Origin of the sequence: Nonomuraea sp. NPDC050680, from assembly GCF_040654555.1 — a bacterium.
GTDB lineage: Bacteria > Actinomycetota > Actinomycetes > Streptosporangiales > Streptosporangiaceae > Nonomuraea.
On the sequence record NZ_JBFAIF010000021.1, the window covers coordinates 112593 to 161318 of the forward strand.

Below are 48726 nucleotides of genomic sequence, written 5' to 3' on the forward strand. Positions count from 1 at the left end.
GCCATGTCCAGACTCGTGACGAGCTCGCCGACCTCCGGCATGACCGGCTCGACGCCGGCGTCGAGGAGCAGCGGCCGCACGTTGTTCCAGAGTAGGAACAGCTCCTCGTACTTGGTGGCCCCGAGACCGTTGAGGAGCACGGCGGCGCGGCGCGCGCCCTCCGGACGCTCGGCGAGGAGCGGCGCCACCAGCGCGGCGGCGATGTCCGCCGCCGGCATCCAGGCGTCGGACCGGACGCCTGGCTCGCCGTGGATGCCCAGCCCGAAGTCCATCTTCCGCTCGGCCACGGCGAACAGCGGGCTCGGCTGCCCCGGGAAGGTGCAGCCGGCGAAGGCGACGCCGAACGAGAACGTGCGGGCGTTCGCCGCGCGCATGATCCTCTCCACCGTGCCGAGGTCGTCGCCGCGCTCCGCCGCGGCACCCCCGATCTTGTAGACGGTGAACGTGCCGGCGATCCCGCGTCGCTTGTCCGCCTCGGCGGCGGGCGCGGAGGCGATGTCGTCGGTCACGTACACGATGCGGACGTCCACTCCCTCCGCGCGCAGGCGATCCGCCGCGGCGGCGAAGTTCAGCCGGTCACCGGCGTAGTTGCCGAAGGCCAGGACCAGGCCGGCGCCGCCGTGAGCGGCGCGCGCGACCCGATAGACCTGCTCGGTCGAGGGCGAGGTGAAGACGTCGCCGAGTACGGCTCCGTCAGCGAACCCGACACCGGTGACCCCCGAGTAGGACGGGTAGTGACCCGATCCACCGCCGACGACGAGGCTGACCTTGCCCGCGCGCGGACCGGCCGCCCGGATGAAGCCGGAGGCGCCGGGCACCTGGCGCACATAGTCCGGGTAGGCGAGGGCGAAGCCGTTGATGACCTCGTTCTTGAACTCGGCGGGGTCGTTGTAGATCTTGGTCACCGGCGTGCTCCCTCGGCCAGCCGCGCGAGGATGAACTCACGCGCGTCCACGTGGTCGGCGGCCAGGTGGTCCGCCAGTGCCGCCGCCTCCGGTTTCGGGGGGTAGGTGGCGTTCGGAATCCCGACGACGAGCAGGCCGGCGGCGTACGCGGCCCGGATGCCGTTGCTGGAGTCCTCCACCGCCAGGCCGTGGTCCGGGCTGATCCCGAGCAGGGCGACGGCCTCGAGGTAGACGTCAGGGCTCGGCTTGCCGCGAGGCACCTCCTCGCTGGACACGGTCGCGGTGAACAGGCCGGCCAGGTCGTGATGGTCGAGCACCGCGTCGATGGCCTGGCGGGCGGCCGACGACGCCAGCGCGATGGGCACCCGGGCGCTCACGCTGGTGACCAGCTCCCGCGCGCCGGGCAGGAGCTCGGCCTCACCTCGCCGGATGCGGCCGACCAGCCCGGTCACGCAGTAGTCGCGGGCCACCTCGGCGTCACCTGGGGCGCCGACGTGGCCGGCCAGGTAGCCGGCCCACTCGATCGAGCTCATGCCCTGGACGGCCAGGGTGTCGGACAGCTCCCACGGGAGCCCCCGGGACTCGGAGAAGTCGCGCCAGACCTCCTCCCAGAGGTGCTCGCTCTCGATGATCACACCGTCGAGGTCGAAGACGACCCCCTCGATGGTCTGGGCGTTGGTCATGAGGCCACCTCCACGGTCGCTCCGGCCGCCTCCAGGGCGTCGAGCGCCTGCGGGCTCGCCTCGGAGTCAGTGATCACACGGTCGAAAACGGACAGGGGAGCCAGTCCGTGCAGTGCGGTCTTGTCCAGCTTGCTGCTGTCCACCAGCAGGTACCGGGCCGAAGCGGACCCGATCATCGCGCGCTTGAACGCCACGATGCGCTCCTCCTGGTGGTAGGCGTGGCCGGCCGCGACGGCCGAGGTCGACATGAACAGCACGTCGGCGTGGATGGCCTTGATGACCTCGATGGCGTGCATGCCCTGGAAGGAGTCGTGCAGCGGGTCGTAGTCGCCGCCGATCCCGATGACGCGGATGTCCGGCAGGGCGGTCAGATCCCTGAGCGCGGCCATGAAGTTCGTGGCGACGTGCAGCGGCGCGAACTCCGCGAGGCCGGGGACCATGTGCAGGACGGTCGTGGAGTCGTCGAGCATCAGGGACATGCCGGGTTCGACGTGACGCAGCGCGGCCTGGGCGATGCGGCGCTTGTGCTCGATGGCGGTCGCGTGCCGGAAGGCCACGCGGGCCTCGAAGACGCCGCTCGGCAGGGCGGTCGCGACGCCGCGCGCCTTGCGCAGGACGCCCTGCCGCTCGAGCTCGTCGAGGTCGCGGTGGATCGTCATGACGCTGACGCCGAACATCTCGGCGAGGTCCTGCGCGGTCATCGACCCCTCCCCCAGGATGAGGTCGGCGATCTGGTTCTGACGAGCCTTGTTCTTTCGCACGGGGGCTCTTTCGGCGTGGGGGACGAGGGGGACACTTTCAAGATTCGTCATAGTCTCTCGCCGTCCGCCACGCGTAGCCGCGGGTCCCTGACGATCTCCCGGGCCGCCACGGCCGACTCGTCGTCGGGCAGTCTCTGGGAGGCCAGTTCCGCCTCGATCCGGGCGAGGTAGAAGTCGAGCTCACCGCTCACCCGCTCGGCGTCCCATCCGAGCGCCGCGCCAACCACCGGGGCGACCGCGCGCGCGGCGGCGGCACCCCGGTCGCGCGTCTCGATCGAGATGTGGGTACGCCGGGTCAGGACGTCGTCGAGGTGGAGCGCGCCCTCGTGCGTAACGGCGTACACCGCCTCGGCGAGCAGGTAGTCCGGCGCGCCGTCGATGGGCCGTCCGAGTTCCGGCCGTTCGACGATCATGTCGAGCAGGTCCTCGGTGAGCGAGCCGTAGCGGCCGAGGAGGTGATCGATCCTGGCCTCGGTGAGACCGGCGGACGCGGCGAGGCGGGCCCCGCGCGCCCTGGTCTCGGCGTAGCCGACGGCGCCGATCAGCGGGACGCTCCGGGTACGCGACGGAGGCACCTCGCGGCCGAGCCCCTTCACCGCCTCGTCGATCGCGTCCTTGGCCATGACCCGGTAAGTGGTGTACTTGCCGCCCGCGATCGTGGTGAACCCGGGGACGGACGTCTCCACCGCGTGCTCCCGGCTGAGCCCGCTCGTCGTACCGGCCTCGCCGCGGATGAGCGGGCGGAGCCCGGCGAAGACCCCGTCGACGTCGTCGCGGGTCAGCTCGCTCTCCAGCGCGGCGTTCACATTGCGCAGCAGGTAGTCGATGTCCTTCGAGGTCGCCGCCGGATGGTCGAGCCCGGCCGTCCACGGCGTGTCCGTGGTGCCGATCAACCAGTGGCGGCCCCAGCTCCGTACGAACAGGACGCTGTCCTCGGCTCGGACGAAGAGCGAGACGTCGCTGCGGATCCGCTCTCGCGGCACCATGATGTGGACGCCCTTGGACGCCTTCACGCTGAAGCCGGGCCGACCGCCCGCGAGCCTCGTCAGCCCGTCCGTCCAGACGCCGGCGGCGTTGACCACGTGCTTGGCGCGGATGGTGAAGGTCTCCCCGGTCTCCAGATCCTGCGCCTGCGCGCCGCGGACGGCGCCGTCGGACACGCTCAGTCCGACGATCTTGACGGCGGAGGCCACCTCCGCGCCGTGGGCCGCCGCAGTGCGTACGAGTTCCAGGGTGTGGCGTGAGTCGTCGATCTGGGTGTCGTAGAAGGTGATCGCGCCGATCAGCCCGCTCTGCTTGATGCCGGGCGCGAGCCGCCGCACCGCGCGCAGGGACAGGTGCCGGTGGCGGGGAACCGCGCCGGCGCCCCCGATGGTGTCGTAGAGCAGCAGGCCGGCGCCCATGTAGGCGCGTTCCCAGAGCCGCCGGCGGAGCGGGTAGAGGAAGCGGATGGGCTTGACGAGGTGCGGCGCGAGATCCTTCAGGAGCAGCCGGCGCTCGCGCAGCGACTCACGGACGAGGCCGAAGTCGAACCGCTCGAGATAACGCAGGCCCCCGTGAATGAGCTTGCCCGATCGGCTCGACGTGCCGGCCGCGTAGTCGCGCATCTCGACCAGGGCGACGGCCAGCCCGCGAGTGGCCGCGTCCAGGGCGGCCCCGGCTCCGGTGACGCCGCCGCCGATGACGAGGACGTCATACTCCGTGCGCGACAGTCGCACCAACGCTTCCGCGCGCCGCGCCGGGCTGAGCTGGCCGTTCGGCATGCGCTATCAGATCCTTTCTGGCAGATGGTAGGGATGTCGGGTTCCGGCCTCGGCGCCGGAATCCTCACAACCGCGGGGAGTGCGTGCCGGCCGCCGCGAGCGACGGCGGCGCGGCGGGTGGCGCCCCGGGAGGCCGGCCGGTCACTTGTCCATGACGAACGGCGCCTTGTACTTGTCGACGTTGTCCTTGGTGATGAGCACGCAGTCGATGCTCTGCTTCTCGTCGGCGACACCGGTCTTGCCGCTCTTGAGGTACTCGACGGCCTGGGCGACGGCGTTCGTCGTGCCCTCGACGATGGGCTGGAGCACCGTGGCCACCATGGTCCCGGCGCGCACCGCCGCCACCGCGTCGGCGTTCCCGTCGAAGCCGAGCACCTTGACCTTGTCGATCTTCTTGGCGTCGGTGAGGGCCTCGATCGCGCCGAGGGCCATCTCGTCGTTGCCGGCGATGACGCCGGTGATGTCCGGGTGGGCCGCCAGGAGGCCCTCCATCTTGTCCTTGCCCTGGGCACGGTCCCAGTTCGCCGTCTCCTGGCCGACCTTCTTGAGGTCGGGGTAGGCAGAGATGACGGAGGCGTACCCGTCGGAGCGCACCTTGGCGTTGTTGTCGGTCGGGTTGCCGAACAGTTCGACGTACTTGCCCTTGCCGTCCATCGCCTTCGCCCAGGCCTCGGCGCCGATCGTGGCGCCCTGGGCGTTGTTGGAGATGATCTGCGACTTGGCGATCTTCTGCTGGGAGATCTCGGCGTTCACGAGGAGCACCGGGATGCCGGCGTCGGTCGCCTTCTGGACGGCGGCCACGGACTCGTCGGCACCGGCCGGGTCGAGGATGATGGCCTTGACCTTGTTGCTGATGGCGGTGTCGATCAACTGGTTCTGCTTGTCGGGATCGGACCCGTGGGCGTTGACCGTGGCCTTGTAGCCGGCCTTCTCGATCTCGGTCTTGGCGGTGTTCGCCTCCGCCTGCCAGTAGGAGTTGGCGAGGTCCACCGTGATGACGGCGATGGTGCCGCCCTGGGAGCCGCCGGCCGAGGCGGGAGCGGTGCTGGAGGCGGCGCCCGAGGCGGTGCCGGAGCCTGAGGAGCCGCAGGCGGCGAGGCCGAGTGCCATCACACCCGTCGCTGCGATGGCGGCGATCTTTCGGAACATGTGGAGCCTTTCGCGAACACTGGTAGTGCAGACGGCGCACGGCGCCGCCCGAGGTACGTCGGGTCACACCTGGGCGGCCACGTGCTCCGACGGCTTGGGGGGTGACAGCGCGGCCTTCGCGGACCGGCGCTTCTGGAGGGTCTGCTGGAGCTGGTCCAGGGCGACCGCGATGATGATCACGGCGCCCTTGATGATCTGCTGCCAGAACTGGGAGACGCCGACGAGGACGAGGCCGTCCACGAGGAAGCCGATGACGAAGGCGCCGATGAGGGTGCCGCGGATCGTGCCGCGGCCGCCCGAGAGCGCGGCACCGCCGATCACCACGGCGGCGATGGCGTTGAGCTCGAAGAACTCGCCGGCCGCCGGGGTGGCCGAGGACAGATCCGCGGTCAGGAGCAGGCCGACGGCCGCCGCGCACAGCCCGGACAGGACGTAGATGCGGGTCTTGACCTTCTTGACCGGGACCCCGGACAACTCGGCCGCGCGCTCGTTCCCGCCGGTGGCGTAGAGCCATCGGCCGAACGGGCTCTTGCTGAGCACCACCGCGAACACCGCGGCGAACAGGATCATCGCCCAGACCGGCATGGGCAACCCGAGGGGCGCGCTCTTGAGGAAGGTGAGGAAGCCGGTGTTGCCCAGCCCCTCCTGCCCGCCGAGCTTGGAGAAGGGGGTGCCGTTCGTGATCAGCAGTGCTATGCCGCGGGCGACGTACAGCATGCCGAGCGTGGCGATGAACGGCGCGACCTTGAGTCTGGTCACCACCACCCCGTTCACCCATCCGGCGAGGGTGCCGACGCCGAGCGAGACGACGATCACGACCCAGACGGCGGGGTAGACGAAGAGGTCAAGGCTTTTGAGCTCGAGCCCTTCGATCAGCATGCCGGCGATGACGCCGGACAGGCCGACGATCGAGCCGACCGACAGGTCGATGCCACCGTTGAGGATCACCAGGAGCATCCCGATCGCCAGGATCGCGTTCATCGCGACGTGGCGGGTCATGATGATGAGGTTGTCGGCGCTGAGGAAGTTGGGCGACAGCAGCGAGAAGACGACCACGATGAGGAGCAGCGCGAGCAGCGCGCGCCCCTCGATCATCAGAGCCCTGGTGTTGATCTTGCGGAGGGCGCGTGGCGCCGCCGTGTTCACGGCGGTCTGGCTCAACTCACTCACTGGCGGTTCCCATCGGCTGGATGCCGACCTCGGATTCTCCGGAGGCGGCCATGATCTCTTCACGTGAGGCCCTGCGCGGGTCGAACTCCCGGACGACGCGGCCCTTGGACATCACGACGATGCGATGCGAGGCGGTGATCGCCTCACCGATCTCACTGGTCACGTACAGGACCGCGAGGCCCTTGCGTGCCTCGCGGAAGAGCAGCGAGAAGATCTCGCCCTTGGCGCCGACGTCGATGCCGCGGGTCGGCTCGTCGAGCAGCAGCACCTTCGGGTCCGTGAGCAGCATCTTGCCGATCACCACTTTCTGCTGGTTCCCGCCGCTCAGCGAGGTGATCGCCGCGCCGGGACCGGCGGTCTTCACCCGGACCTCGGAGATCCCGTCCCGGATCCGGCCGCTCTCGCGTCCGCGAGAGATGAAGCGGGAGAGCACGAAGGACCGCGTCATCTCCAGCAGGCTCGACAGGGACAGGTTCTGGCCGACGGACATCGACTGGACCAGCCCGTCACGCTGCCGGTCCTCGGGGACCAGGCCGATGCCGAGCTCGATCCGCTCCTGGATCGAGGTGCCGGACAGGTCCCTGCCGCCGAGCTCCACCCGGCCGGAGGCGATCCCCCCACGGCCGGCCAGCGCCTCGACCAGCTCGGTCCGGCCGGCGCCCATGAGCCCGTACAGGCAGACGATCTCGCCGTGCCTGACCTCCAGCGAGACGTCGTTGACGGCGAGGCGGCCCTCCCCGGAGGCGTCGACGACTTTGAGGTTCCTGATGCTCAGCGCGACGTCACCGGTGTCCCGTTCGGCGTCGCGGAAGTCGTACTCGGCGGCCCGGCCGACCATCTTGGCGACGACCCAGGGCAGGTCGATGTCGGCCGCGTTCGCGGTGGCGACCAACTCGCCGTCGCGGAACACGACCGCCCGGTCGGAGATCTCGATCGCCTCCTCCAGGTGGTGGGAGATGTAGACGATCGCCACGCCGTTGCCGGTGAGGTCCTTGATGACCTTGAACAGGACCTCGGCCTCCGGTGCGCTGAGCGCCGAGGTGGGCTCGTCCATGATCAGAATGCGGGCGTCCAGCGCGAGGGCGCGGGCGATCTCGACGATCTGCTGCTGCCCGATGCGGAGGTCGGCGACGAGGGTGTTGGGGTCGATGTCCTCCTCGAGCCGCTCCATGAGCCGCTGCACGACCTTGCGCTCGCCGCGGTAGTCCACCGTGCCGAACATGCTCGTGCGCTCGCGGCCGATGAAGATGTTGTCGCGTACGCTCATGTTCGGGCAGAGGTTGAGCTCCTGGTGGATGATCGAGATGCCCTGCTCGACCGCCTGGTTGGGCGAGCGCAGCTCGATCCGCTGCCCGTCGAGTTCGAGGTGTCCGGAGGTCGGCGATTCGACGCCGGCGATGATCTTCATGAGCGTCGACTTGCCGGCCCCGTTCTCGCCGAACAGGACGGTGACCTTGCCCCGGTGGACCTCGAAGTTGACCCCCTTGAGGGCCTGCGTCGCACCGTAGCGCTTGGTGATGTCGACCGCCCGCAGGACGACGTCGGACGCGCCTTCCTGGAACATCAGCCCGCCACCTCGACCTTGACCGGTGTGACGAGGAAGCTGCCCTCCGGGCCGGTGTTGGTGACATAGACGGCGACCACCGACGCGTTCTTGCCGCGCACCGCGGAGGCGTCGACCTTGCCGGCGACCTCCGCGAGCATCTTGGCCTTCAGCTCGTTGGCCACCTGCTGGTAGTCGGTCTGGTTCTGGAAGTCCTTGAACTTGAGGGTGCCGGGGACATCGCGCAGGGCGGTGCCGTTGGCGGCCTGGCCCACCGCGACGCGGACCACGCTGCCCTTGGGCAGTCCCGCCACATCGACGGTGAGGAGACCCGCGTCGGTCTCGGTGACCTTGCCGGTGAAGCGCACCGGGATCGCGTACTTGTCGGTGCCCGCGACGTTGCCGTATTTCTTGCCGGCGGCCGCGGGGTCGGCGGCGACCGCGGTGGCCACCTCCTTGAGATCCACGGCCTTCGCCTCGACGGCGCTCACGATCTTGGGGTACTGGGCGGCGGCGAAGTCCTTGGCGTTGAACGCCGCGGGGTTGATCGCGCTGACCTCTTTACCGGACAGGAACCTGGTGTCCATGCCCATGGCGACCAGGAGGGCCGCCAGCACGACGGGCCAGACGAGGCGCGCGAGCATGCGGGGCGGGCGGGCGGCGGCGACGGTGCTCATCGGACTCGGGGGCTCCTTCCAGGAACGCGCAGGTAACAGGCGATCCGGGGGGTTGATGCGCGGAGTGCTTGTCACGCGTTCATGGGAACGTAACAGAACAAATTGAGATCTATCAAGGATTTTCTGTTATGTGCTCAAGTAGATCTCTGCAGGCTGTGACACAGATCACACATGTCTGGCTTTATCACGCAGGCAGCGATAGTGTCCTCGCAATTCCATGTTAGAAATAACGCAGTCGATCTCATTAGTAGATGAGAAGATCACCCAGGAATGTGATGAGCCGCTCCCGATACCGCTTCCTCCAGCGCCTTCAGCACGATTTCGACCTGCTCGTCATCGGAGGTGGCGTGAACGGACTGGGCATCGCCTGGGACGCCGCCGACCGAGGCCTGTCGGTGCTGGTGATCGACAAGGGAGACTGGGGCAGCGGCACGTCGTCGTGGTCGTCTCGCATGATCCACGGCGGGCTCAAATATCTGGACAAACTCGAGGTGGGACTCGTTCGCGAGTCGCTGCGGGACCGCGAATGGCTGCTGCGCCACGCGCCGCACCTCGTCGCGCCACTCCGGTTCGCGCTCCCCTTCTACCGGAACAACGCCCACCACCGCTTCGCGTTGCGCGCGGGAATGGTGCTGTACGACGTCCTGTCCTTCGACAAGTCGCTGCCGACCCACCGGACCTACGGGCGGCGGAAGACCGCGGCCCTGCTGCCCGGCCTCTCGCTGGACGGACTCCAGGGCTCGGCGTTCTACTACGACGCGCAGGTGGAGTACGCCGAGCGGCTCTCCGTCGAGATCATGCTCGCCGCGCGCGCGGCCGGGGCCACCACCCTCAACTACGCCGAGTCCACCGGGCTGCGTGTCGAGCACGGCCGCGTGGTCGGCGCCCGCGTTCGCGACGTGCTCACCGGCACGGTCCACGAGGTCTCGGCGCGTTTCACCGTCAACGTGGCGGGGCCGTGGGCCGACTCCGTGCTCTCCGGCTCGCTGTTCACGCCCGACCCATCCACACCCGAGCTGTCGACGCCTGAGCTGTCCACGCCAAAGCTGTCCACGCCAAAGCTGTCCACGCCAAAGCTACCCGCGCCCGAGCGGCTGATCGGCGGCACCAAGGGCACGCATCTCGTCGTGGACCCGTTTCCCGGTTCGCCCGATTGCGCGATGTACTACGAGGCGCTCAGCGACGGCCGTCCCCTCATGGTGATCCCCTGGCTCGGCAGGTACCTCATCGGCAGCACGGACGAGCGGTTCGAGGGCGACCCCGGCACGGCCGGAGCCGACCAGGGGGAGATCGACTACATCCTCGCCGAGACCAACCGCCTCTTCCCCGCCGCGAACCTGAGCGAGGACAGCATCCTGTACACCTACACAGGTGTCCGGCCCCTGCCGTTCGCGCCGAGCGGCGATCCCAGAGACATCACGCGCAAGCACATCCTGCACGACCACCGCCCGGAGCTCGACGGGCTGATCTCGGTCGTCGGCGGCAAGCTGACCACCTTCCGTACACTCGCCGAGCATGTCGTCGACGCGGTGAGCACACGCCTGAACAGGAAGATGGCATCGCGGACCCGCGGGCTCAACCTGCCCGGCAGGCCGCCCGGGGGGCCCGAGGAGTTCGGGCGCGCGTTCGAGCGGGAGAGTGAGCTTCCGGCCGCCGAGGCGCGCCGGCTGGCGCGCCTCTACGGCGCCCGTGCCCCCCGGGTCGCCGCCCTGATCACCTCCCGCGAGACCCTCTCCCAGACTGTCGCCCCCTCGATCGGCCTGCGGGCCGGCGAGGTCGTCTTCACGATCAGGGAAGAGGAGGCCGTCAGCCTCGCCGACGTGCTCGCCCGCCGTACCATGATCGGTCTGGAGCCCGATCTCGGGCTGGGAGCCGTGGACGCGGTCGCCGCCGTCTGCGCCATCGAGCTCGACTGGGACGAGGCGGAGACCGCCCGGCAGAAGGCCGCCTACCTGGCCTACCTCCGGCGCTTCCGCGAGCTCGAACCGAGGTCCGCGGTCTAGATGGGACGCTGCCTCCTCGGGATCGACGCCGGATCCACCGTCACCAAGGCCGTGCTCTTCGACGAGCGCGGCCGTGAGATCGGCCAGGCCGCACAGCGGGTGCCGCACAGCTACCCCCTCCCCCACCACGTCGAGCGCGACCAGGACGAGCTGTGGGAGGTGACCTGCTCGGTCATCCGGGAGGTCGTCGCCACGGCCGGCGTCCCAGCCGCGGAGGTCGCCGGCGTCGCGGTCACCTCCCACGGGGACGGGATCTACCTGGTCGACGAGCGGGGCAGGCCGACCCGGCCGGGCATCCTCTCCCTCGACACCCGCGCGGCCGGGCTGGTCGCGGGCTGGGAGCGCAGCGGTCACAGCGACGCGGTCCTCCCGCTCAGCGGGCAGAAGCCCTGGCCGGGCTCACCGGTCTCGGTGCTCTCCTGGCTGCTGCGCCACGAACCGGACGTCCTGGCCCGGACGGCCTACGCGCTGCCGGGCAAGGACGTCATCAAACACCGGCTCACCGGCGTCTTCTCCACCGACCCGACGGAGTCGAGCCTGTCGTTCACCAACGTGTACTCCCAGGAGTACGACCGCGAGACACTGCGCGTCTTCGGCGTCGAGGAGCTGTTCCGCCTGCTGCCGGAGGTGATCCGGTCCCATGAGGTCGCGGGTGAGGTCACCGGCGCGGCGGCGGAGCGCTGCGGTCTCGTCCCGGGCACCCCGGTCGCGTCGGGCGCGCATGACGTCGACTGCGGAGCCATCGGCATGGGTACGGTGCTCCCCGGCCAGCTCGCGATGATCGCCGGAACCTTCAGCATCAACGAGGTCATCTCCGACGCGGCGCAGGTGGACGAGCGGTGGAACGCCCGCTCCTTCGTGGTGCCCGGCCAGTGGATGAACATGTCGCTCTCCCCGTCGAGCGCGGCCAACCTCGAGTGGTTCGCCACCCGGCTCGCCGCCGGCGACCTGCGGGCGGGGCGTGCCGCCGGCCGGCCGTTCGGCTTCGTGGAGGAGGATCTCCGCTCGGTCGAGTCGAGCCCCAGCGACCTGGTTTACCTGCCCTTCCTCTATGGCTCCCCCTACCCGGTGGACGCGAGCGCGGCCTTCGTCGGGCTGCGCGGGTGGCACGAGCGCGGCCACCTGCTCCGCGCGGTGATGGAAGGGGTGGTCTTCAACCACCGCCACCACGTCGACGCGCTGCGGGAGGGGTTCGACGTCACCGACATCCGGCTCACCGGCGGAGCCGCCAACAGCGCGCGGTGGGTGCGGATGTTCGCCGACACCCTGGCCGCGCCGGTGGGCGTGAGCACCGTACGGGAGGCGGGCGCGCTCGGGTCGGCCATGCTCGCCGGCATCGCGGCGGGCGTCTACGCCGACCTGCCGGAGGCCGCCGCGGCGGTCGGCACGGAGCCCGTGATCGTCGAGCCCGAGCCTGGCGGCGTGGCGCGGCAGGAGGCGAACTACCGGCGCCACCAGCGCGTGGTGGAGAAGATGACGGCCGTCTGGGCCGAGCTCGAGGAGAACCGATGACGCGGAACGGCACCGGTCAGCAGCCGGACAAGACCTGGCTCGGCACCGGTGGGCAGCCGGACGATCGACAGCCGGGCAGGACGTGGATCGGCACCAGCTGGAAGATGAACAAGACGCTGGCCGAGGCACGCGCGTTCGTCGACGGGCTCGTCGCCGCCCGGAGCGCGCTCGACGGCGTCCGGGCCTTCGTCATCCCGGCGCATACCGCGCTCGCCGCCGTACGCGAGCGCCTGCCCGCCGACGTCCCCGTCCTCATCGGGGCCCAGAACGCGCACTGGGAGCCCGCCGGGGCCTACACCGGTGAGGTGTCGATGGGGATGGTCGCCGACGCGGGCGCGACGCTCGTCGAGATCGGTCACTCCGAACGCAGGGAGTACTTCGGCGAGACCGACGACACCGTCGCGCTCAAGGTCGAGGCCGCCATCGCGGCGGGTCTCACCCCGCTGCTGTGCGTCGGCGAACCGGCCGAGGTGCGCGCCGCAGGAGGAGAGATCGACTGGGTCGCCGGGCAGGTGGGCCGCGCGTTGTCCAGGCTCGCCGCGCACGACCTGCACCGGGTCGTCATCGCCTATGAACCCGTCTGGGCGATCGGCGACCTCGGCCGCGAGGCACTGCCGTACGAGATCGCCCCCGTCATGGGGATGCTGGCCGCCCGTTTCGGCCCGGATGGGGAGTCGCCTGGCAGGGTCGCGGCCGTGCTCTATGGGGGAAGCGTCAACCGGCTCAACGCGGCGGCGTTGCTCGGCGTACCCGGAACCGACGGCCTGTTCATCGGCCGGGCCGCGTGGGACGTCGCGGAATTCCTCGAGTTGGCGCGCATCGGCGCCCGGGCCGGTCACGCGGGAGGGCCGGATGCGAGATAGTCGGAGGCGGCACATCAGGATCCGGCTGGAGGCGTGATGAAGGAGCCGCCCACGGAGGGCCGCCTGGATCGGCAGCGCGCGCGTCAGCGCGCCATCGCCGCCGACGTGATGGCGGATGGCTCGGTCCGCATCGAGGCGCTCGTGGAGAAGCACGGGATCAGCCTGATGACCGCCCACCGCGACCTCGACGCGCTCGTCGCCCGGGGGATCGTCCGCAAGACCCGGGGCGTGGTCACCGCTCTGCCATCCAGCCTCGTCGAGGCCAGCGACCTGTTCCGCCGCGGTCGGCAGCAGGCCGAGAAGGCGGCGCTCGCCCGAGCCGCCTGCGCGTGGATCGAGCCGGGCCACGCCGTCATCCTCGACGACTCCACCACGACCCTCAACCTCGTTCCGTTGCTCACCGACAAAGCCCCCCTGACGGTGATCACGAACTTCCTGCCCATCATCGAGGACCTTTCCGGCGAACCTGACCTCACCCTCATCGCGCTCGGCGGCCGGTTCCACCCCTGGGCCAATTCGTTCATGGGGCACATGACCGTCGCGGCGATCCGCGAGGTGCGCGCCGACATCGTCATCATGTCCACCTCGGCCATCACCGACGACATCTGCTTCCATCAGACCGAGGAGACGGTTCACACCAAACGCGCCATGTTCGAGTCGGCGGCCACCCGCCTGCTGATCGTCGACCACACGAAGTTCGACCGCCGGGCCCTGCACGCCCTCGCTCCGCTGACCGACTTCGACCAGGTCATCGTGGACTGGCGGACGCCGGCGGAGCACGTGGAGCGACTGCGGAACAAGGGCATAGGCGTCACCGTGGCGCCCGCGGTGCGGGGGCGCTGACAGAGCGGGGGCCACGAGGACAGGGCGATGGGGGCTTCAGCCGAAATCGCGGCGGCGGAGGGCGAGTAGGCCGCCACCGAGCAGCAGCGCCGACAGCGCGACCATGGTGAGGGCGGGTGCCGGGTCGAAGGGGGCACCGGCGACGGTGTTGGGGATGTAGTGGAAGGGCTCGAAGGGAGTTCCGCCCCAGAGTCCGTACAGGGGGCCGGCCGCCCGTCCCAGCACCGCCACCGCGACCCAGGTGATCCAGCCGATCGCTACAGAGGCCCTCGGGACCACGCCGTAGGCGAGCATGCAGACCGCCCCGACCAGCCAGGCGGCGGGGATGGTGCCCAGGGTGCCGGCGAGGATGCGGACGATGTCCGATGCGGGATCGCCGACGAGGAACGCGTAGAACGTGCCGAAGACGGCTCCGGCGACGGCGAGCAGGGCCGCCGTACCAAGGCCGGTCACCACCAGTTGCCCGGCGGCCCAGCGCAGCCGGGTCATCGGGGTGGCCTGTACGACCTCCGCGCGCCCGGCGCTCTCGTCGGCGCGCAACCGATGGACCATGAGGACCGGGTAGAGCGCGATGACGTGGGCGAAGATCAGGATGATGGCCCACAGCGCGAAGTCGACCGCCCCGCCTCCCGTACTGCCGCCGAAAGCCTTCAGCAGGTTGTCGACCGTGACGCCGGGTGCCTCGGTGAACTGGTACGCCAGGGTGCTGACGCCGCCGGCCGCCGCCGCGAAGCAGGCGATTCCGGCGGCCCAGGTGATCAGCAGGCCGCGGTGGAGCCGCCACGACAGGCTGATCGGGCCGCGCAGGCCGGGGGCGGTCACGGGCCCGCGACGCTCATGGATCAGCCCGGCGCCCAGGTCGCGGCGGCCGGCCAGGTGGTAGGCGATGGCCGTCAGCGCCGCGGTCACCGCTGCCGGAATCGCCAGCAGCCACCAACGATCACTCCAGTACGGCTCCACCAGATGGCTCCAGCCGATCGGGGAGATGTACTTCATCCAGTACTGTCCGGAGGCGTCGCCGGCGTAGCGCAGGATGTAGGCGAGGCCGAGCACGGACAGGCCGATGACTCTGGCCGTACGGGCGCTCTGCGCGAGCTGGGCGGCCACGGCGGCGATGGCGCCGAACACCCACCCGGCCATGGTGATGGCCGCGCCGTAGTCGATCGACCCGGCCGGATCGAGTCCGATCCCGATCAGCGCGATCGTGGTCGCCGCGCCACCGGCGAAGCTGACCCCGCCCGCCACCAGCAGGGCCGCGGTCAGGGGAGCCTGGCGGCCGAGCACACCCGCGCGCAGCAGCTCCATCCGGCCGGACTCCTCGTCGGCGCGGGTGTACCGGACGACGGCCATCAGGGCGGCCATCCCGTTCAGCACGTAGAGGAACCCGCCGCTGCGCCAGGCCTGCATATAGCCCAGGTCAGGCACGACGAAGCCGCCGCCGAGCGCTCGGAAGAAGCTGTTGCGGTTGATCATCGTGGTGTAGGTCGCCATCACCTCGGGGGTGGGCATGTTCCGGTTGATGTAGGAGACCAGCGCCAGGGCCAAGGCGACGAGCAGGATGATCCACCACGGCGCGATGCTCCGTTCGCGGCGCAGCGCCAGCCGTGCCGACCGAGCCGTCCCGGTGAGCGCGTTCATCGGCTCGCCTCCGCGCGCGTCGCGCCGGCCCTGTCGTAGTACTGCAGGAACACCTGCTCGAGCGTGGGCGGTTGGCTGAGGAGGCTATGGACGCCGAGCGAGGCGAGGCACCGCAGCGCCGGGGCGAGCGCGTCGGCCTCGACGTCGAAGCGCACCAGCCCGTTCTCCATCCGCACGTCGTGCACTCCCGGCAGCTCGCCGAGCCCGCCGAGCCGGTCGGGAGAGGCGGAGAGCTCGGCCTGGACGGAGGTGCGGGTCAGGTGGCGCAGGTCGGGCAGAGTGCCGGTGTCGATCGTCCGGCCGTCGCGGATGATGGTGACCCGGTCACACAGCTCCTCGACCTCGGTGAGGATGTGGCTGGACAGCAGCACGGTACGGTCGCCGCGCTGCCGCGTCTCGCGAACGACGTCGCGGAAGACCGCCTCCATCAACGGGTCCAGGCCCGCGGTGGGCTCATCGAGGATGAGCAGCTCGGCGTCGGAGGCGAGGGCGGCGATCAGCGCCACCTTCTGCCGGTTGCCCTTGGAGTAGGCGCGGGCCTTGACCCCGGGATCCAGGTCGAAGCGTTCGATCAGCTCCTGACGTCGGGCACGGTCGGCGCCGCCACGCGACTGCAGGAGAAGGTCGATGACCTCCCCGCCGGACAGGCCAGGCCAGAGCGTGACGTCTCCCGGCACGTAGGCCAGCCGGGAATGCAGTCTGGTCGCGTCGTCCCACGGGTCGCCGCCGAACAACCGGGCGGTGCCCGCGTCGGCGCGCAGTAAGCCCAGCAGGATCCGGATCGTGGTGCTCTTCCCGGCACCGTTCGGTCCGAGGAAACCGTGCACCTCGCCGGTGTTCACGGTCAGGTCGAGCCCGTCCAGCGCCCTGGTGCGGCCGAACGTCTTGACCAGACCGCTCACTGAGATGGGAGCCGTCATCATGAGCCTTTCTCGTGGGCGCCGACCCTTTGTTCGCGGCGCCGTGCACCGGATCCGAGCGTCAGCGGCCCGATCAGGCCTGTTTCCGACGCCTATCCGTACGTATATCTGGCTACGCAATGAGAAAGCGTACTACACGCACGTGTAGTCGCCCACAGAGCCTCCTGTCAGGCTCGGTAACAAATGCCGATCACCGGCCACTACCTGGTGATATCTCCTCAATGATCGGAGAACTGGGTGCGGAGAACGACAAGGTGGGCCGACATCGCCGTACTCGCCGCGGCCATGATCGTCCAGCCACAGGCGGACGCGGAGGCCGGCGACCGGGCGGTGACCGGCAGCCAGGTGGCGACCGGCGACCGGGTGGCGACCGGCGTGCGGACGGTCACGCTGGTCACCGGCGACAAGGTGACGGTGACCAGCCCGACGAGCGCGATCGTCGAGCCGGGCGCGGGCAGGGAGAAGGCCACCTTCCTCACCGACGAAGCGCGGGGGCGGCTTCGCGTCTTACCCGTCGACGCCGCGCCGCTGGTCCGCGCCGGACGGCTGGACCCCCGGCTGTTCGACGTGACCGGGCTGCTGGAGCAAGGTGGCGGTCCTCGACACCGGGATCGACGCGACCCATCCCGACCTCGCCGGACGAGTCGCGGCGCGGGCCGACTTCACCGATGACCCGGACGAACGCGACGTGATCGGGCACGGCACCCACGTGGCCTCCACCATCGCGGGCAGCGGCGCCGCCTCGGGCGGCAGGTACCGTGGCGTCGCGCCCGATGTGACGCTGCTGGACGGCAAGGTGTGCGAGTCGCAGTGGTGCACGGACTCCGCCATCCTGGCGGGCATGCAGTGGGTGGCCGAGCAGGGCGCGAGAGTCGTCAACATGAGCCTCGGGCACCCGGACACCCCTGGAACCGACCCGATGGAGGAGGCCGTTCAGACGCTCAGCGAGCGCTACGGCGTCCTGTTCGTCGTGGCGGCCGGCAACTACGGGGCCGATCGCACACTCACCTCACCCGCCACCGCCGACGCCGCGCTCGCGGTCGGGGCCGTCAGCAAGTCCGGCGAGCAGGCCGATTTCGCCAGCCGCGGGCCGGTGATGACGGCCTCAAGCCGGACATCACCGCCCCCGGCGTGGACATCACCGCGGCCCGCGGCAAGGACAGCCCCGGCGACGGTTCCTACATGGCCATGTCCGGCACCTCCATGGCCGCCCCGCACGTCACAGGTGTCGCGGCGCTGCTGGCCGGGGCGCATCCCGGCTGGAAGGGCGACACGCTCAAGGTGGCCCTCATGGGCACCGCCCGGCCGCTGCCGGGGATCGGGGTCTTCGCGCAGGGCGCCGGGCTCGTCGACGCCGCCCGCGGCACGAGCCAGGCCGTCACCGCCGAACCGCCCGGTCTCGGCTTCGGACGGCAGGCGTGGCCGCACGACGACGACCAGCCGGTCAGCAAGAAGGTCGTCTACCGCAACCACCGGCAGCAGCCGGTGACCCTGCGCCTGGAGGTGCGCGGCGACAAGTCCTTCAGCGTCACGCCCACCGCGCTGACCGTCCCCGCGGACGGCCAGGCCGAGGCCACCGTCACCTCCGACACCCGCGCCGGCGGGCCCGACGGCTTCCTCGGCGGGCACGTCGTCGCCACCGGCGCCGGCGACCTGACCCTCAGCACGCCGGTCGGGGTCGACAAGGAGATCGAGAGCTACGACCTCACCATCAGGCACACCGACAGGAACGGCCGGCCGGCCACCCAGAGCTACACGACGCTGTACCGGCTGGACGCCCACCAGACGCCGATCGACCTGGAGGAGCCCGAGGGGCCGGCCACTCTGCGGCTGCCCAAAGGCAGATGGCAGATCAGGACCACGATCCTTAGGTCGAGTACGTCAACACCGACGACGGCATCCGCTGGCAGCGCTACCTGTTCGAGTACGCCCCCGACGGCCGGGTCAACCGCTTCGAGTCGCCCCTCGCCGTCTACCGGTCCGGGCGGACGTACGCGGAGGACTGGAACCGCGGCGTCTTCGCGCCCGCCCTGCCCTGGGCCGGCGCGCAGGGATCGGAGGGCGTCAGCCGCACCGGCGACGCCATCTCGACCGACCTGCTCATGTACGGCGATGCCAGGGGGTCGCTCGGCTACTCCTCCCGGGCGACGCAGCGCACGGCCCTCTACCGTGGCGGCGCCCTCGTGGGCGAGCGGCCGGAGATCGAGACGAGCTTCACCGTGCCCGCACGGGAGGCCGCCTACCGCCTCGTCGCCGAGAGCGAGCGCGGTGCGCCCGCGACGCTGTCCACGCGCGTGTCCGGTGTGGACGTTCCGGTCCGGCCACGTCACGGGCGACACGCCCGCGCGGCTGCCCGTCTCGGTCGTGCGCTTCAGTCCCGCCCTCGACGCCGAGAACTCCGCCCCGTCCGGGCGGCGCTTCACCGTGCCGGTGACCGTTCAGCCGCTGGCGGGCAGCACCGCCCGCCCCGTCAAGAAGCTGTCGGTGGAGGTCTCCTACGACGACGGCGCCACCTGGGCCAGGGCCGAGATCCACGGTTCGGCGGCCGCCCCGCGGGACCCGGCCGGCATCAACGGGCCGGCGATCGTCCTGCGGCACCCGGCTGGAGACGGTTTCGTGTCCCTGCGCGCCCGAGCGGTGGACAAAGCGGGCAACACGGTGGAGCAGACGGTCATCCGGGCCTACCGAATCCGGCCGTCATAACCCAGCAGCCCTACCGCACACCCGTTGGAGCGGCCGACCGGGCCTGCCGAGGCCGCTCCAGCGGGGAGAGCGGGCCTGCCGAGGCCACTCCAGTGGGTCGACCGGGGCACGTCAGCCGAACTTGGTCTTCGGTCGCTCCTGGAGCTCGCCGTCGAGGTAGATGTCGAGCTTCTCGTTGTAGAACGCGATCAGCCCCGCGACCCGCTGGCTCTCCGGCAGCGGCGTCCGGTACGACCAGGCGAGGTCCTTGCCGCCGTTGACCGTCCAGTACTCCGCCGTCCCCTTGTACGGGCAGTTGGTGGCGGTGTCGGTGTGTTCGAGCAGGTCGAGCCGTACATCCGTCTTGGGCAGGTAGTAACGGGCCGGCAGGCCCGTCTCGAACAGGATGCGGGGGCTGTGCGAGTCGGCCACCGTGACGCCGTCGACCTCGACGCGTACGTGCCGCGAACTCGGCAGGATGTCGACCCTGGTGTAGGGGTCGCGCGGGTGGAAGAAGACCTCCTCGTCCTCCTCGAACCAGGCTTCCATGGCGTCCCACTCGAAGCGGATGTGCCCGCAAATGTCCGCCAGCGGCGACTCCGGGTAGGCCAGCCCCGCCTCCGGGGCCTGCGCGCCTCCCGAGGTGACGGTGTAGACGACGCCGTCTCCCCTGCTGGGCGAGTGTTTCGTGGTGCCCGTCGGCTTGAGCGCCGACTCCTCGACGTCCGAGAGCGGGAAGTAGTACGTCGGGTAGTAGGGCACCTCCCACACCAGGAGGGCCTGGGTGGTGTCGGCCACCGCCCGGCCGCCGAGGTAGGTCCTGACACGCTTGGCGGAGCGCTCGACACGCACCCGGCCGCGGTTCGTGGCTTCCATGCACGCGGCAACCCCTATGAAGCCACCACTATTCCCCCGTGTCAGATGCCGAACTGTCAGATGCCGAACGCCGCCAGAGTCGCCCACGTCGACGCCACGCCCACCAGTGCCCCGGCCGCCACCTGCGCCCACGTGTGGTGCGTCAGCCGTACCCGGGCCCAGCACACCAGCGCCACCACGGCCGCCCCGGCCAGCCCGGTCGGCACGGCGGGCAGGACATGGGCGAGCACCACCACGGTGCCCGCGCAGACGGCGGCGTGGAAGGAGATCTTCCAGCGCATCGTGACCGGCACGGTGACGGCCAGGGCGACGAGCATCGCGGTCACCGTGGCGACCAGCAGCGTCGGCGCGCCCAGCGCCACGAGCAGCACCAGGGCGACCAGTACGGCGGCGACGGCGGCCAGCAGTGGTCCGGTGCGGCGGGTCCGGTCGACGATGTGGTGGGAGTCCAGCCGCCCCGAGCGGACCCCCAGCGCGATCACCGCGGCGGGCACGCCGCCGCACAGCGCCGAGGCCGCCAGGCCCCACGCGGCGCCGCTCCAGCCGTGCGCGATCAGCCCCACGGCCGGGGGCATGGTGATCACCAGCACTTGCGGGGCCAGCAGGTCCGTCACCCGCTTCGCTACCAGATCGACCGTCATGCCAGCAAAGACTACGCGATCTTGAAAGGGCCGGCCTTCAAAGAGGGGTCAGCCCTTGCCCGCCGCGTTGACGATCCTGGTGGTCGAGCGATTGGGGATGGCCTCCAGCTCCCAGCATTCGGCGCCCAGCAGCGCGGCCGCGGCGCATCGGCCGCCCGCGTGCGGGTCGCCCGCGGTGTGCGCCAGCGCGCCGGGTTGCATGGGGGCGAGCAGGTCGATGTAGTCCTCCGGGCCGTGTGCCGCCGAGGGCCCGGTCACGATGAACACCCCGCTCACGAAGCGGAGCGCGGCCAGCACCTCGGCGCGCTCGGCGGCCGGGTTGAACGGGCGCGTCGGCCCCTTCCACGCGCGCACGCGCGGGTCGTCCTCCACGCCGACGACCAGCGGCAGCCCGCGCTCGGCGACGGCACCCAGATAACGCACGTGCCCGACGTGCAGGATGTCGAAGACTCCGGTCACGAACGCCGCCCCCGGGTGAGCGTACGGCTGCACCCAGACGGCCTCCAGGCTGCTCACGCAGGCACCCCTCCTAGTCGACTCGTCGATCGCAGCGTACTCGGTCCGCCCGCACGGTCGCGCAGGCGACCATGGGAAAGGGCATTCCTACCTTTTCGCGATAATCTCCCGCACCCCTCTGGCGCGTCTCATGACGTCGCCGTAATCGGGGAGGTCGCCGTGGCACTGCCGGACTTTCACCAAGTGGAAGAAGAGGGCGAGGAGCCGCTCGTCGTACGGTTCCCGGGAATTCCGTCCCAGGTGGCGCGGGCCAGGGGGCTGGTGACGGCGGCGCTCGGGCGCGATCACCCGCTGTACGACGACTGCGTGCTGCTCACCAGCGAGCTGGCCACGAACGCGATCCTGCACTCCCGCTCGGGCGACGGCGGCTCGTTCACCGTGTCGGTGCGCGCCGCGGAGTCTCTGGTGCGGGTGCTCGTGAAGGACGGGGGTTCGAGCGGGCCCCCGTGCGCGTGCCGTACCGGAACGCAGGCGACGAGCGGGCGCGGCCTGCCGCTGATCGAGACGCTCAGCCACCGATGGGGGTTCGTCCGCGAGAACGGCGCGACGTCCGTGTGGTTCGAGTTGCGGCTGGTGATGATCCCCGCGCAGCGGTCGGCGGAGGCCGTCTGACCTGTGATCATGCGTCTACCGATATAGATCCCTTCTCCATATCGATATTGGACATCGCCCGACTCGATCTGCTGTGCTCCTCTCCTCTGACGGACGAGAGCAAGGACATGGCATGCGACACCCCCGCCGCCTCACGGCCGCACTGCAAGCGACCGCGCTGACGGTCTCCCTCCTGGCGGGCGGCGCCTACGGAGCAGGCACCGCCTCGGCCGCGACCGCGCCGTCGCAGGAGGTGAGCGACGGCCAGGCCGCCGCCCGGAAGGAGTTGCGCGCGCTGGAGGTGTCCTTCAAGGGCCGCATCGGCGCGTACGCCCTGGACACGGCCACGGGGAAGACGATCGTCTACCGGTCGGGCGAGCGTTTCCCGCTGCTGTCCACCTTCAAGGCGATGGTCTCCGCCGCCGCGCTGCACAAGGCCCGCACCTCTGACCCAGGGCTGATGGAGCGCGTCGTCCACTGGACGGCCGACGACCTGAAGCCGAATTCGCCGGTCACCGAGAAGCACGTGAAGGACGGGCTGACCGTCGCCGAGCTGTGCAAGGCGGCGATCACCTACAGCGACAACACCGCCGGCAACATGGTGCTGAAGCAGATCGGCGGACCGGCGGGCCTGACCCGTTACTTCCGTACGCTGAAGGACCCGATCTCCCGCCTGGACCGCTGGGAGACCGAGCTCAACGACTGGACCCCCAAGGACAGGCGCGACACCACCACGCCCGCCTCCGTGGCCCGCGACCTCGGGAAGGTCACGACCGGCGACGCGCTCACCGCCAAGGACCGGGAGACGCTGAACGGCTGGCTGATCGCGAACACGACCGGCGGCGCCCGCATCCGCGCCGGCCTGCCCAAGACCTGGACGATCGGCGACAAGACCGGCACCGGCCCGACGTACGGGACGGCCAACGACATCGCCATCGCCTGGCCCAAGAAGGGTGCCGCCCCCATCATCCTGGCGATCTACACCAACCGCCCGGCCGCCGACGCCGCCAACGACGAGAAGGTCATCGCCGACACCGCCACCATCCTCGCCCGCGGTCTGGGCAAGATCTCCTAGCCGGCTAGACGTCGAGGCGGCACAACCCCTCGGCGAGGGCCTTGGTGGTGAGGCGGGTGCGGCTGTCGCAACCCAGCTTGGCGAAGATGTGCTCCAGATGGGTCGTCACGGTGCGGACGCTGAGCACCAGGGCGGCGGCGATCTGCGGGTTGGAGTCGCCGGCGGCCACCCGCGTGAGCACGTCCACCTCCCTGCCGGTCAGCTCGTACGGCAGGGAGCACGGGCGTTCGGCCACCACCGCGCCCTGGAGCGAGCCCTGGAACCCGACGCCGGCCCGCAGCACCCGCACCTCGTGCCAGCGGCCGTCGCGGTCGAGCCAGAGACCTCGGCGGCTCAGCTCGCGTGAGTCGATGAAGGCGCGGGCGAGCCCCGCGATGGCCGGTTCGTCCCACAAAGCCGCCGATCTGTCGACGCCGGGGACCTCGCGGCGGACGCCCAGCCGGTCGAAGGCGGCCGCGAGGAACCCGGCCGGTAAGCCCACCGGGTCGATCACACACCGGGTCAGGTCCGTGACATGCGCCAGCATGGGCGCCACGGCCGCGACCAGCGAGCCGGTGAGCTCGGGAAAGGCCTCTCTGGCCGCCAGGTGCAGCAGGCCCGTGTAGCGGCCCTCGGCCAGGAACAGCGGCGTGGTCAGACCGGCGCGCCACCCGTAAGGGGCGAGATGGCGGCGGAAATAGCGCTCGGTGCCGGGCTCTGGCATCGGCACCGGCGCCCGCGTGGCCATCGCCGTGCGGTAGACCTCCAGCCCGGTGTATTCCTCGGCGGCGTCGCCGTCGATGCGCCGGTGGCCGTCGGAGACGACGCTGTGGTGCCGCCCGCTGGCCGGGTCGAACGCGACGAACTCGTAGGCGTCGACCGGGACCACCCGGCGCAGCGCGGCCATCGCACCGCACGCGCCACCACCGCCGCCGCCCGCCGCCTGGTAGCCGATTTCGGCGAACGCCTGCAGCTGGCGGACGTTCAGGGTGATCTCGGCCACGGTTCTTTATATCAGTGCGTACACGTACACACCGAGGTATCCGACTGCCAGCCGCGCCCCCGCGCCTACAGCCAGTCCTTCTTCTTGAAGATCGCGTACAGCGCCACCGAGGCCACGGCCACCATCGCCGACGCCACCCAGACGCCCCAAGGGTGACCCGCGCCCGGATAGGGCACGTTCATGCCGTAAAAGCCGGTGATCGCGGTCGGCACCGCGATGATCGCAGCCCAGCTGGTGACCCGCTTCATGATCTCGTTCAGCCGGAAACCCTGCTGGGCCAGGCGCGTCTCACGCATGTTGGCCAGCAGATCGCGCAGCGACTCGGTCCACTCCGTCACACGCACCACGTGGTCGTAGACGTCCTCGTAGTAGGGGATCATGACCGGGTCGGCGACCAGCTCCTGGTCGCGGCGGAGCAGGGTGCCGACGACCTCGCGCATCGGCATGGTGATCTTGCGGAAGGCGGCCATGTTCTTCCGCAGGTCGTACATGGTCCGCTGCAACTGCCTGCCGTCGATCGGCGCCTCCTCGAACAGCAGGTCCTCCAGGTTCTCCACCCTGGTGTCGAACTCCTGGACGAGGTCGAACTGCCCGTCGACCACGTAGTCGAGCAGGCCGTGCAGCAGGAACGCCACCCCGTGGTCGGCCAGCCGCTTGGCCGCGTCCCACCGCTTGACCACCTCGCCGATGTCGAAGTGGTCGCTCTCACGGACGGTGACCAGCGCGTTCTTGGTCACGAAGGCGTTGACCTCGACCGGATCGAGACTCCCATCGTCGAAGTGCACCCCGTAGACGGTGATGAACAGGTGATTCTGGTAGATGTCCACCTTCGGGCGTTGGTGGTCGGACAGCACATCCTCGACGGCGAGCTCGTGCAGGCCGAGCTCCTCGCCGACCACGGCGAGGTCCTCCGGCGTCGGCGAGCACAGGTCGAACCAGACCGTATTGGCCCCGTCCTCCAAGTAGTCGGAGACCTCCTCGACCGGGAAGCCCTCCTTCTCCAGGACACCGTTTCGATAAAGGCGGGTATGCACTAGACGAGTTTGGCAAAGCGGATCGCGTTCCGCACGGCCGCTCCCCCTGGATCGTTGTTGAAGTAGACGTAGGCGTCACCCCAACCGGCCTCCTTGACCCGCCCGGCCCAGGTCTTCAGCGCCGTGTCCCCGTACGACGGCCAGGGGGTGGCCCGCCCTTCGTGCAGCCGCACGTATCCCCAGCCGGCGGTGCGCCACAACGGGCTCACCGGCCTGCCGAGCCGGTCGGCCCAGCACAGGGCGGCGTCGCGGGCCGCCAGGATCTCGCGGACCTCGTCCGTCCACCACGACGGGTGCCTGGGCTCGACCGCGACGCGCACGTGCTTCGGGAAGCAGTCAAGGCAGCGGGCCAGCCGGGCCGGATCGGCCTTCAGGGTCGGCGGCAACTGCAGGAGGATCGGGCCGAGCTTGTCCTTGAGCGCCGAGGCGGCGTTCATCAGCCGCTCCACCGGCTCCTCCGGATCGGCCAGCCGCTTGATGTGGGTGAGGAACCGACTGGCCTTGACGGCCATCACGAACCCGTCGGGCGTGCGGTCCCGCCAGCCGGCGAAGGACTCGGGTGAGGGCAGGCGGTAGAAGGCGTTGTTGCTCTCGACGGTGGGAAACGCCTCGGCGTACGTCTCCAGCCAGAGGCGCTGCGGGACCCCCTGCGGATAGAGGATGCCCCGCCAGTCTTTGTACTGCCACCCGGACGTGCCCACCAGCCTCGCCATACCTCGGCGCCTACCCGGCGGAGGGCACCGTACCCATTCATGCTCAGTCGACCTCGGCGCTGCCGTCCACCCGCAGCTTGCGCCGGGCCCGCTCGTAGAACGTCGTCCCCATCCGCACCACGTGGGCCGCGTCCGGCAGGGCGGCCACCGTGACACGGTCACCGGGACACAGATGCCCCAGCACCGCCCCGTCCACCTCCACCGCCAGCCGCCCGCTCGTGGGCAGCAGCTCCAGCGTCACCTCCTCGTCGGCGGGCAGGACCAGCGCCCGGTTGAACGAGGAGTGGGCGGCGGCGGGCACGACCAGCAGCGCCTCCACCCGCGGCGACACGATCGGCCCGCCCGCGGCGAAGCTGTAGGCGGTGGACCCGGTGGTCGTGGCCACGATCACCGCGTCGGCCGCGTAGCGAACGAACGGATCGTCACCCGGCATGACGGAGACGGCGGCCATGCCGTCGCCCGGGATGCGCACCAGGGCGATGTCGTTGAACGCGATCAGCTCCTCGGCCCCGTCGAGCTTGGTCCGCACGGCCATGCGCGGCTCGATCGTGTAGCGGTGCCCGTCGATGGCGGACAGCGTGGCGGGCAACTCCGCGATGTCGATCTCGGCCAGGAACCCCAGCCGCCCCAGGTTCACCCCCAGCACCGGCGTCTTTCGCCCGGCGATGAGCCGCATGGTGCGCAGCATCGTCCCGTCACCGCCGAGGCTCACCAGCAGGTCGGCCCGCTCGGTCAGCGTGTCGACGTCGACCGCCACGGCGCTGCAGTCGATCCGGCCGACCTCCTCCGGGAGCCCCATGACGGTGACGCCCCGGCCGGCGGCCCAGCGCAGAATGGTGTCGATCGCCTCTTTGGAGTCGCGCCGTGGATGCAACACCAGCCCGACCGTCCCGACCATACCCATGTGGCCAGCTTAGGGGCCCGGTCACCCGGCCTGACGTCCGCCGCCCGCCCGTACGGTGTGCCGCCGTTCAGACGATGTTGAGCTCCGGCCTGGCCCCGGCCAGGGCGAAGCGGCCGGCGTCGAAGCCGGTGACATCGACGAACGGCGTCCGGTCGAGGTAGAGGTCGCGGACCACCTCGCCGACGGCCGGGCTCATCAGGAAGCCGTGGCCGGAGAAACCGGTGGCGTAGATGAACCGGTCGACGTCCGGGGCGGTCCCGATGAGCGCGTTGTGGTCCGGCGTCACCTCGTACAGGCCGGCCCATCCGGTGGCGATGCCGGTCTCCAGCAGGGCCGGGGCGCGGCGGGCCATGGCCTCGCCCAGCCTCGGCAGCCAGGCGTCGGACCGGTCGAACTTGAAGCCCGGTGTCTCGTCCGGATCGGACATGCCCAGCAGCAGGCCGGGACCTTCGCGGTGGAAGTAGAACGTGGTGCCGAAGTCGATGGTGAACGTCGTGGGCGGCAGGTCAGAGATCGGCTCGGTGATCAGGATCTGCCTGCGCAGCGGGCTCACCGGCAGATCGACGCCCACCCAGTCGCCTACGGGACGTGACCAGGCGCCGGCCGCGCAGATCACGGTGTCGGTCTCGATGCGGCCGCCCTCGGTCTGGACGGCGACGATGCGGCCGTCCAGCGTCTCGATGCCGGTCGCGGCGCAGTTCGGCAGCAGCCGCGCGCCGAGCCGGCGGGCCGCGCCCGCGTAGCCGAGCACCACGGACTCGGGCGTGCAGTGGCCGTCGGTGGGCGAGTAGGCGGCGGCGAGCAGGCCGTCGGTGTCGATCAGCGGCGACAGCTCCGCGGCCTCGCGCACCGAGATCATCCTGCTGGGCACGCCGAGGTCGTTCTGGATCGCGACGTTCTTCTCGAACTCCGCCACGGCCTCGGGCGAGTCGAGCAGGAACAGGTAGCCCACCTTGTGCAGGTCGATCTCCTGCCCGAACCGGGCGGCGAAGGTGTCGAACGTCTCCAGGCTGCGTACGGCGAGCTGGACGTTGACCCGGTCGGAGAACTGCGCCCGCACTCCCCCGGCGGCCTTGGAGGTCGAGCCGGAACCCAGCGGCCCCTTGTCGACCAGGACCACGTCGGTGACTCCGGCCGCGGCCAGCGCGTAGGCCGAGCTGACGCCCATGGCGCCACCCCCGATGACGACCGCTGAGGCCCGCGCGGGCAGCCGGCGTCCGGTCTCGCTCACGGCCACCTCCTTCCCTGCTCGCTTCCCGCACTCGCTCATGTACGCACTCGCTCATGTATGCGCAGCAGACATCATCGCCCACGCCTCTCGGCGACCGCTGTCCACGGGTCCAGGATCGCCGAACGCCCGGATCCGGGGGAAGCGGTCGAGCACGGTCATCTGTGGGCGTAGCCGAAGAGGTTCTTACTCTTCCACCTACAGCCTTCAGGCCAGAAATATACGACCGACAGACGTTATCCGTACCCGAGCGCGGGCATTCGGGGGCCATGCCCGAGCAACCAGACAGTACGCCACCTGCCCAGAACCAGCCCTATCCCGGACATACCGGGGAGATGGCCCCCGAGCCGCGTGATGAGATGCGCGACTACACCGGCAGCGACCTGCTGAAGGGCAAACGCGCGCTGATCACCGGTGGCGACTCGGGCATCGGCCGCGCGGTGGCCATCGCCTTCGCCAAGGAGGGGGCCGACGTCGCCATCGCCTACCTGAGTGAGCACGAGGACGCCGCCCACACCAGGAAACTGGTGGAGGAGACGGGACAGCGCTGCGTGCTGCTCCCCGGCAACCTGGCCGAGCGCGAACACTGCGCGTCCATCGTCGCGCAGACGGTGGCCGAGCTGGGCGGGCTGGACATCGTGGTCAACAACGTGGCCTACCAGGCGCCGGTCGACTCGCTGGAGGAGCTGACCGAGGAGCAGTGGGAGCACACCTTCGCGGTCAACATCCACAGCTACTACCACGTCACCAAGGCGGCTCTGCCCCACCTCGGCAGAGGGTCCGCGATCATCAACACCTCGTCGATCAACGGTCTGCGCGGCAACAAGTCGCTCATCGACTACGCCACGACCAAGGGCGCGATCAACGCCTTCACCTACTCGATGGCGCAGAATCTCGTCGATCGGGGCATCCGGATCAATGCCGTCGCACCGGGCCCCGTCTGGACCCCGCTGATCCCCGCGACGATGCCGAAGGAGAAGGTCGAGCAGTTCGGCAAGCAGGTACCGATGAAACGGGCCGCCGATCCGGACGAGATCGCGCCCTCGTACGTCTTCTTCGCGGCCGAACGGCTGTCGTCCTACTACACCGGCGAGATCCTGGCCCCGATCGGCGGCGAGACACTACCCGGTTGAGACGGCCGGCGCCGGTGACCCTTCAGCGGCCGATTCCATCAGGCGCAGGTCCGCTTCCAGTCCGGGGGTGACCGGTCTGCGGCAACGCAGGACCCACGGCACCCCGCGTACGGCATCCAGAAAGCCGGCCCGAACCGCCGCATCGTGCCGGACGTCGCGGCCGAGCCGGACCGTGCGGCGCACCGCCCCCGGCAGCCGGCGCCGTAGCCACGCCGTCCACAGGGCATTGCGCGCCTGTATCCGACGGCGGGCCGCCAGCTGCGAGTCCAGCCTGGGCAGCGGGTGATGGTGGGCGACCACGTCGTCCACGTATGCCAGACCCCACCCCGCGCTCACCAGGTCGATCGCGAGCAGCTCCTCTTCCCCGCCGATCATCAGTCGCGCGTCGAAGCCGCCGACGGCCAGGAACGCCGCACGGCGCACCACCACCCCGCAGGCCAGGAAGCCCAGCACGGGCGGACCGGGCAGATCGGCCCGCGCGGGCAGTGGACCGGCCGCCATCTCCGAGGAGACCAGGTCCAGGCTCTCTTGCGGGCCGACCAGCATGCGCGCCGCCACCACCGCCAACCGGGGATGCTCATCCAGCAGCCGGGCGGCGCGCGCCAGGCTTCCGGGCGCCCACCAGGAGTCGTCGTCCGCGAAAGCCACGTAGCCGGTGTCCGCGCGGGCCACGCCCACGTTACGTGCGCCGCAGCCGATGTTCTCCGGCAGGGAGATGACCCGCACCCCGGGATGTTCGCGGGCGACCGCGGCGACGGTGCCATCGGTGGACCCGTTGTCCACCACCAGCACCGGCGGCCGCTCGGGCAGCCGCTCGAGGACGGAGAGGGTTCTCAGCAGCCGGCCGGCCCGATTCATGGTGGCGATCACCACCGAGACCCTGGACGCACCGGACCCGGCGGACGCATGCGGCACGGCGGACTCGTGCGGCACGGCGGACGCATGCGGCACGGCGGACTCGTGCGGCACGGCGGACGCATGCGGCACGGCGGACTCGTGCGGCCGGGCGGTTCGGTGTGCGGAGCGTTGTCGGGAAGTCACGGTCATGGTCCCCTTGCAGCCAGGCGGTTGCTCCGGCGACAACCGTCACGTCGAGCACGTCGCAGCGAGAAGGGGCTGACCATTGGATTCCCTCCTTCATCCCCACATACGCCATTTAGCCGGATAAGGGCTGCTATAAGGGCGGTCAGGCGACGACCGGCGCGTCACGCGGCGCGCCCCGGTCAGGCCCGGTCGAGCCGCTGGAACAGGCCGTACACGAAACGGGCCCGATAGTCCGTGCCCTCGTGGGCGAAGTCGACCACCCAATGCTGCGGCGCCGAGCCCTCACCCTGAGCGGCCCCCGGGAAACTCGTCACGACGTCGCCGACGACGCACCCCCACGGAACCAGGTCCACGAAGGCCAGCGCCTTGTCGCCGTGGGGCCGGACGAACCACTGGTTCCATATCGCGCCATCAGGCCCGAGCAGCACCTCGAACTCCAGGTCCGGCCAGGACGGCAGCGCCCACCGAGCCACCCGGCAGGTCAGGCTCCCGACCGGTGTCGTGCCCTCGTACGGCGGCGGGCCGAGCATCGTCCGCAACGCGGCCAGACCCTTCCTGGTACGGACGGAGTGGGCCATCTTCGTCCACTGCGTGTGCGCGGCGCGAAGCTCGGCCCGGGACGCGCCCATGTCCATGAGCGCGTCCTCCACCCTCTCGGCGTTGAGATCACGCATCCGATGCATCAAGGTCAGCTCGAACTGACGAACCCCGAATCCCATGGTCGCCAGCCTGCCAGGCCCGGCGGCCGAGAACGGGGCTCATTTCCCGATGTCCTCATTCCACAGCGCGGGATGGGCGGCGATGAAGGCGGTCATGAGGTCGACGCATTCCTGGGAGTCGAGCACCACCACCTCCACGCCGTGCCGGGCGAGCCATTCGTGCTGGCCCATGAAGGTCCGGCACTCCCCCACGACGAGACGCGGGATGCCGAACTGGCGGATCAGGCCGCTGCAGTACCAGCAGGGCGACAGCGTGGTGACCATGGTCGTGCCCCGGTAGGTGGGCTGCCGCCCGGCGTCGCGGAACGCGGCGGTCTCGCCGTGCACCGACGGGTCGCCGTCCTGGACCCTGCGGTTGCGGCCCCGGCCCAGCAGTGTGCCGTCCGCCCCGAACAGCGCCGCCCCCACGGGTACGCCACCCTCGGCGAATCCCTTCCTTGCCTCTTCGAGCGCAACTTCCAGCATGTTCCGAATATCCCCGCAGACGGCTGACAACCACCGTGAATTCCTGACGCAACTCTGACCCAGACGTCGCCCGGCGCTGCCGAACGCCTTCCTAGGCTGTGGCGCATGCGACTGCCGAGGATGACGATCATGCTGGGAGCGGTCGCCGTCGCCGCCGCTTCCTGCGGTTCGCCCCCCGCTCCCATGGTGGCCGACCACGCCGCCGCGCCACCGCCGAAGCCGCTGCCGCTGAAGCCGCGACCGCACCGGCACGCGCCGGTAGCCGCACACCCGACCGACGTCTACGCCCACGACCGGCCGGGGATGCTGAGCCCGCGGGTCGCGAAGCTGACCCCTCGCGTGTACGTCCCCAACAGCGAGTCGGACACGGTGGACGTCATCGACCCGCGGACCTACCGGGTCGTGCGCCGCTTCCGGGTCGGCGCCCTGCCGCAGCACGTGGTGCCCTCCTGGGACCTGAAGACGCTGTGGATCAACGAGAACCAGGGCAACCAGCTCGTCCCCATCAACCCGGTCACGGGCCGCCCCGGCAAGCCGGTGCCCGTGGACGATCCGTACAACCTGTACTTCACCCCCGACGGCTCGTACGCCCTGGTCATGGCCGAACGCAACAACCGCCTCGACTTCCGCGACCCGCACACGATGCGCCTGATCCGTTCCCTCGACATGCCCTGCAGAGGCATCAACCACGGCGACTTCACCGCCGACGGATCCGTCTTCCTGGCCAGCTGCGAGTTCTCCGGCCAGATCGTGGCCATCGACTGGCAGCGCCACCGCGTGAAGAAGGTGATCGGTGTGGGGTCGGGCAACATGCCGCAGGACGTCAAGCTCTCCTCCGACGGACGGCGCTTCTACGTCGCCGACATGATGGCGGGCGGCGTGTGGATCATCAACGCCACCACGTTCCGGCGGGTGGGCTTCCTGCGCACCGGCGCGGGGGCGCACGGCCTGTACGTCAGCCGGGACTCGCGGCGGCTCTACGTCTCCAACAGGGGCGAGGGGACGGTCTCCGTCGTCTCGTTCGCCACCCGCAAGGTGGTCGAACAGTGGCGGATCCCAGGCGGCGGCTCGCCCGACATGGGCGGGGTGTCGGCGGACGGCAAACAACTCTGGGTCCGGAAGGTACGACGGAGTCGTCTATGTCCTATCCACCATGACCGGAAAACTGCTCCACAAGATCAAGGTCGGCCGGGGGCCGCACGGCCTGTGCATCTACCCCCAGCCCGGACGCCACTCCCTCGGCCACACCGGCGTGTTCCGATGATCGGCCCACCGCAGGGGCCCGCAGGAAGATCTATAGGCGTTGCCGCCCGGCCGCACAGCCGACCGCGCGATGATGCCGCATGACGAACACCCAGGTCAGAACCCCTTTTCTGCGCGAAGTGGGACGCAACGGGCGGCTCATCATGGCCGCCCGGGCGCTGCGGACCTTCGGCTACGGATGCACCAGCGTGCTCCTGGCCGAGCTGCTCGCCCAGGACGGCGCCGAACCCTGGCAGACCGGCCTGCTCCTGGCCGTGGCCGCGGCCGGCTCGGTGCTCGCCAGCCTGGTGCTGGGCCTGTTCGCCGACCGCTGGGGACGCCGGCGCACGCTGATCGCCTGCGGCTGCCTGATGGCCGTCGCCGGCCTCGCGTTCGCGGTCAGTGAGTCCTATCCCGTCCTGCTCGCCGCCGCCTTCATCGGCACGATCTCGCCGTCCACCAACGACAACACCCCGTTCTCCGGGGTGGAGCAGTCCATCCTCGCCCAGACCTGCGACCCGGTCCGGCACACGCTCCTCTTCACCTGCTACAACGTCACCGCCATGGCGGCCGGCGCCCTGGGCGGGCTGGCCGCCGCCGCGCTGTCGTTCCAGCCGTGGGTGTCGGCCGCCGACGCCGCCTTCGCGATGTACGCGCTGCTCGCCGCCGGCACTGTACTGCTGTTCTGGTGCCTCTCACCGGAGGCCGAGGCAGCGTCTATGGAGAGGTGCCAGACCGGGCCGCGGGTACGGGTGCCGGGGCCGGTCCGCCGCCTGGCCGCGCTGTTCGCCCTCGACGCCTTCTCCGGCGGGATGGCCGTCCAGGCCGTCCTGGCCTGGTGGTTCGCCCACCGCTACGGGGCCACCACCGCGCAGCTCGGCCTGGTGTTCTTCGCCGCCAACCTGCTTCCGGCCCTCGCCCAGCTCACCGCGCCCCTGCTGGCCGCCCGGCGCGGGCTGCTGGCCGCCATGCTGCTCCCGCACCTGGCCGCCAACCTGCTGCTGGCCGGCATCCCGTTCGCCCCGACCCTGGGCGGCGCGGTCGCGCTGCTGCTGCTCCGCCAGACCGTCTCCAAGATCGACGTACCGGCCCGGCAGGCCTTCACCGCCGCCGTCGTTCCCCCGGCCTACCGGACGACCGCGGCCAGCATGACCAGCCTGGCGCGGAGCATCGCCGTGTCCATCAGCCCGCTCGCCGCCACGACCCTGCTCACGGGCACCCTGGTGACCTTGGGCGCGCCCCTCATCGTCGGCGCCCTCCTGGGCATCGGCTACGACATCACGCTCTGGCGCGCGTACCGGACCGATCCCGCGACCGAGGTCTGAGCGCGGCTGCTCATCCGTCCCCCCTCGGTGTACGGGTGCCGCGCATCCCGGCCATCCCCCGGACGAGGAGCAGGCAGGGCGGTATCACCAGCACCAGCGCCGCCGCGCCCAGGAGAACGGCGTGGTCGCCCATGAGGTTCGTCAGCGGCCCGGTCAGCGCCTGGCCGAAGGGCATGAGGCCGAACGTGCTGAGCCAGGCCAGCGAGGTGATCCGCCCGATCAGATGGTCGGGCACCTCCCGGTACATCGCGACGTCCCAGGTGAGGGCGTACGTCTCGACCCCGAATCCGGCCACGAGATAACAGCAGAAGAGCACCCAGACAGAGGGGGCGAAAAGGAGCGCCAGCGGGACCAGCGCGTACAGGGACATCGACCACATGGCCACGATGCCCGGCCGCCGCGGCTGCCAGGCCATCATCGTGATGCTGCTGATCAGACCGCCGGCGCCGTAGAACGCGAGCGCCGTGCCGTACGCCGCGTACGACCCGAACGTCTCCCGGCTCATCAGCGGCAGGAGCACCTGGCTCGGGGCGATCACGAACATCAGGCTGACCGGGGAGAACAGGAGCAGGGCCGACAACCACGGCCGGCGCCCCGCCTCGGCGAATCCCAGCAGCGCCTCACCCAGCAGCGACCGGCGTCTCACCGGCGTCCACGGTGGTTCCGGCACCCGGCGGAACAGCGCCGCGCCGCCCGCGAAGACGACCCCGGCCAGCACGAACGGGAGAAACTCGCCGCCGCCCGCCAGTTGGGTGCCGACCACGGGCCCGGCGATGACGCCCAGGCGCGTACAGATGTTGATGAGGGCCCGGCCGGACACGCGCTGATCTTCCGTCAGCGTGCACGCCAGCATGGCGTTGAAGGCGGGCCGGATGAACGACTCCGCCGCGCCGACGGCGAAGAGAACGGCTGCCAATAACCAGGCGGAAGGACGCTGCCCGAGGACGAGGACCGGGACGACCGCCGCGACGGCGTCCACGGCGAGCATGATCATCAATATCCGCCGCCGGGGAAGGCGATCGGACCAGACGCCCCCCACCAGGAGCAGGCTCAACGACGCGATGCCCTTGGCGGCGAGCACGGAGCCGACCGCGGACGCGTCACCCCCGGCATTGAGCACCGAGACGGTGACGGCGATCGCGAGAACCTGCTCGCCCAGCACGAAGCCGAGCTGCGCCGAAGCGAGCAGCCGGAAGGCGGGATCGCGAAGGACCGCCAGGTTGATGTTCGGCGACGATAACCGCACGGTGTCATTCCCCGCTTTCCGGATCCGGGCCGCCGCGCACCGCAGACCGTCAGGACGACGGTTCAACGCCTGGCAAGATCACTGTAGTCGCGTAGCGTGATGTTCTCGGCGGCCTTGCGGGCCATGTTGGCGGCCATGTTCTTGCCCGGCAGGTAGGGCATGATCTTGTAGTAGCGGTTGAGGAAGGCGGCCAGGAAGCGGCTTTCCGGCACCATGAGCTTGGCGACGCCGTCGCCCATCTTCTGGCAGCCTCTCGCGTACTCCCGCATCTCCTCCTCGTAGCGGGCGAACGCGACGCGGTGGTCGCCGTGGGCGGCGGCCAGTTCGCCCGCCAGGACGTACGCGCCGACCAGGGCGAGTCCCGAGCCCATGCCCGACAGCGAGGAGGGGCAGTACGCGGCGTCGCCGATCAGGGCGACCCGGCCGCGGCTCCAGCTGTCCATGTGGACCTGGCCGACCGAGTCGAAGTAGAAGTCCGGCGCGTGCCTCATGTCCTTCAGCAGCCGATCGCTCTGCCAGCCGTTGGCGGTGAACTGCTCGGTGAGGACCGCCTGCTGCCGCGCCACGTCGTGGCGGTCGAGGTCCATGGCGGGCGAGCCGAAGTAGAAGACGGCCTTGGCCTCGGCGTTGTGGCGGGCGCTGTACATCGCGACGAGCTTGCCCGCGGTGCGGTAGGCGTGTCCGGTGTGATCGAGCCCGAGGTGGTTGGCCGTGGTGAAGATCGCGCAGTAGACGCCGAGGTGCTTGACGAACTCCTCCTCCGGCCCGAACGCCAGGCGCCGGGTGTTGGAGTGCAGCCCGTCCGCGCCGATCACCAGGTCGAACCTGCGCGTCGCGCCGCGCTCGAAGGTGACGGCCACGCCCTGGGCGTCCTCGGCGAGGGAGGTGATGGAGTCGCCGAAGATGTACTCGGTGTAGTCCTCGGTCGCGTCGTAGAGGATGCGGGCGAGGTCGCCGCGGAGGATCTCGACGTCTCCGGAGAACAGATCGGCGGGCAATTCGGCCTGCGGCTTGCCCGCGCTGTTGACGTACGACATGGAGCCCATGCCGGTTCTGGCGCGTTCGATGTCGGCCAGGACCCCCATGCGGCGCAGAACCGACAGATGCGCCTCGCCCCGGAAGTCGACGGCGTAGCCGCCCTCGCGCAGCGCGGGGGCGCGCTCCACGATCGTGGGGGTGAAGCCGTGACGGTGCAGCCAGTAGGCGAGCGCGGGGCCGGCGACGGAGGCGCCGGAGATCAGGACGTTGGTGTTCTTCATGGGAGAAGCTTCTGGGGGAAGGCTCACCGCGGTCTCACCGCCGACTCACCGCCGACTCACCGCCTTCGACGACGGCTTGCCGGAGGGCCTACCGACCGCCTTCGACGACGCCTTGCTGGAGGGGCTACCGCTTGCGTGCCACCCCGCACAGCGCGTCCACCCGTTCCGTGGGGTCCTGGAACGGGTCGGGATCGGGGCGCCACTGCGGCAACGACACCATGCCGGGCTCGACGAGGTCCATGCCGTCGAAGAAGGCGGTGATCTGGCCCTCGTCGCGCAGGTTGTAGGGCACGCCGCCGCCCTCGTTGTAGTTCTCCTGGGCCTGGTCCAACGCCTGGCCGGTGACGAGGTTGACGCCGTCCCACAACGCCAGGTAGCTGCCGGGGGCGAGGCGCTCCATCAGGCTCGCCACGATCTCTTCAGGTCCCTCGTCGTCGCGTACATAGCCCATGATGCCCATCAGCATGAGCGCTACCGGCCGGCTGAAGTCCAGCGTCTTGGACGCGCCCGCCAAGATCGCGTCCGGATCGCGTAAGTCCGCTTCGATGTAGTCGGTGGCGCCTTCACCGGTGCCCACGAGCAGGGCCTGGGCATGCACCAGCACGAGAGGGTCGTTGTCCACATAAACCACTCGACTGGTCGGGTCCGCGTGCTGCGCGAGTTCGTGCGTGTTATCCACGGTAGGCAGCCCGGTGCCGATATCGAGAAACTGACGAATCCCCTGCTCTCGGACCAGATAGCGGACGATGCGGGCCAGCAGGTGCCGAGACAGTTGAGCGATCCTCACGATTTCCGGGAAGTCCCTGCTGAACTCGTCACCGTACTGGCGGTCGACCGGATAGTGGTCCTTGCCACCGAGCCAATAGTTCCACATACGTGCAGCGTGCGGCACAGATGTGTCGATATGCCGGGGAATCGGCGCGCCCTCCACAGGCGATTCGTCCGTCACTAAACCCTCCTCTAATGTCGCCTCCGTGGTCACTGAAACCTAGTGGCCGCGCTTTACCCGCGCTATACCACGAAGGACGATAAAGTTGGATATTTCCGGAGGAAGTGGCGGAGCAGTTCCTCAAGACCGAGCGAGGTCGACCGGCACTCGGCGAAGATGAAACCGAACAAGTGCACGGTGAAGAAGGAGCAGCGGGATGGGACTGACAGGAAATATGGTGTCTCAGCTGTCTCACGTGACAAGATGGTGACGATCGCGGCGTGGCGATTTGCCGAATTGGGAGCATAAATGCTGACTCCTCGGGGCAGTGGCGACTCGACGGAAGTCTCTGGCGACACGTGGCATCGATCCGGGCCGACGGCCTTGCGGATGCTGGTCGGCGTACGTCTGCGTCGGCTGCGCGAGTCCCACGGAATCACCCGCAGTGAGGCGGGATCCGCCATCGGCTGCTCGGCGTCCAAGATCATCAACTTGGAAGGCGGACGCATCGGTCTCCCGCTCGGCGATGTGGCCGATCTGCTCAGCCTGTACGGCGTCGATGAGGACGAACGCCAGATCGTGCTGGCACTGGCCGTACAGGCCAATGCTCCCGGCAGGTGGCAGGACTACCGAGACGTGATCCCCGACGAGTTCGAGGCGTTTCTCGGGCTTGAGCAGGACGCCACGGTCATCCGCACCTACGAGGACCGGCACGTCCCGGCCCTGCTCCAGACCAAGGACTATGCCCGGGCGGTCATCGCGCAGAGCCACGAAGGCGGCGACGCCGAGCTGATCGAGCGCCGGGTCGCCTTGCGGATGCACCGCCAGCGGCTACTGCTGCCACCCACGCCCCGTACGTTATGGGTGGTCATGGATGAGTCGGTGCTGCGCCGTCAGGTCGGCGACAGTGCGACGATGCGCGCCCAGATGGAGCATCTCCACGAGATGCTCAAACTGCCGCACGTCACCCTCCAAGTGCTGCCCTTCGTTCACGGCAAGGGGGTGGACCCCTTCACCCTCCTGCGCTTCGCCGAGGCGGACCTGCCTGATGTGGTCCATCTGGAACAGACCGCCGACGCCCAGTACCTCACCGGGGACGCCGACGTCCGGCCGTACCGCCATCTGCTGAATCAGCTGAGCGTCTACGCGCAACCGGCCGGGGCGACTCCGGAGATCCTCCAGCAGATCATCGGCACACTGTGGTCGGCGCCCTAGCCGGTGGGGGCGAGTCGGCGCGTAGCCGCGCCTTGATGCGGCGGGCCGGGGCCGGAGCCTCAAGCCCGGCTTCGCGTGGTCGCCGTTCCTTCTCCGGCCGGAGTGCGCGGCGGGTGTGACACGATCGACCTGACACCGGGCAGGCCAGGGCGTCGTGGTGGAAGCTGGAGTGAAAGACATGAACCGGGCACCAGGCATGGTGGATGTGGCACGCGAAGCCGGCGTGTCACACGTCACCGTCTCCCGCGTTCTGAACGATCACCCATCGGTCCGGCCGGAGACCCGGGCCCGGGTCGAGGCCGCCATCGAGAAGCTCGGCTACCGCCGTAACAGTGTGGCCCGCGCGCTCAAGAGCCGCCGGTCCTCGACGATCGGCGTGGTCCTCGCCGGTGCCGAGCTGTACGAGCTGCCCCGCGTCCTGCGCGGCGTGCAGGCCGCCGCGCAGCGGGCCGGATACTGGCTCAACCTGGCCGCCTGGCAGGGCGGCACCACCAGGGACCTGACCGAGACGCTGCAGCGGCTCACCGACCAGGCGGTGGAGGCCATCGCGGTCATCGCCGACCGGCCCATGGTGATGGACGCCCTGTCCGAGATCGTCACCGGCGTGCCCATGTCGGTGATCATGTCCGGCAACGTGCCCAACCCGGATGTCGGCTTCGTCGAGCTCGACCAGGAACTCGGCGCGCGGCTGGCCGTGCGGCACCTGCTGGAGCTCGGGCATCGCCACGTCGTTCATCTGACCGGCGCGCTGCGCACCTTCGACGCCCGCGCACGCGTCGAGGGCTGGCGGGCCGCGCTGGCCGAGACGCCGGACACCCACGGCGAGCTGCTCGAGGGCGACTTCACCGGCAACAGCGGCTATCGGCTGGCCCACTACCTCGTCACCCGCCGGACGGGCGAGCTACCGACGGCGATCTTCGCCGGCAACGACCAGGTGGCCATGGGGGTGCTGGCCGCCTTCGCCGAACTCGGCGTCAAGGTGCCCGGCGACATCTCGCTCGTCGGGTTCGACGACATCGCCGGTGCGGCCTACCTGGTGCCCGCGCTCACCACGGTCCGCCAGGACTTCGTCGGTCTCGGCGAGCGGTCCATCCAGCAGCTGCTGCGCATGATGCGGGGCGAGCCGGCCTCCTCCGAGCGAATCGCCCCCGAGCTCGTGATCCGGCGCAGCACGGCACCGCCCCGGCCGCCGCGCTAGCTTCGCGCCAGAGCCGCGCTTACTAGCCCGCCGTCCGGTGCACGCTTACTAGCCCGCCGTCCGGTGCACGCTCGCTAGCCCGCCGTCCGGGGCATGCTGGCCTGCTCGGCGTGGGGCTGGTATTCGAACCAGCGGGCGTACGCCCTTCCGTCGCTGGCGCGGCCGTTGCTGGTCGCGTACAGACCGACGTAGACCCCCACGAATCCGCCCGCCCGCTCGGTACTCAAGGAGGACCGCTCGACGCCGCCCAGGCTGATCCATTGGCCGGTGTCAGCCTCCTTGAGGCGAAAGTCATAGCGGGTCTCGTCTCCCTCGACCGCCAGCACCACCTCGCCCGTCGCCACCGGTACGAAGGCCAGGCGGGTGCTCGCGCCGGCCTGCCGTACGGTCAGCACCACCTGAGCCCTCCCATCGCCGTCCACGGTCAGGGCGAGTGTGGCGTGGTGGTCCTGGTTCTGGAAGACGGCGAGTCCGGCCTCTTCCGCCGGATGGGCCGCGGAGAAGCTGATGCGCGTCCGCGCGGCGAAGCGGACATGCTGCTGGCGCCGGCCGAGGAAGGTGGGCACGCCGGTGGAGCCGAGCGACTCGGCGGCGAGGACGAGGCCGAGGCCGCCCCCGTCGGCCGAGGGACTGACGCGGTCGTCGACGGGGCCCCGGAGGCTGTTCCACTCCAGGCCCAGCACCGGCGCGTCGAAACGCACCCGGCCCGACCCCACGCCGGCACCATCGCCCAGCCCAGCAAAGGCACCATCGCCATACCCGGCGAACGCGCCATCGCCAGACCCGACGAACGCGCCATCTCCCGGCTCCGCGGACTCGCCATCTCCGCGCCCTGCGGTGGCGATCGACGGCAGCCGTTCCGACAGTCGCACGCCGCCAGACTCCGGGGCGAAGACCGGCCCGTGGGCGCCCCAGGCGACGGGCACCAGGAACACCTCGCGGCCCAGCGTGTGCGTGCCCTCGATCGGCCGGACCCCGAGCGCCACGGCCCAGGTCTCGCCGTCGGGGGTGTCCACCAGGTCGACGTGGCCGACGTTCTGGACGGGCTCGGCCGAGCCGCGGTGCCGGTGGGTCAGCAACGGACTGCGCGGATCGGTCACGTACGGGCCGGTGACGGCGTTGGAGCGCGCCGCGGTGACGCTGTGGTTGCTCTCGGTGCCACCTTCGGCGGCGATCAGGTAGTACACGCCGTCCCGCTTGTACAGATGGGGCGCCTCCACCCACGCCCCGCGTACGGCGCCGTGCCACAGCACGTGGGTCGGGCCGACGAGCTTGAGCCGGTCGAGGTCGAGCTCGCGCATCCACAGCTCGCCGGGGCCGCCGCCGGTCGGCTGGAGGGCGTCCCGGCAGGCGGTGAACCAGCACCGGCCGTCCTCGTCGAAGAACAGCGACGGATCGATGCCCTCGGCCTCCAGCGGCACCGGATCCGACCACGGGCCGGCCGGGTCGTGGGCGGTGACGACGAAGGTGACGCTGCCCTGCCGCTTCCTGGCCAGGGTGGAGACCACGTAGAACCTGCCGTCGTGGTGGCGGATGGTCGGCGCCCAGATCCCGTCGGATACGTCCAGGCCCTCCAGCGACAGCGGGCCCGGCCGGTCGAGCACGTGCGTGAGCTGCCGCCAGGTCACCAGGTCCCGGCTGTGGAACAGGGGGATACCCGGGAAGTAGGCGAAGGACGAGGTGACCAGATAGAAGTCCTCGCCGGCCCGGCAGATCGACGGGTCCGGATAGCAGCCGGACAGAACCGGGTTGCGGAAGGTGGGCACGGGGGTGGACTCCGAAGCTGTGTCGGCTCTGTTACGAGCAGGGGGCTTGACAGGATGACAACGTTAACATCAGGTTAGTTCCCAACGCACGACCCGGCATTCCGCCGTGGTGCACCACCCGTCCGAGGAGCCCGTGATGACCCCACCGACCCCCCGCCCGCGCCGTCGCTGGACGATGGCCGCCGCGCTCGCGGTCGCCCTGACGGCGACTGTGGCCGCCTGCTCGTCCGCCGACACGCCCTCCTCGGGCTCCTCGGCCACCGGGGCCGCCAGTGGCCCGGTCACGCTGCAGGTCTGGACCTGGAACCTCAAAGGCAACGATCCACGGGCCAAGGCGATCATCGACAAGTACCACCAGGAGAACCCGAACGTCACCGTCAAGCTGTCGGAGGTCGGCGGAACCGCCGACACCGCCTCCAAGCTGCTGGCCGCCGACCAGGCCGGCGACACCCCCGACGTGGTGCAGGTGGAGTACCGCGGCCTGCCCGCCCTGGTGGTGGCCGGAGCCGTCAAGGACGTCACCGCCGACGTGGCCGATGTCAAGTCCGGCATCGAGCCCAACATCTGGGCCCTGACCACCTTCAACAACCAGGTCTACGGCGTGCCCCAGGACATCGGGCCGATGATGTTCACCTACCGCAAGGACCTGTTCGACAAGTACGGCGCCAAGGTCCCCACCACCTGGGCCGAGTACGCCAAGGCGGCCGAGCAGATTCACAAGAAGGACCCCGAGGCCTACATCGCCAGCTTCTCCGCCGCCCAGCTCGAGTTCTTCGCCGCGCAGGCCGCCCAGGCCGGCGCCCAGTGGTGGAGCAACGACGGCAAGGCCTGGAAGGTCGGCATCGACAGCGAGCCGTCGCTGAAGACCGCCGACTTCTGGGAGGACCTCGTGAAGCGGGACCTGGTCAAGGTCGAGCCGCTGCTCACACCGGAATGGAACGCCCAGATCAACGACGGCAAGCTCCTGAGCTGGGCCGCCGCCGCCTGGGCCCCCAACGTGATCCACTCGGTGGCGCCCGACACCGCCGCCAAGTGGGAGTCCGCGCCGCTGCCGCAGTGGACGCCCGGCGACCCCGCGGTCCCGTTCCTGGGCGGTTCCGCCTTCCTCGTGCCGGCCAAGTCCAAGCACGCCAAGGAGGCCACGGCCTTCGCCGCCTGGCTCGGCGCCTCCGACGAAGGCTCCAAGCTGCAGCTCTCCCTCGACATCTACCCCGGCGGCAACGCGGGACGTCAGGCGACCCTGAGCCACGAGCCGCCCAAGCTGATGCCGCAGCAGAAGGACTTCTACCAGGTCGCCGACCAGGTGATCAAGAACACCACCATCCCGGTGACCTGGGGACCCAACGTGAACGTGTCGCAGACCGCCTTCGGAGACGCGCTCAACAAGGCCGCGCTCAACAAGAGCTCCTTCCGCGAGGTATACAAGGCGACGCAGCAGGCCGTCGTCGCCGACCTGCAGAAGTCCGGCTACACCGTCACCAAGTAAGACGCCGAGGGCCCGTCGGGGCCCTCGGTTCGACCCCATCCTGGACGTCTCATGACCGCCAACCCCGCCGGCCGGCGCCCGCGCCTGCGCAGCGCCGCCACCCCGTGGCTGTTCGCCACACCCGCGATCGTGTTGTTCACCCTGTTCCTGATCATCCCGATCGGTTACGCGATCTATCTGAGCTTCCGCGGCTTCCGCATCGACGGCGGCGGCGCGTTCGGGCGGCGTGTGCAGACTTTCGTCGGCCTCGACAACTACCTCGCCGCGCTCACCGATCCCGAATACGTCGCCGGGCTCGGCCGGGTGCTGCTCTACGGCCTCATCTCCATTCCCAGCGTGCTGGGCCTGGCGCTGCTGTTCGCGCTGCTGCTGGACACCCCCAGGGTGCGGGCGCGCGGGTTCACCCGTACCGCGATCTTCCTGCCGTACGCGGTGCCCGGCGTCATCGCCAGCCTCCTGTGGGGCTTCCTCTACCTGCCCAGCACCAGCCCGCTCAACTACCTCGCCAAACAGCTGCACGCCGGGCCGCTGGACTTCTTCAGCTTTCCCACCCTGTACTTCTCGCTGGCCAACATCGCGCTGTGGTCCGGCGTCGGCTTCAACATGATCATCATCTTCACGTCGCTGCGCGCCATCCCCACCTCCATCTACGAGGCGGCCCGCATCGACGGGGCCGGCGAGCTGCAGATCGCCTGGCGCATCAAGATCCCCCTGGTGGCGCCCGCGCTCGTGCTCACCGGCCTGTTCTCGGTGATCGGCACCCTGCAGCTGTACAGCGAGCCGGCCACGCTGCGGCCGATGTCGACCACCATCAGCTCCACCTGGGTGCCGCTGATGAAGATCTATCAAGAGGCGTTCATGAACGACAATCTCGGCGGGGCCGCCGCCGCCTCCGTCGTCCTGGCCCTGGGCATCCTCGTCCTGTCCATGGTGCTGCTGCGCTTCTTCCAGCGCCGTACCTTCGGGGACAACGCATGAGCGCCACCCTGCAGACCGCGCCCCGCACCGGCGATCGCCAGTTCCGCAGGCGCCGCCGCGCGGGTGTGGCGCGGCGGCCGCGGCTGGCACTGATCGTGCTGCTGCTCGGCGCGCTCTACTGTCTGGCCCCCGTGATCTGGGTGGTCACCGCCGCCTCGAAGACCTCGCGCGAGTTGTTCACCACCTTCTCCTTCGCTCCCGGCAGCGGGTTCTTCGACAACCTCGCCAACCTGAGCGCCTACGGCGATGGCCAGTTCTGGCAGTGGGGACTCAACTCCCTGCTGTACGCCGGTCTCGGCGCGGTCCTGTCCACGCTGGTGTCGGCCATGGCCGGTTATGCCCTGGCCAAGTTCCGCTTCCGCGGCAGCCAAGTCCTGTTCTCGATGATCCTCGCCGGTGTGCTGGTGCCCGGCATCGTGCTGGCCGTCCCGCAGTATCTGCTCATGGCCGCCGTCGGCCTGGCCGGGACCTACTGGTCCGTACTCCTACCGGTGATCATCAACCCGTTCGGCATCTTCCTGTGCCGGGTCTTCGCCAACGCCGCGGTCCCCCAGAGCACCCTGGAAGCGGCCCGCCTGGACGGCGCCGGCGAGTTCCGCATCTTCAGCACCATCGTGCTGCCCATGATGACGCAAGGGCTGGTGACGGCGTTCCTGCTGCAGTTCGTCGGCATCTGGAACAACTTCCTGCTGCCCTTCATCATGCTCTCCGACCAGGACAAATACCCCATCACCCTTGGCCTGTACACGTTCATGGGCAAAGGCGCGGGCGACGGCGACCTGTACTCGCTGGTCATCATGGGCTCGGCCGTGTCCGTCGTCCCACTGATCATCCTCGTCCTGGTCCTCCAGCGCTTCTGGCGCGCCGACCTGCTGGCCGGCGGATTGAAGGGATGATCACCTGATGAAGTTCACCGATGGCCTCTGGCAGCTGCGTCCCGGCGTCACCGCACTGTACGCCGCCGAGGCCCATGACATCTGGACGGAGGACGGGACGGTCACCGTGACCGCGCCCACCACCGTCATCCACCGCCGGGGCGACACGCTCAACCGGCCGGTGCTCTCGCTGACCCTGTCCTCACCGCTGCCGGACGTGATCCGCGTACGCGTCGACCACCACGTGGGAGGCGGCGAGGAACGCGGCTTCGACCTGCTCGGCGCCGAGGACGGCCACGGCGTCGTCAAGGCGGACGACACGAACGGGGCCACGCTCACCAGCGGCTCGCTGAGCGCGACCATCGCGCCCGGAGCCCCGTGGAACCTGTCCTTCCACGCTGACGGACGGCCGCTGACCTCCAGCGGCCACAAGTCCATCGGCTACTTCCGGCTCGCCGAGGACGCGCACGTCGATTCGGCGCCCGTCGGCGCCGCTCGTTCCTCCGTCCATCTCGCCCAGCAGCTCTCGCTAGGCGTGGGCGAGGTGGTCTACGGGCTGGGGGAACGCTTCGGTCCGCTGGTCAAGAACGGCCAGACCGTGGAGATCTGGAACGCCGACGGCGGGACCTCCTCCGAGCAGGCCTACAAGAACGTGCCGTTCTACCTGACCAACCGCGGATACGGCGTCTTCGTCAACCATCCCGGGCACGTCTCGTACGAGATCGGGTCGGAGGCGGTGCAGCGGGCGCAGTTCTCGGTCGCGGGAGAGAGCCTCGAATACTTCGTGATCTACGGGCCGACGCCCAAGCGGATCCTCGAACGCTACACCGCGCTCACCGGCCGTCCCGCCCGCCTGCCCGCCTGGTCCTACGGCCTGTGGCTGTCGACCTCGTTCACCACCGACTACGACGAGCCGACCGTGAGCTCGTTCATCGACGGCATGGCCGAGCGCGACCTGCCGCTGTCGGTCTTCCACTTCGACTGTTTCTGGATGCGCGAGTTCAACTGGTGTGACTTCGCGTGGGACCCGCGCGTCTTCCCCGACCCCGAGGGCATGCTCGCCCGCCTGCGCGCGAAGGACGTGCGCGTCTGCGTGTGGATCAATCCCTACATCGCCCAGCGCTCGCCGCTGTTCGCCGAGGCCGCCGAGCGGGGCTTCCTGCTGAAGCGTCCCGACGGGTCGGTCTGGCAGTGGGACCTGTGGCAGCCCGGCATGGGGCTGGTCGACTTCACCGATCCCGAGGCGACCCGGTGGTTTCAGTCCAAGCTGCGCGCACTTCAGAACCAGGGAGTCGACGCTTTCAAAACCGACTTCGGGGAGCGCATCCCGCTCGACGTCGCCTATTTCGACGGGTCCACGCCCGAACGGATGCACAACCTCTACACCCACCTCTACAACACGGCCGTGTTCGAGGTGCTGGAGGAACAGCGCGGCCGGGGCGAGGCGGTGCTGTTCGCGCGGTCGGCGACCGCCGGCGGCCAGCGACTGCCGGTCCACTGGGGCGGCGACACGGGATCGACCTACGAGTCCATGGCGGAGAGCCTGCGCGGCGGCCTGTCGCTCGCCTTCTCCGGCTTCTCCTTCTGGAGTCACGACATCGGCGGCTTCGAGGGGACCCCGGATCCCGGCGTCTTCAAGCGCTGGGTAGCCTTCGGACTCATGTCGTCCCACTCGAGGCTCCACGGCTCCTCGTCCTACCGTGTGCCCTGGGCCTTCGACGAGGAGGCGGTCGAGGTGACCCGCCTGTTCACGAAACTCAAGCTCCGCCTGATGCCGTACCTGTTCCAGGTGGGCGTTCAGGCCCACGAGAGCGGGACGCCCGTCATGCGGCCCATGGCGATGGAGTTCCCCGAGGATCGCAACGTCGCCCATCTCGACACCCAGTACATGCTGGGCCCCGATCTGCTCGTCGCGCCCGTCTTCAGCCCCGACGGCAGAGTCGAGGTCTACCTGCCGGACGGCACGTGGACGAACCATCTGACGGGCGAGCGCGTCGAGGGCGGACGCTGGCGCACCGAGACGCACGGCTTCACCTCGATGCCGATCTACGTACGCGAAGGCGCCGTCCTGCCCGTCGGAGCCAGGGACGACCGGCCGGACTACGACTACCTCGACGGCCTGACCCTCCGCGTGTACCCGGGACCGGACGGCGAGACCACCCTCACGGTGACCGACCAGGCCTCCGGCGAGTCGACGCCGTTCACCATCACGCGCTCCGGCGGCCAGGTCTCGATCTCCTCCTCCCGCACCTCCGGCTGGACCTACGAACTCGCCTGACGGCGCCACGAAACGAGGACCCCGCATGACGCCCAACCGCGACGACTACCGCGAATCCGGCCTGACCTTCCCCGCCGGCTTCCTGTTCGGCTCCGCCACCGCCGCGTACCAGATCGAGGGCGCGGCCACCGAGGACGGGCGCGGGCCGTCCATCTGGGACACCTTCTCCCGCACGCCCGGCAAGGTGTGGAACGGCGACACAGGAGACGTGGCCGACGACCACTACCATCGCCTCGAAGCGGATCTCGACCTCATGAGCGAGCTCGGGCTGGAGGCCTACCGCTTCTCGATCGCCTGGCCGCGCATCCAGCCCACCGGTCGCGGCCCGGCCAACCCGAAGGGGCTGGACTTCTACAGCCGCCTCGTCGACGGTCTCCTGGCCCGCGGGATCACCCCCGTCGCCACCCTCTACCACTGGGACCTGCCCCAGGCGCTGGAGGACGAGGGCGGCTGGGCCGACCGCCGGACGGCGTACGCCTTCGCCGACTACGCCCGTATCGTCGGCGAGGCGCTGGGCGACCGCGTCGCCGTATGGACGACCCTCAACGAGCCCTGGTGCTCGGCCTACCTCGGCTACGGCTCGGGCGCGCACGCACCCGGCCGTACCGACGGCGCCGCGGCCCTCGCGGCCGTGCACCACCTCAACCTGGCGCACGGCCTGGCCGTCCAGGAGCTGCGGCAGGTGGTCACCAACGCGCCCCAATACGCGATCACGCTCAACTTCCACGTCCTGCGGGGCGCGGGCGACGGCGGCGAGGAGGCCGTGCGCCGCATCGACGCCCTGGCCAACCGCGCCTTCACCGGGCCGCTGCTACGCGGAGAGTACCCGGCCGACCTGCTCAAGGACACCGCCGGCGTCACCGACTGGTCGTTCGTCCACGACGGTGACCTGGCCGTCATCCACCAGCCCCTCGACCTGCTCGGCGTCAACTATTACTCGACCACGACCGTACGTCTCTGGGACGGCGCGAGCCCGCGGCAGAGCAACGACGGCCACAAGGACATGGGCGGCTCGCCCTGGCCCGGGGCCGACCAGGTGGAGTTCGTCGAACAGGCCGGGCCGCACACCGACATGGGCTGGAACATCGACCCGGGCGGGCTGGAGGAGCTCCTCCTCCACCTGCACGCCGAATTCCCCGGTCTGGCCCTCGTCATCACGGAGAACGGCGCGGCCTTCCCGGACGAGCTCACCGTCGAGGCCGACGGGACGCGCGCGGTTCACGACGCTCTGCGCGCCGACTATCTCCGGCGCCACTTCGTGGCCGCCCACCGCGCGCTCCAGAGCGGCGTCGACCTGCGCGGGTATTTCGTGTGGTCCCTCATGGACAACTTCGAGTGGGGGTACGGCTACTCCAAGCGGTTCGGCATCGTGCACGTCGACTACGACACGCTGCGGCGTACCCCGAAGGACAGCGCGCACTGGTACCGCGACCTCATCGCCGACCGCACCATCCCGGCGCTTTCGATTGATTCAATCGGTTGAGAGCGCGCGCGGGCGGGAATCCGTCTCCTGCGAGGCCGCCCACGACGCGAGCAGGCGCAGCGCCTCCTCCGAGGGCGAACTGGGCTCGGCGGCGTAGAAGGCTCGCGCGAGCCGGTTGGCGGCCAGGACATCCATCCGGCCGTTGCGGACGAACGTGCACCCATCGGTGACGGTGTCGAACACGCCGGCTGACACTCCGGCGAGGGCGCCTCGCTCGAGTTTCGAGTAATACTCGATGCTCACGTCGGCCAGTGTGGCGACCTCGCTGCGCCGGAGCCCCGGGACCCGGCGATTGCTGCCGGCGGCTCCCTGGCCAGGGCCGGGGGGGGGGGGGGGGGCCCCCCCCCCCCCCCACCCCCCCCCCCCCCCCCCCCCCCCCCACCCCCCCCCACCCCGAAAAAGGCCACCACCGCG

43 protein-coding genes and 1 pseudogene (1 of these 44 cut by a window edge) are annotated in these 48726 nt (G+C 70.1%); 18 read left to right on the top strand and 26 right to left on the bottom strand.

What is annotated here, in order from left to right; all coding sequences use genetic code 11:
- The 8 genes from AB0H88_RS42525 to AB0H88_RS42560 all read right to left on the bottom strand — a co-directional run.
- On the bottom strand, nucleotides 1-905 hold the 5' portion of the coding sequence (locus AB0H88_RS42525) for a dihydroxyacetone kinase family protein (RefSeq protein WP_357654335.1). The gene continues 829 nt to the left of window position 1, outside the view; only the first 905 of its 1734 coding nucleotides appear in the window; the start codon lies at nucleotides 903-905; its stop codon lies beyond the left edge, outside the window.
- Nucleotides 902-1588, bottom strand: a complete 687-nt coding sequence (locus AB0H88_RS42530; protein WP_357654336.1) for an HAD family phosphatase — start codon at nucleotides 1586-1588, stop codon at nucleotides 902-904. The genes AB0H88_RS42525 and AB0H88_RS42530 overlap by 4 nt, the downstream gene beginning before the upstream one ends.
- Nucleotides 1585-2349, bottom strand: coding sequence for a DeoR/GlpR family DNA-binding transcription regulator (locus AB0H88_RS42535; RefSeq protein ID WP_357654338.1), 765 nt, complete (start codon nucleotides 2347-2349; stop codon nucleotides 1585-1587). The genes AB0H88_RS42530 and AB0H88_RS42535 overlap by 4 nt, the downstream gene beginning before the upstream one ends.
- Before the next feature lie 47 nt (nucleotides 2350-2396).
- Nucleotides 2397-4112 carry a glycerol-3-phosphate dehydrogenase/oxidase gene (locus AB0H88_RS42540; protein WP_357654340.1) on the bottom strand — a complete coding sequence of 572 codons (1716 nt, stop codon included), beginning with the start codon at nucleotides 4110-4112 and terminating at the stop codon, nucleotides 2397-2399.
- 141 nt (nucleotides 4113-4253) lie between these two features.
- Entirely contained in the window at nucleotides 4254-5261 is a 1008-nt protein-coding gene (locus AB0H88_RS42545) for a D-ribose ABC transporter substrate-binding protein (protein WP_357654342.1), read from the bottom strand.
- Nucleotides 5262-5324: 63 nt separating this feature from the next.
- A complete protein-coding gene (locus AB0H88_RS42550; RefSeq protein ID WP_357654344.1) occupies nucleotides 5325-6431 on the bottom strand; it encodes an ABC transporter permease in 1107 nt (368 codons plus the stop codon).
- Nucleotides 6424-7995, bottom strand: coding sequence for a sugar ABC transporter ATP-binding protein (locus AB0H88_RS42555; protein ID WP_357654346.1), 1572 nt, complete (start codon nucleotides 7993-7995; stop codon nucleotides 6424-6426). Before AB0H88_RS42555 ends, AB0H88_RS42550 begins: the two co-directional genes overlap by 8 nt.
- The gene (locus AB0H88_RS42560) at nucleotides 7995-8651 is read right to left on the bottom strand and encodes a DUF2291 family protein (RefSeq protein WP_357654348.1); all 657 of its coding nucleotides are present in this window, start codon (nucleotides 8649-8651) and stop codon (nucleotides 7995-7997) included. Before AB0H88_RS42560 ends, AB0H88_RS42555 begins: the two co-directional genes overlap by 1 nt.
- Nucleotides 8652-8926: 275 nt before the next feature.
- Between AB0H88_RS42560 and AB0H88_RS42565 the strand changes: the two genes are divergently transcribed.
- From AB0H88_RS42565 to AB0H88_RS42580, 4 genes are read left to right on the top strand one after another with little or no spacing between them, the layout of a single operon-like run.
- Nucleotides 8927-10654 carry a glycerol-3-phosphate dehydrogenase/oxidase gene (locus AB0H88_RS42565; RefSeq protein ID WP_357654350.1) on the top strand — a complete coding sequence of 576 codons (1728 nt, stop codon included), beginning with the start codon at nucleotides 8927-8929 and terminating at the stop codon, nucleotides 10652-10654.
- On the top strand, nucleotides 10655-12166 hold the full coding sequence (locus AB0H88_RS42570) for an FGGY-family carbohydrate kinase (protein ID WP_357654352.1): 1512 nt from the start codon (nucleotides 10655-10657) through the stop codon (nucleotides 12164-12166).
- Nucleotides 12163-13029 carry a triose-phosphate isomerase gene (locus AB0H88_RS42575; protein ID WP_357654354.1) on the top strand — a complete coding sequence of 289 codons (867 nt, stop codon included), beginning with the start codon at nucleotides 12163-12165 and terminating at the stop codon, nucleotides 13027-13029. Before AB0H88_RS42570 ends, AB0H88_RS42575 begins: the two co-directional genes overlap by 4 nt.
- A 36-nt stretch (nucleotides 13030-13065) precedes the next feature.
- Nucleotides 13066-13872 (top strand): DeoR/GlpR family DNA-binding transcription regulator, encoded by an 807-nt coding sequence (locus tag AB0H88_RS42580; RefSeq protein ID WP_357654356.1) that lies wholly within the window; start codon nucleotides 13066-13068, stop codon nucleotides 13870-13872.
- Nucleotides 13873-13908: 36 nt separating this feature from the next.
- Here the strand turns inward: AB0H88_RS42580 and AB0H88_RS42585 are convergent, their stop codons facing one another.
- Complete coding sequence (locus AB0H88_RS42585; protein ID WP_357654357.1) at nucleotides 13909-15510, bottom strand: polyketide antibiotic transporter; 1602 nt, start codon at nucleotides 15508-15510, stop codon at nucleotides 13909-13911.
- Nucleotides 15507-16430, bottom strand: a complete 924-nt coding sequence (locus AB0H88_RS42590) for an ABC transporter ATP-binding protein (RefSeq protein ID WP_357654411.1) — start codon at nucleotides 16428-16430, stop codon at nucleotides 15507-15509. Before AB0H88_RS42590 ends, AB0H88_RS42585 begins: the two co-directional genes overlap by 4 nt.
- Nucleotides 16431-16667: 237 nt before the next feature.
- On the opposite strand from AB0H88_RS42590, the gene AB0H88_RS42595 reads away from it, so the two are divergent.
- Nucleotides 16668-17102, top strand: coding sequence for a hypothetical protein (locus AB0H88_RS42595; RefSeq protein WP_357654359.1), 435 nt, complete (start codon nucleotides 16668-16670; stop codon nucleotides 17100-17102).
- Nucleotides 17020-19133 (top strand): annotated as a pseudogene (locus AB0H88_RS42600) (S8 family serine peptidase). The gene AB0H88_RS42595 and the pseudogene AB0H88_RS42600 overlap by 83 nt, the downstream one beginning before the upstream one ends.
- Nucleotides 19134-19244: 111 nt before the next feature.
- Here the strand turns inward: AB0H88_RS42600 and AB0H88_RS42605 are convergent.
- Genes AB0H88_RS42605 through AB0H88_RS42615 form a run of 3 tightly spaced genes read right to left on the bottom strand, consistent with a single transcriptional unit; the run spans nucleotide 19245 to nucleotide 21145 of the window.
- Nucleotides 19245-19988 (bottom strand): DUF427 domain-containing protein, encoded by a 744-nt coding sequence (locus AB0H88_RS42605; protein ID WP_357654361.1) that lies wholly within the window; start codon nucleotides 19986-19988, stop codon nucleotides 19245-19247.
- 56 nt (nucleotides 19989-20044) lie between these two features.
- On the bottom strand, nucleotides 20045-20629 hold the full coding sequence (locus AB0H88_RS42610; RefSeq protein ID WP_357654362.1) for a hypothetical protein: 585 nt from the start codon (nucleotides 20627-20629) through the stop codon (nucleotides 20045-20047).
- A gap of 48 nt (nucleotides 20630-20677) precedes the next feature.
- Nucleotides 20678-21145 carry an adenylyltransferase/cytidyltransferase family protein gene (locus AB0H88_RS42615; protein WP_357654364.1) on the bottom strand — a complete coding sequence of 156 codons (468 nt, stop codon included), beginning with the start codon at nucleotides 21143-21145 and terminating at the stop codon, nucleotides 20678-20680.
- A 159-nt stretch (nucleotides 21146-21304) separates the two neighbouring features.
- On the opposite strand from AB0H88_RS42615, the gene AB0H88_RS42620 reads away from it, so the two are divergent.
- Nucleotides 21305-21757, top strand: a complete 453-nt coding sequence (locus AB0H88_RS42620; RefSeq protein WP_357654365.1) for an ATP-binding protein — start codon at nucleotides 21305-21307, stop codon at nucleotides 21755-21757.
- Nucleotides 21758-21869: 112 nt separating this feature from the next.
- On the top strand, nucleotides 21870-22811 hold the full coding sequence (bla, locus tag AB0H88_RS42625) for a class A beta-lactamase (RefSeq protein WP_357654367.1): 942 nt from the start codon (nucleotides 21870-21872) through the stop codon (nucleotides 22809-22811).
- Between the two features lie 4 nt (nucleotides 22812-22815).
- On the opposite strand, the gene AB0H88_RS42630 is transcribed toward bla, so the two are convergent.
- The 5 genes from AB0H88_RS42630 to AB0H88_RS42650 all read right to left on the bottom strand — a co-directional run bounded on the left by AB0H88_RS42630 (nucleotide 22816) and on the right by AB0H88_RS42650 (nucleotide 27675).
- Entirely contained in the window at nucleotides 22816-23793 is a 978-nt protein-coding gene (locus tag AB0H88_RS42630) for a LuxR C-terminal-related transcriptional regulator (RefSeq protein WP_357654369.1), read from the bottom strand.
- Nucleotides 23794-23858: 65 nt separating this feature from the next.
- Nucleotides 23859-24827, bottom strand: a complete 969-nt coding sequence (locus AB0H88_RS42635; RefSeq protein ID WP_357654371.1) for a magnesium transporter CorA family protein — start codon at nucleotides 24825-24827, stop codon at nucleotides 23859-23861.
- Entirely contained in the window at nucleotides 24827-25540 is a 714-nt protein-coding gene (locus AB0H88_RS42640) for a DUF72 domain-containing protein (RefSeq protein WP_357654373.1), read from the bottom strand. The genes AB0H88_RS42635 and AB0H88_RS42640 overlap by 1 nt, the downstream gene beginning before the upstream one ends.
- A gap of 43 nt (nucleotides 25541-25583) precedes the next feature.
- A complete protein-coding gene (locus AB0H88_RS42645; RefSeq protein ID WP_357654375.1) occupies nucleotides 25584-26444 on the bottom strand; it encodes an NAD(+)/NADH kinase in 861 nt (286 codons plus the stop codon).
- A gap of 67 nt (nucleotides 26445-26511) precedes the next feature.
- Entirely contained in the window at nucleotides 26512-27675 is a 1164-nt protein-coding gene (locus AB0H88_RS42650) for an FAD-binding oxidoreductase (RefSeq protein WP_357654376.1), read from the bottom strand.
- 266 nt (nucleotides 27676-27941) lie between these two features.
- Between AB0H88_RS42650 and AB0H88_RS42655 the strand changes: the two genes are divergently transcribed.
- On the top strand, nucleotides 27942-28805 hold the full coding sequence (locus tag AB0H88_RS42655; protein ID WP_357654378.1) for an SDR family oxidoreductase: 864 nt from the start codon (nucleotides 27942-27944) through the stop codon (nucleotides 28803-28805).
- Here the strand turns inward: AB0H88_RS42655 and AB0H88_RS42660 are convergent.
- From AB0H88_RS42660 to AB0H88_RS42670, 3 genes are all read right to left on the bottom strand, one after another.
- Nucleotides 28794-29852, bottom strand: a complete 1059-nt coding sequence (locus tag AB0H88_RS42660; RefSeq protein ID WP_357654380.1) for a glycosyltransferase — start codon at nucleotides 29850-29852, stop codon at nucleotides 28794-28796. The two genes, AB0H88_RS42655 and AB0H88_RS42660, sit on opposite strands and share 12 nt — an antisense overlap.
- A gap of 176 nt (nucleotides 29853-30028) precedes the next feature.
- A complete protein-coding gene (locus tag AB0H88_RS42665; protein WP_357654382.1) occupies nucleotides 30029-30568 on the bottom strand; it encodes a hypothetical protein in 540 nt (179 codons plus the stop codon).
- Nucleotides 30569-30607: 39 nt separating this feature from the next.
- Nucleotides 30608-31033, bottom strand: coding sequence for a nucleoside deaminase (locus AB0H88_RS42670; RefSeq protein ID WP_357654384.1), 426 nt, complete (start codon nucleotides 31031-31033; stop codon nucleotides 30608-30610).
- A gap of 105 nt (nucleotides 31034-31138) precedes the next feature.
- Between AB0H88_RS42670 and AB0H88_RS42675 the strand changes: the two genes are divergently transcribed.
- Both AB0H88_RS42675 and AB0H88_RS42680 read left to right on the top strand, forming a co-directional pair.
- Nucleotides 31139-32380, top strand: a complete 1242-nt coding sequence (locus tag AB0H88_RS42675) for a hypothetical protein (RefSeq protein WP_357654386.1) — start codon at nucleotides 31139-31141, stop codon at nucleotides 32378-32380.
- Entirely contained in the window at nucleotides 32377-33600 is a 1224-nt protein-coding gene (locus AB0H88_RS42680) for an MFS transporter (RefSeq protein WP_357654388.1), read from the top strand. Before AB0H88_RS42675 ends, AB0H88_RS42680 begins: the two co-directional genes overlap by 4 nt.
- A 10-nt stretch (nucleotides 33601-33610) precedes the next feature.
- On the opposite strand, the gene AB0H88_RS42685 is transcribed toward AB0H88_RS42680, so the two are convergent.
- The 3 genes from AB0H88_RS42685 to AB0H88_RS42695 all read right to left on the bottom strand — a co-directional run bounded on the left by AB0H88_RS42685 (nucleotide 33611) and on the right by AB0H88_RS42695 (nucleotide 37054).
- Nucleotides 33611-34846: an MFS transporter gene (locus tag AB0H88_RS42685; protein WP_357654390.1), complete on the bottom strand. Its 1236-nt coding sequence runs from the start codon at nucleotides 34844-34846 to the stop codon at nucleotides 33611-33613.
- 62 nt (nucleotides 34847-34908) lie between these two features.
- Complete coding sequence (locus AB0H88_RS42690; RefSeq protein WP_357654391.1) at nucleotides 34909-36105, bottom strand: FAD-dependent monooxygenase; 1197 nt, start codon at nucleotides 36103-36105, stop codon at nucleotides 34909-34911.
- Between the two features lie 124 nt (nucleotides 36106-36229).
- Complete coding sequence (locus AB0H88_RS42695; RefSeq protein ID WP_357654392.1) at nucleotides 36230-37054, bottom strand: SAM-dependent methyltransferase; 825 nt, start codon at nucleotides 37052-37054, stop codon at nucleotides 36230-36232.
- 288 nt (nucleotides 37055-37342) lie between these two features.
- On the opposite strand from AB0H88_RS42695, the gene AB0H88_RS42700 reads away from it, so the two are divergent.
- Together AB0H88_RS42700 and AB0H88_RS42705 are read left to right on the top strand one after the other, a co-directional pair.
- Nucleotides 37343-38248, top strand: a complete 906-nt coding sequence (locus AB0H88_RS42700; protein ID WP_357654394.1) for a helix-turn-helix transcriptional regulator — start codon at nucleotides 37343-37345, stop codon at nucleotides 38246-38248.
- Nucleotides 38249-38426: 178 nt separating this feature from the next.
- A complete protein-coding gene (locus tag AB0H88_RS42705; protein WP_357654396.1) occupies nucleotides 38427-39446 on the top strand; it encodes a LacI family DNA-binding transcriptional regulator in 1020 nt (339 codons plus the stop codon).
- A gap of 74 nt (nucleotides 39447-39520) precedes the next feature.
- Here the strand turns inward: AB0H88_RS42705 and AB0H88_RS42710 are convergent, their stop codons facing one another.
- Nucleotides 39521-41212, bottom strand: coding sequence for a glycoside hydrolase family 43 protein (locus AB0H88_RS42710; RefSeq protein WP_357654397.1), 1692 nt, complete (start codon nucleotides 41210-41212; stop codon nucleotides 39521-39523).
- 136 nt (nucleotides 41213-41348) lie between these two features.
- Between AB0H88_RS42710 and AB0H88_RS42715 the strand changes: the two genes are divergently transcribed.
- From AB0H88_RS42715 to AB0H88_RS42735, 5 genes are read left to right on the top strand one after another with little or no spacing between them, the layout of a single operon-like run.
- A complete protein-coding gene (locus tag AB0H88_RS42715) occupies nucleotides 41349-42698 on the top strand; it encodes an extracellular solute-binding protein (protein ID WP_357654399.1) in 1350 nt (449 codons plus the stop codon).
- A gap of 51 nt (nucleotides 42699-42749) precedes the next feature.
- A complete protein-coding gene (locus AB0H88_RS42720; protein WP_357654400.1) occupies nucleotides 42750-43676 on the top strand; it encodes a sugar ABC transporter permease in 927 nt (308 codons plus the stop codon).
- Nucleotides 43673-44572 (top strand): carbohydrate ABC transporter permease, encoded by a 900-nt coding sequence (locus AB0H88_RS42725; protein ID WP_357654402.1) that lies wholly within the window; start codon nucleotides 43673-43675, stop codon nucleotides 44570-44572. The genes AB0H88_RS42720 and AB0H88_RS42725 overlap by 4 nt, the downstream gene beginning before the upstream one ends.
- Nucleotides 44573-44579: 7 nt before the next feature.
- A complete protein-coding gene (yicI, locus tag AB0H88_RS42730; RefSeq protein ID WP_357654404.1) occupies nucleotides 44580-46829 on the top strand; it encodes an alpha-xylosidase in 2250 nt (749 codons plus the stop codon).
- A 25-nt stretch (nucleotides 46830-46854) separates the two neighbouring features.
- Entirely contained in the window at nucleotides 46855-48312 is a 1458-nt protein-coding gene (locus AB0H88_RS42735) for a GH1 family beta-glucosidase (RefSeq protein ID WP_357654406.1), read from the top strand.
- On the opposite strand, the gene AB0H88_RS42740 is transcribed toward AB0H88_RS42735, so the two are convergent.
- Complete coding sequence (locus AB0H88_RS42740; RefSeq protein WP_357654407.1) at nucleotides 48301-48555, bottom strand: hypothetical protein; 255 nt, start codon at nucleotides 48553-48555, stop codon at nucleotides 48301-48303. The two genes, AB0H88_RS42735 and AB0H88_RS42740, sit on opposite strands and share 12 nt — an antisense overlap.
- Between the last annotated feature and the right edge of the window lie 171 nt (nucleotides 48556-48726).

Bases quoted from the DNA above. Each gene is read 5' to 3' on its own strand.
- bla (WP_357654367.1), top strand. From the start codon at position 21,870: ATGCGACACCCCCGCCGCCTCACGGCCGCACTGCAAGCGACCGCGCTG.
- AB0H88_RS42670 (WP_357654384.1), bottom strand. From the start codon at position 31,033: ATGCTGGAAGTTGCGCTCGAAGAGGCAAGGAAGGGATTCGCCGAGGGT.
- yicI (WP_357654404.1), top strand. From the start codon at position 44,580: ATGAAGTTCACCGATGGCCTCTGGCAGCTGCGTCCCGGCGTCACCGCA.
- AB0H88_RS42545 (WP_357654342.1), bottom strand. From the start codon at position 5,261: ATGTTCCGAAAGATCGCCGCCATCGCAGCGACGGGTGTGATGGCACTC.
- AB0H88_RS42555 (WP_357654346.1), bottom strand. From the start codon at position 7,995: ATGTTCCAGGAAGGCGCGTCCGACGTCGTCCTGCGGGCGGTCGACATC.
- AB0H88_RS42675 (WP_357654386.1), top strand. From the start codon at position 31,139: ATGCGACTGCCGAGGATGACGATCATGCTGGGAGCGGTCGCCGTCGCC.
- AB0H88_RS42725 (WP_357654402.1), top strand. From the start codon at position 43,673: ATGAGCGCCACCCTGCAGACCGCGCCCCGCACCGGCGATCGCCAGTTC.
- AB0H88_RS42665 (WP_357654382.1), bottom strand. From the start codon at position 30,568: ATGGGATTCGGGGTTCGTCAGTTCGAGCTGACCTTGATGCATCGGATG.
- AB0H88_RS42565 (WP_357654350.1), top strand. From the start codon at position 8,927: ATGAGCCGCTCCCGATACCGCTTCCTCCAGCGCCTTCAGCACGATTTC.
- AB0H88_RS42605 (WP_357654361.1), bottom strand. From the start codon at position 19,988: ATGGAAGCCACGAACCGCGGCCGGGTGCGTGTCGAGCGCTCCGCCAAG.
- AB0H88_RS42640 (WP_357654373.1), bottom strand. From the start codon at position 25,540: ATGGCGAGGCTGGTGGGCACGTCCGGGTGGCAGTACAAAGACTGGCGG.
- AB0H88_RS42560 (WP_357654348.1), bottom strand. From the start codon at position 8,651: ATGAGCACCGTCGCCGCCGCCCGCCCGCCCCGCATGCTCGCGCGCCTC.
- AB0H88_RS42705 (WP_357654396.1), top strand. From the start codon at position 38,427: ATGAACCGGGCACCAGGCATGGTGGATGTGGCACGCGAAGCCGGCGTG.
- AB0H88_RS42700 (WP_357654394.1), top strand. From the start codon at position 37,343: ATGCTGACTCCTCGGGGCAGTGGCGACTCGACGGAAGTCTCTGGCGAC.
- AB0H88_RS42530 (WP_357654336.1), bottom strand. From the start codon at position 1,588: ATGACCAACGCCCAGACCATCGAGGGGGTCGTCTTCGACCTCGACGGT.
- AB0H88_RS42735 (WP_357654406.1), top strand. From the start codon at position 46,855: ATGACGCCCAACCGCGACGACTACCGCGAATCCGGCCTGACCTTCCCC.
- AB0H88_RS42720 (WP_357654400.1), top strand. From the start codon at position 42,750: ATGACCGCCAACCCCGCCGGCCGGCGCCCGCGCCTGCGCAGCGCCGCC.
- AB0H88_RS42590 (WP_357654411.1), bottom strand. From the start codon at position 16,430: ATGACGGCTCCCATCTCAGTGAGCGGTCTGGTCAAGACGTTCGGCCGC.
- AB0H88_RS42580 (WP_357654356.1), top strand. From the start codon at position 13,066: ATGAAGGAGCCGCCCACGGAGGGCCGCCTGGATCGGCAGCGCGCGCGT.
- AB0H88_RS42570 (WP_357654352.1), top strand. From the start codon at position 10,655: ATGGGACGCTGCCTCCTCGGGATCGACGCCGGATCCACCGTCACCAAG.
- AB0H88_RS42585 (WP_357654357.1), bottom strand. From the start codon at position 15,510: ATGAACGCGCTCACCGGGACGGCTCGGTCGGCACGGCTGGCGCTGCGC.
- AB0H88_RS42655 (WP_357654378.1), top strand. From the start codon at position 27,942: ATGCCCGAGCAACCAGACAGTACGCCACCTGCCCAGAACCAGCCCTAT.
- AB0H88_RS42660 (WP_357654380.1), bottom strand. From the start codon at position 29,852: ATGACCGTGACTTCCCGACAACGCTCCGCACACCGAACCGCCCGGCCG.
- AB0H88_RS42690 (WP_357654391.1), bottom strand. From the start codon at position 36,105: ATGAAGAACACCAACGTCCTGATCTCCGGCGCCTCCGTCGCCGGCCCC.
- AB0H88_RS42715 (WP_357654399.1), top strand. From the start codon at position 41,349: ATGACCCCACCGACCCCCCGCCCGCGCCGTCGCTGGACGATGGCCGCC.
- AB0H88_RS42610 (WP_357654362.1), bottom strand. From the start codon at position 20,629: ATGACGGTCGATCTGGTAGCGAAGCGGGTGACGGACCTGCTGGCCCCG.
- AB0H88_RS42540 (WP_357654340.1), bottom strand. From the start codon at position 4,112: ATGCCGAACGGCCAGCTCAGCCCGGCGCGGCGCGCGGAAGCGTTGGTG.
- AB0H88_RS42680 (WP_357654388.1), top strand. From the start codon at position 32,377: ATGACGAACACCCAGGTCAGAACCCCTTTTCTGCGCGAAGTGGGACGC.
- AB0H88_RS42575 (WP_357654354.1), top strand. From the start codon at position 12,163: ATGACGCGGAACGGCACCGGTCAGCAGCCGGACAAGACCTGGCTCGGC.
- AB0H88_RS42645 (WP_357654375.1), bottom strand. From the start codon at position 26,444: ATGGGTATGGTCGGGACGGTCGGGCTGGTGTTGCATCCACGGCGCGAC.